53 protein-coding genes and 1 tRNA gene (2 of these 54 running past the window's edge) are annotated in these 57,409 nt (G+C 65.6%); 32 read left to right on the plus strand and 22 right to left on the minus strand.

The window, feature by feature from the left end:
• From ACLIMP_RS15650 to ACLIMP_RS15665, 4 genes are all read left to right on the plus strand, one after another.
• Window positions 1-470 carry the end of an oligosaccharide flippase family protein gene (locus ACLIMP_RS15650; protein ID WP_443477946.1) on the plus strand. 1,045 nt of this gene lie to the left of the window's left edge, so 470 of the gene's 1,515 nt are visible here — the last part of the coding sequence; its start codon lies off the left edge, out of view; its stop codon occupies window positions 468-470.
• 26 nt (window positions 471-496) lie between these two features.
• Window positions 497-1,663: a hypothetical protein gene (locus tag ACLIMP_RS15655; RefSeq protein WP_324696658.1), complete on the plus strand. Its 1,167-nt coding sequence runs from the start codon at window positions 497-499 to the stop codon at window positions 1,661-1,663.
• A 191-nt stretch (window positions 1,664-1,854) separates the two neighbouring features.
• Window positions 1,855-2,814 carry an aspartyl protease family protein gene (locus ACLIMP_RS15660; RefSeq protein WP_324696660.1) on the plus strand — a complete coding sequence of 320 codons (960 nt, stop codon included), beginning with the start codon at window positions 1,855-1,857 and terminating at the stop codon, window positions 2,812-2,814.
• A 110-nt stretch (window positions 2,815-2,924) separates the two neighbouring features.
• Entirely contained in the window at window positions 2,925-4,745 is a 1,821-nt protein-coding gene (locus ACLIMP_RS15665; protein ID WP_132469742.1) for an ABCB family ABC transporter ATP-binding protein/permease, read from the plus strand.
• Window positions 4,746-4,963: 218 nt separating this feature from the next.
• On the opposite strand, the gene ACLIMP_RS15670 is transcribed toward ACLIMP_RS15665, so the two are convergent.
• The 6 genes from ACLIMP_RS15670 to ACLIMP_RS15695 form a co-directional block, all read right to left on the minus strand.
• Window positions 4,964-5,164, minus strand: a complete 201-nt coding sequence (locus tag ACLIMP_RS15670) for a DUF1737 domain-containing protein (protein WP_021235064.1) — start codon at window positions 5,162-5,164, stop codon at window positions 4,964-4,966.
• Window positions 5,165-5,188: 24 nt separating this feature from the next.
• Window positions 5,189-5,896 carry a phytanoyl-CoA dioxygenase family protein gene (locus ACLIMP_RS15675; RefSeq protein ID WP_443477947.1) on the minus strand — a complete coding sequence of 236 codons (708 nt, stop codon included), beginning with the start codon at window positions 5,894-5,896 and terminating at the stop codon, window positions 5,189-5,191.
• The gene (locus ACLIMP_RS15680; protein WP_054438523.1) at window positions 5,893-6,291 is read right to left on the minus strand and encodes a GFA family protein; all 399 of its coding nucleotides are present in this window, start codon (window positions 6,289-6,291) and stop codon (window positions 5,893-5,895) included. Before ACLIMP_RS15680 ends, ACLIMP_RS15675 begins: the two co-directional genes overlap by 4 nt.
• A gap of 130 nt (window positions 6,292-6,421) precedes the next feature.
• Window positions 6,422-7,720, minus strand: coding sequence for an ATP-dependent protease ATPase subunit HslU (hslU, locus tag ACLIMP_RS15685; RefSeq protein WP_054438521.1), 1,299 nt, complete (start codon window positions 7,718-7,720; stop codon window positions 6,422-6,424).
• A gap of 13 nt (window positions 7,721-7,733) precedes the next feature.
• Complete coding sequence (gene hslV / locus ACLIMP_RS15690; RefSeq protein ID WP_054438519.1) at window positions 7,734-8,291, minus strand: ATP-dependent protease subunit HslV; 558 nt, start codon at window positions 8,289-8,291, stop codon at window positions 7,734-7,736.
• 169 nt (window positions 8,292-8,460) lie between these two features.
• Complete coding sequence (locus ACLIMP_RS15695; protein ID WP_207906139.1) at window positions 8,461-8,955, minus strand: outer membrane protein assembly factor BamE; 495 nt, start codon at window positions 8,953-8,955, stop codon at window positions 8,461-8,463.
• Window positions 8,956-9,124: 169 nt separating this feature from the next.
• Here ACLIMP_RS15695 and ACLIMP_RS15700 point away from each other — a divergent pair, with 169 nt between their 5' ends.
• Both ACLIMP_RS15700 and ACLIMP_RS15705 read left to right on the plus strand, forming a co-directional pair.
• Complete coding sequence (locus ACLIMP_RS15700) at window positions 9,125-9,640, plus strand: ubiquinol-cytochrome C chaperone family protein (protein WP_185996758.1); 516 nt, start codon at window positions 9,125-9,127, stop codon at window positions 9,638-9,640.
• Window positions 9,637-10,167 (plus strand): YceD family protein, encoded by a 531-nt coding sequence (locus ACLIMP_RS15705; RefSeq protein ID WP_082370393.1) that lies wholly within the window; start codon window positions 9,637-9,639, stop codon window positions 10,165-10,167. Before ACLIMP_RS15700 ends, ACLIMP_RS15705 begins: the two co-directional genes overlap by 4 nt.
• A gap of 88 nt (window positions 10,168-10,255) precedes the next feature.
• On the opposite strand, the gene ssb is transcribed toward ACLIMP_RS15705, so the two are convergent.
• From ssb to ACLIMP_RS15730, 5 genes are all read right to left on the minus strand, one after another.
• Window positions 10,256-10,867 carry a single-stranded DNA-binding protein gene (gene ssb / locus ACLIMP_RS15710; protein ID WP_054438515.1) on the minus strand — a complete coding sequence of 204 codons (612 nt, stop codon included), beginning with the start codon at window positions 10,865-10,867 and terminating at the stop codon, window positions 10,256-10,258.
• An 82-nt stretch (window positions 10,868-10,949) separates the two neighbouring features.
• Window positions 10,950-12,794, minus strand: a complete 1,845-nt coding sequence (gene feoB / locus ACLIMP_RS15715; protein ID WP_054438513.1) for a ferrous iron transporter B — start codon at window positions 12,792-12,794, stop codon at window positions 10,950-10,952.
• Window positions 12,791-13,030: a FeoA family protein gene (locus ACLIMP_RS15720; protein WP_185996756.1), complete on the minus strand. Its 240-nt coding sequence runs from the start codon at window positions 13,028-13,030 to the stop codon at window positions 12,791-12,793. The genes feoB and ACLIMP_RS15720 overlap by 4 nt, the downstream gene beginning before the upstream one ends.
• A gap of 209 nt (window positions 13,031-13,239) precedes the next feature.
• A complete protein-coding gene (locus ACLIMP_RS15725; protein WP_054438541.1) occupies window positions 13,240-13,893 on the minus strand; it encodes a COQ9 family protein in 654 nt (217 codons plus the stop codon).
• A gap of 8 nt (window positions 13,894-13,901) precedes the next feature.
• Window positions 13,902-14,558: an ankyrin repeat domain-containing protein gene (locus ACLIMP_RS15730; RefSeq protein WP_243692741.1), complete on the minus strand. Its 657-nt coding sequence runs from the start codon at window positions 14,556-14,558 to the stop codon at window positions 13,902-13,904.
• Window positions 14,559-14,661: 103 nt separating this feature from the next.
• Here ACLIMP_RS15730 and ACLIMP_RS15735 point away from each other — a divergent pair, with 103 nt between their 5' ends.
• From ACLIMP_RS15735 to ACLIMP_RS15760, 6 genes are read left to right on the plus strand one after another with little or no spacing between them, the layout of a single operon-like run.
• Window positions 14,662-15,261 (plus strand): SCO family protein, encoded by a 600-nt coding sequence (locus ACLIMP_RS15735; protein WP_324696675.1) that lies wholly within the window; start codon window positions 14,662-14,664, stop codon window positions 15,259-15,261.
• Window positions 15,249-15,755: a YcgN family cysteine cluster protein gene (locus ACLIMP_RS15740; protein ID WP_324696677.1), complete on the plus strand. Its 507-nt coding sequence runs from the start codon at window positions 15,249-15,251 to the stop codon at window positions 15,753-15,755. Before ACLIMP_RS15735 ends, ACLIMP_RS15740 begins: the two co-directional genes overlap by 13 nt.
• A gap of 4 nt (window positions 15,756-15,759) precedes the next feature.
• The gene (locus ACLIMP_RS15745; RefSeq protein WP_324696679.1) at window positions 15,760-16,485 is read left to right on the plus strand and encodes a M48 family metallopeptidase; all 726 of its coding nucleotides are present in this window, start codon (window positions 15,760-15,762) and stop codon (window positions 16,483-16,485) included.
• A gap of 33 nt (window positions 16,486-16,518) precedes the next feature.
• A complete protein-coding gene (locus ACLIMP_RS15750; RefSeq protein ID WP_054438506.1) occupies window positions 16,519-17,022 on the plus strand; it encodes a hypothetical protein in 504 nt (167 codons plus the stop codon).
• The gene (ribD, locus tag ACLIMP_RS15755) at window positions 17,019-18,005 is read left to right on the plus strand and encodes a bifunctional diaminohydroxyphosphoribosylaminopyrimidine deaminase/5-amino-6-(5-phosphoribosylamino)uracil reductase RibD (RefSeq protein WP_324696682.1); all 987 of its coding nucleotides are present in this window, start codon (window positions 17,019-17,021) and stop codon (window positions 18,003-18,005) included. Before ACLIMP_RS15750 ends, ribD begins: the two co-directional genes overlap by 4 nt.
• 2 nt (window positions 18,006-18,007) lie before the next feature.
• Window positions 18,008-18,625, plus strand: a complete 618-nt coding sequence (locus ACLIMP_RS15760) for a riboflavin synthase (RefSeq protein ID WP_054438501.1) — start codon at window positions 18,008-18,010, stop codon at window positions 18,623-18,625.
• A 193-nt stretch (window positions 18,626-18,818) separates the two neighbouring features.
• On the opposite strand, the gene ACLIMP_RS15765 is transcribed toward ACLIMP_RS15760, so the two are convergent.
• The 3 genes from ACLIMP_RS15765 to ACLIMP_RS15775 form a co-directional block, all read right to left on the minus strand.
• Window positions 18,819-19,358 carry a GNAT family N-acetyltransferase gene (locus ACLIMP_RS15765; protein ID WP_324696685.1) on the minus strand — a complete coding sequence of 180 codons (540 nt, stop codon included), beginning with the start codon at window positions 19,356-19,358 and terminating at the stop codon, window positions 18,819-18,821.
• A 2-nt stretch (window positions 19,359-19,360) separates the two neighbouring features.
• Complete coding sequence (locus ACLIMP_RS15770) at window positions 19,361-20,539, minus strand: amino acid aminotransferase (RefSeq protein ID WP_132469738.1); 1,179 nt, start codon at window positions 20,537-20,539, stop codon at window positions 19,361-19,363.
• Window positions 20,540-20,778: 239 nt separating this feature from the next.
• A complete protein-coding gene (locus ACLIMP_RS15775) occupies window positions 20,779-21,606 on the minus strand; it encodes a DUF1134 domain-containing protein (protein WP_324696688.1) in 828 nt (275 codons plus the stop codon).
• 257 nt (window positions 21,607-21,863) lie between these two features.
• Here ACLIMP_RS15775 and ACLIMP_RS15780 point away from each other — a divergent pair.
• From ACLIMP_RS15780 to ACLIMP_RS15835, 12 genes are all read left to right on the plus strand, one after another.
• Window positions 21,864-21,955 (plus strand) — tRNA-Ser (locus tag ACLIMP_RS15780).
• A 211-nt stretch (window positions 21,956-22,166) separates the two neighbouring features.
• A complete protein-coding gene (locus ACLIMP_RS15785; RefSeq protein ID WP_443477948.1) occupies window positions 22,167-22,430 on the plus strand; it encodes a hypothetical protein in 264 nt (87 codons plus the stop codon).
• A 240-nt stretch (window positions 22,431-22,670) separates the two neighbouring features.
• Window positions 22,671-23,411: a response regulator transcription factor gene (locus ACLIMP_RS15790; RefSeq protein WP_054438532.1), complete on the plus strand. Its 741-nt coding sequence runs from the start codon at window positions 22,671-22,673 to the stop codon at window positions 23,409-23,411.
• Entirely contained in the window at window positions 23,411-24,733 is a 1,323-nt protein-coding gene (locus ACLIMP_RS15795; RefSeq protein WP_054438408.1) for an ATP-binding protein, read from the plus strand. Before ACLIMP_RS15790 ends, ACLIMP_RS15795 begins: the two co-directional genes overlap by 1 nt.
• A gap of 278 nt (window positions 24,734-25,011) precedes the next feature.
• Window positions 25,012-25,701, plus strand: coding sequence for a carbonic anhydrase (locus ACLIMP_RS15800; RefSeq protein ID WP_054438406.1), 690 nt, complete (start codon window positions 25,012-25,014; stop codon window positions 25,699-25,701).
• Complete coding sequence (locus ACLIMP_RS15805; RefSeq protein WP_443477949.1) at window positions 25,698-27,254, plus strand: SulP family inorganic anion transporter; 1,557 nt, start codon at window positions 25,698-25,700, stop codon at window positions 27,252-27,254. The genes ACLIMP_RS15800 and ACLIMP_RS15805 overlap by 4 nt, the downstream gene beginning before the upstream one ends.
• A 314-nt stretch (window positions 27,255-27,568) precedes the next feature.
• The gene (locus ACLIMP_RS15810; RefSeq protein WP_324696694.1) at window positions 27,569-28,417 is read left to right on the plus strand and encodes a TorF family putative porin; all 849 of its coding nucleotides are present in this window, start codon (window positions 27,569-27,571) and stop codon (window positions 28,415-28,417) included.
• Between the two features lie 360 nt (window positions 28,418-28,777).
• The gene (locus tag ACLIMP_RS15815; RefSeq protein WP_324696696.1) at window positions 28,778-30,190 is read left to right on the plus strand and encodes an FAD-dependent oxidoreductase; all 1,413 of its coding nucleotides are present in this window, start codon (window positions 28,778-28,780) and stop codon (window positions 30,188-30,190) included.
• A gap of 95 nt (window positions 30,191-30,285) precedes the next feature.
• The gene (locus ACLIMP_RS15820) at window positions 30,286-31,461 is read left to right on the plus strand and encodes a polysaccharide pyruvyl transferase family protein (protein WP_443477950.1); all 1,176 of its coding nucleotides are present in this window, start codon (window positions 30,286-30,288) and stop codon (window positions 31,459-31,461) included.
• 19 nt (window positions 31,462-31,480) lie between these two features.
• The gene (locus ACLIMP_RS15825) at window positions 31,481-33,256 is read left to right on the plus strand and encodes a glycoside hydrolase 5 family protein (RefSeq protein ID WP_324696698.1); all 1,776 of its coding nucleotides are present in this window, start codon (window positions 31,481-31,483) and stop codon (window positions 33,254-33,256) included.
• Between the two features lie 502 nt (window positions 33,257-33,758).
• Complete coding sequence (locus ACLIMP_RS15830; protein ID WP_054438399.1) at window positions 33,759-36,464, plus strand: S8 family serine peptidase; 2,706 nt, start codon at window positions 33,759-33,761, stop codon at window positions 36,462-36,464.
• Between the two features lie 550 nt (window positions 36,465-37,014).
• A complete protein-coding gene (locus tag ACLIMP_RS15835; RefSeq protein WP_132469728.1) occupies window positions 37,015-37,560 on the plus strand; it encodes a calcium-binding protein in 546 nt (181 codons plus the stop codon).
• 408 nt (window positions 37,561-37,968) lie between these two features.
• On the opposite strand, the gene ACLIMP_RS15840 is transcribed toward ACLIMP_RS15835, so the two are convergent.
• Window positions 37,969-40,482: a calcium-binding protein gene (locus ACLIMP_RS15840; RefSeq protein ID WP_324696700.1), complete on the minus strand. Its 2,514-nt coding sequence runs from the start codon at window positions 40,480-40,482 to the stop codon at window positions 37,969-37,971.
• 506 nt (window positions 40,483-40,988) lie between these two features.
• On the opposite strand from ACLIMP_RS15840, the gene ACLIMP_RS15845 reads away from it, so the two are divergent.
• Together ACLIMP_RS15845 and ACLIMP_RS15850 are read left to right on the plus strand one after the other, a co-directional pair.
• Complete coding sequence (locus ACLIMP_RS15845) at window positions 40,989-42,506, plus strand: hypothetical protein (protein ID WP_185996744.1); 1,518 nt, start codon at window positions 40,989-40,991, stop codon at window positions 42,504-42,506.
• Window positions 42,481-43,566, plus strand: coding sequence for an acyltransferase family protein (locus ACLIMP_RS15850; protein WP_324696703.1), 1,086 nt, complete (start codon window positions 42,481-42,483; stop codon window positions 43,564-43,566). Before ACLIMP_RS15845 ends, ACLIMP_RS15850 begins: the two co-directional genes overlap by 26 nt.
• Window positions 43,567-43,607: 41 nt before the next feature.
• On the opposite strand, the gene ACLIMP_RS15855 is transcribed toward ACLIMP_RS15850, so the two are convergent.
• The 6 genes from ACLIMP_RS15855 to ptsP form a co-directional block, all read right to left on the minus strand.
• Entirely contained in the window at window positions 43,608-43,949 is a 342-nt protein-coding gene (locus tag ACLIMP_RS15855) for a hypothetical protein (protein ID WP_324696704.1), read from the minus strand.
• Between the two features lie 366 nt (window positions 43,950-44,315).
• Window positions 44,316-44,990, minus strand: coding sequence for a hypothetical protein (locus tag ACLIMP_RS15860; RefSeq protein ID WP_324696706.1), 675 nt, complete (start codon window positions 44,988-44,990; stop codon window positions 44,316-44,318).
• Window positions 44,991-45,037: 47 nt separating this feature from the next.
• A complete protein-coding gene (locus ACLIMP_RS15865) occupies window positions 45,038-46,408 on the minus strand; it encodes a carbohydrate porin (RefSeq protein WP_324696708.1) in 1,371 nt (456 codons plus the stop codon).
• Between the two features lie 53 nt (window positions 46,409-46,461).
• Window positions 46,462-48,156, minus strand: coding sequence for a fructose-specific PTS transporter subunit EIIC (locus ACLIMP_RS15870; protein WP_324699074.1), 1,695 nt, complete (start codon window positions 48,154-48,156; stop codon window positions 46,462-46,464).
• On the minus strand, window positions 48,156-49,136 hold the full coding sequence (gene pfkB / locus ACLIMP_RS15875; RefSeq protein ID WP_054438381.1) for a 1-phosphofructokinase: 981 nt from the start codon (window positions 49,134-49,136) through the stop codon (window positions 48,156-48,158). The genes ACLIMP_RS15870 and pfkB overlap by 1 nt, the downstream gene beginning before the upstream one ends.
• Window positions 49,136-51,658 carry a phosphoenolpyruvate--protein phosphotransferase gene (gene ptsP, locus ACLIMP_RS15880; protein WP_324696712.1) on the minus strand — a complete coding sequence of 841 codons (2,523 nt, stop codon included), beginning with the start codon at window positions 51,656-51,658 and terminating at the stop codon, window positions 49,136-49,138. The genes pfkB and ptsP overlap by 1 nt, the downstream gene beginning before the upstream one ends.
• A gap of 178 nt (window positions 51,659-51,836) precedes the next feature.
• Here ptsP and ACLIMP_RS15885 point away from each other — a divergent pair, with 178 nt between their 5' ends.
• The 3 genes from ACLIMP_RS15885 (at window position 51,837) to ACLIMP_RS15895 (ending at window position 54,793) form a co-directional block, all read left to right on the plus strand.
• Window positions 51,837-52,847, plus strand: coding sequence for a LacI family DNA-binding transcriptional regulator (locus tag ACLIMP_RS15885; RefSeq protein WP_324696714.1), 1,011 nt, complete (start codon window positions 51,837-51,839; stop codon window positions 52,845-52,847).
• A 2-nt stretch (window positions 52,848-52,849) separates the two neighbouring features.
• A complete protein-coding gene (locus tag ACLIMP_RS15890; RefSeq protein WP_324696716.1) occupies window positions 52,850-53,716 on the plus strand; it encodes a shikimate 5-dehydrogenase in 867 nt (288 codons plus the stop codon).
• A 72-nt stretch (window positions 53,717-53,788) separates the two neighbouring features.
• Window positions 53,789-54,793: a class 1 fructose-bisphosphatase gene (locus ACLIMP_RS15895; RefSeq protein WP_132469723.1), complete on the plus strand. Its 1,005-nt coding sequence runs from the start codon at window positions 53,789-53,791 to the stop codon at window positions 54,791-54,793.
• Between the two features lie 49 nt (window positions 54,794-54,842).
• On the opposite strand, the gene ACLIMP_RS15900 is transcribed toward ACLIMP_RS15895, so the two are convergent.
• Window positions 54,843-56,237, minus strand: coding sequence for an aminotransferase-like domain-containing protein (locus ACLIMP_RS15900; RefSeq protein WP_324696718.1), 1,395 nt, complete (start codon window positions 56,235-56,237; stop codon window positions 54,843-54,845).
• 83 nt (window positions 56,238-56,320) lie between these two features.
• On the opposite strand from ACLIMP_RS15900, the gene ACLIMP_RS15905 reads away from it, so the two are divergent.
• The 3 genes in view from ACLIMP_RS15905 to ACLIMP_RS15915 are tightly spaced (at most 19 nt apart) and all read left to right on the plus strand, a layout consistent with a single transcriptional unit that may run on beyond the window.
• Window positions 56,321-56,749 carry a DUF983 domain-containing protein gene (locus ACLIMP_RS15905; protein WP_054438379.1) on the plus strand — a complete coding sequence of 143 codons (429 nt, stop codon included), beginning with the start codon at window positions 56,321-56,323 and terminating at the stop codon, window positions 56,747-56,749.
• A 7-nt stretch (window positions 56,750-56,756) separates the two neighbouring features.
• Window positions 56,757-57,083: a hypothetical protein gene (locus ACLIMP_RS15910; protein ID WP_324696721.1), complete on the plus strand. Its 327-nt coding sequence runs from the start codon at window positions 56,757-56,759 to the stop codon at window positions 57,081-57,083.
• A 19-nt stretch (window positions 57,084-57,102) separates the two neighbouring features.
• Window positions 57,103-57,409: the 5' portion of a c-type cytochrome gene (locus tag ACLIMP_RS15915; RefSeq protein ID WP_324696723.1), read on the plus strand. 155 nt of this gene lie beyond the right edge of the window; only the first 307 of its 462 coding nucleotides appear in the window; it begins with the start codon at window positions 57,103-57,105; its stop codon lies off the right edge, out of view.

Here is a 57,409-nt window from a genome sequence, read left to right on the forward strand (position 1 = left end):
TGCCGCTGGTGAGCGACCTGCCGATCCTGCTGGGACGGCTCAACCGCCTGCTCGCCTTCAACATCGCCGATACCGTGCTTTCCATCGCGCTTCTGGCGTTCGGCTGCCTCTGGGGGCTGGAGGGCGCCGCGGCCTCGCGCCTTGTCTACGGTGCGCTCTGGCTCGGCCTCTATGCGCGCTTCATTCACGGACTGGTTCGCTTCGACGTGCGCGCCCTGCTGCACATCTATGCCCGCAGCGCCGCCGCGACGCTGGCCGCAATCGCCCCGCTGACGCTGTGCTACCTGTTCTGGACGCCGCCCGCGCAGCTCGGCTTCGCCATGCTGCTCGCCACCACGATCGCCGGCGTGGCGGCTTGGCTGGCGACGCTGTTCCTGCTGCGCCACCCCGCGCTCGACGACCTCCTCGGCCTCGCCTCATCGCTGCCTTTCGCGCGGACCGTCGCCAACCGCCTCCAGGCCGCTCGTTGAGCGCAGCCGCACAGAGACCTGCACCGATGGACGAAACGATCTCCCTTTCCGCCTGCCACGTCGCCGAGGACCGGGGGATCGTGCGCCAGTCTCCCCGGCCGGAGAACCTGCGCAACGCCGCCTATGCCGCGCAGTTCGACTGGCGCACGATCTTTTACGACGTCTATCGCTCCGGGCCGGAGGTGGTGCTTCAGGGGCCGCCATTCCTGAACTTCCTGCCGATGCTGAAGGCGGCCGAGGGCCTGCGCAGCAAGTTCCGGCCGCTCTGGCCCAAGGCCCGCCTCGTGGATCGCAGCAAGGGCTGCGAAATCCGCCTGCGCCATGATGGCGATACCCTGTTGCTGGACGGAGCTCTCGGCCGGTTCGACATCACCGTCCAGCCCGACCTCTCGCACCTTTTCGCCGGACGGCGGGTGATCCACACATTGTCCCGCAACAACGACATCCGCTGGATCAAGGACTGGATCGCCTTCTATGTCGCGATCCACGGCGCCGACGGCGTGCTGCTCTACGACAACGGCTCGACCGCCTATACCCTTGGCGAACTGCGCGCCGCGCTGGAGCAGGCCTTCCCGGACATGGCTGTCGCGGTGGTCGACTGGCCCTTCATCTACGGGCCGCAGGGCGGTCTTGCCGGGGCGGTGGACGGCCGGGAGACGCCCTGGGATTCGGACTATTGCCAGACCGGATCGCTCCAGCACGCGCGCTTCCGCTTCCTGCGCCGCGCACGCAGCGTGCTCAACGTCGATATAGACGAACTCGTCCTTTCCAGCCGGGAACGATCGATCTTCGCCGAAACCGAAGCCTCGAAGGCGGGCTTCATCAAGTTCGGCGGTGCATGGATCAGCAGCGCCAACCACCGCGCCGCCACGCCCGAGGATTGCCGCCACGGCGACTTTCTCCTGCGCGACCGGGAAGAGCAGGAGATCTGCCCCCCGAAGTGGTGCATCGTTCCCGATGCGCGCCACGATGCAAAGTACACATGGTCGGTCCACAACGTCTTCGGATCGCCCCACAACCGCACCCTCTCCCCGGAATTCGGCTATCGCCACATGAAGGGCATATCCAACAGCTGGAAGTACGACCGTTGGGAACGCGCCTCTCCAGACCCGGCGCGCTTCGTCGAGGACCCGGACTTGCGCGCGGCCTTCGAACGCAGCGGCCTGATCGTGGCAGAAGCCGCCGCGCGCTGACTGGCGCGTGGCTCATGCCGCCGCGCGGATCGCCGGCGATATTGCTGCGGAAAATGCTGCGCGAAGGCACCTCCCGATTCGGGACGCAGCCACCCCCGAACCCGCGAGTTTCCTTTGTTCCACTCGCGTTTCATGGTAGTGTCCATGCCTGACAACAATCCGACGGGGATCAACCCCGCGGGGAGGATGACATGGCCGCAAGCATGCTTGCGAAGGCACTTCTTATCGCGGAATCGGTGATTCTGGGCGTGAGCCCTCCTGCCGTATCCGGGACGCCGGCACCCACCGGCGCCGACCCTCCGGCCCTGGCCCTGAGAGGCTCCATCAAGGATGCCTTGCAGGATACCGAAACCGTGCAGGGCCAGGCCGACATCGACGACCGGATGACCGTGGACGTCGGGCTGGAAGGCAAGGGCCCCTACCGCTTCCTGATCGACACGGGATCGCAGAACACGGTGGTCTCCAGCACGCTGGCGGGCAGGCTCGGGCTCGTGCAGGGGCCGGAAGTGCGCGTCATCAGCATGGGCGGCACCAGCAGCGTGGCCACCGCACAGCTCCAGTCGCTCGATATCGGGCAGAAGAACTACACGGACCTTACCGTGCCCCTGCTGGAACGACAGCACATCGGGGCGGACGGGATCGTCGGCACGGACAGCCTGCAGGGGCAGCGGGTCGTGCTGGACTTCGTGCACAATACCATCGCCATCGGCGACGCCCAGAGCCTGGGCGGCAGCAGCGGTTACGAGATCGTGGTGCGCGCCCGCAAGCGCGAGGGGCGCCTCATCCTCACCGATGCGCTGATCGACGGTATCCGCGCCGACGTCGTCATCGACACCGGCGCCAGTTCGACCATCGGCAACCTCGCCCTGCAACGCGCGATCCGCGAAAGGTCCGCCGGCCAGACCACCCTGCTCAGCGTCACCGGCCACGAACTGCCCGCCGGTCTCGGCGTGGCGAAAGTGCTAAGGATCAGCGACGTCAACATTTCCAACGTGGTGATCGCCTTCGCCGATGCCCCCGCCTTCAAGGAACTGAGCCTGCGCAAACGCCCCGCGATCTTCCTCGGCATGCGCGAACTCAGGGTGTTCAAGCGGATCGCGATAGACTTCTCGACGCGCCGCATCCTGTTCGACATGCCGAAGGGATCGTGAAGAGGCCCCGCCGCGCACCGTCCACCGCGCGGGCGATAGCGGGAACCGCCCTCTTTCCGCGAATTCCCGGACGCGATTGTCTATCGACGCGAACACCCTAAATAGCAGCGATGCCGCCAGACACCGCCGTAACCGATTCCCGCGCCCGCCACGATGGCTGGCGCACCCTGCTGCGCTTCATGCCGTATCTCTGGCCTGCCGGGAATCCGGCGCTGCGCTGGCGGATCGTCTGGGCCTGCGTGTTCATCCTGCTTTCCACCGCAACCCAGCTTGCCCTGCCTTACCTGATGAAGTGGGCGGTCGACCTGATGGGCGCCACCGGCCCGAAGCTGGTGCAGCTCGCGATGCTGATGGTGCTGGGTTACGCAGCGGGCCGCCTGATCCAGACCGCGTTCGACAACTTCCGCAACATCGTGTTCGAGCGCGTGGGACAGGATGCGACCCGCGAACTGGCGGAAAACGTGTTCGGCCAGCTCCACCGGCTCTCGCTGCGGTTCCACCTTGCCCGCCGCACCGGGGAAGTGACCAAGACGATCGAGCGCGGGACCAAGAGCATCGACACGATGCTCTATTTCATGCTCTTCAACATCGCGCCCACCATCCTGCAACTGCTGGTGGTGGCGGTGATCTTCTACATCAATTTCGGCCCCGGCCTCGTCATCGCCACTGCCGTGGCGATCGCCGCCTATATCTGGGTGACCCGCACGATCACCGAGTGGCGCACCAAGCTGCGCGAACAGATGAACCGGCTGGACGGGCAAGCGCTGGCCCGCGCGGTGGACTCGCTGCTCAACTATGAAACGGTGAAGTACTTCTCCGCCGAGGACCGCGAACGGGAGCGTTACGCCCAGGCTACGCGGGCCTATGCGGTCGCGGCGGTCAAGAGCGAGAACTCGCTCGGGCTGCTCAACATCGCGCAGGGCGTGGTGGTCAACCTGCTGATGGCGGGCGCGCTGGGCTATACCGTCTGGGGCTGGTACAAGGGCCAGTACACGGCCGGTCAGCTCGTTTTCGTGCAGACCTACCTCACGCAGCTTTTCCGCCCGCTCGACATGCTCGGCATGGTCTATCGCACGATCCGGCAGGGCCTGATCGACATGGCGGAAATGTTCCGGCTGCTCGACGAACCGCAGGAAGTCTCTGACAAGCCCGGCGCCCCGGCGCTGGTGATCCGCCGGCCCTCGGTGGTGTTCGACAATGTGGAGTTCGGCTACGAGCCAGACCGCCGCATCCTCAAGGGCCTCTCGTTCGAGGTTCCGGCCGGACAGAACTTCGCCGTCGTCGGCCCTTCGGGCGCGGGCAAGTCCACGCTCGCGCGGCTGCTGTTCCGCTTCTACGATCCCCAGCAGGGCCGCATCCTGATCGACGGGCAGGACATCGCCGGGATCACCCAGGCCAGCCTGCGCGCCGCCATCGGCATCGTTCCGCAGGACTCGGTGCTGTTCAACGACACCATCGGCTACAACATCGCCTATGGCCGCGACGGCGCCGGGCAGGACGAGGTGGAAAACGCCGCGCGGGGCGCCGCGCTGATGGGCCTGATCGACCGCCTGCCGCAGGGTTTCGCCACCGAAGTGGGCGAACGCGGCCTCAAGCTTTCCGGCGGCGAGAAACAGCGCGTGGCGATCGCCCGCACGCTGGTCAAGAACCCGCCGATCCTGCTGCTCGACGAAGCCACGTCCGCGCTGGACACCCGCACGGAGCAGGACATCCTCGCCACGCTGCACCGCGTATCCGAGAACCGCACCAGCCTGTCGATCGCGCACCGGCTTTCGACCATCGCCGATGCGGACCGGATTCTCGTGCTCAATGACGGGCGCCTGGCCGAGAGCGGCACCCATTCCCAGCTCCTGCGGCAGGACGGGCTCTATGCGGAAATGTGGGCGCGCCAGGCCGCCGAAGCCGAAGCGATGATCGAAGCGGCAGAATAAGGCGGGACCGCCTGCTTGCGGGAACCATCGGAAGGGGTCGGGGGTTTCTCCGCCATGCCCCTTCCGACCCGGAGCCTCCCGCACGTGAAATGCCCCCCGTTGTCCGCAATCCTGCTGCACATGGCAGCGCTGGCTCCCCTGGTCGCGGCGGCGCTTATCCCCGGTGTCGTCTTCGCCTGACGCGCGGCTGCGCTTTCAGGATGCGGCGCGCCGGCACTTTATTTGACAACGTCGGCCTCGTGCCACACCACCGCCTGAGCCGCCTTCATGCAATTCTCGGCCGTATCCCACGATAGCGAGGGCGAGCCGTAGAGCCGCCAGCCCTGCGCCAGTGCTTCCGACACACGCTCGCAAAAGGCGCGGTCGTCCGCTCCGGTGAGCAGGCGGTAGATCGGGCGGTCTTCGGGCGTCTGGTACATCGGCATCTCTCTCAATTTCGAATGTCAGATGCCTAGCCACTCCAGCGGGGCTGGCAAGTCCCCGGCAGCGTAATCGACCTGGAGCACCCGGCGGCGACGGCCGGGCCGGGCCGCGTGGGAGGCATGGAGGATCGGGGTTCGATAGATCCAGACATCCCCGGTGTCCGCCAGACACGAGAACACCGGCGCCCGCGCCACGATCGCGTCCACATCGGCCACCGCGATGCGTCCCAGCCGGTGCGAGCCCGGAACGATCAGCAGCGGGGCGTTTCCGGCATCGACCGGATCGAGATGAATGCGCACCGTCAGCATCCCTTCGCTCAACGCGAAGGGCGGTTCCACATGGCAAATGCCCTGCTTGACGGTCCAAGGCCCGAAGCCCGGCAAATCCGCTTCGGCGCGGACCGCGATCGTCCGGTCCTGATGCCAGCCCAGCGACCAGTCGGCCCGGTCGTTCTTGTCGAACAGCACCGCCCTGACCGGGCGCACCGGCAGACCGGCCAGTTCCGCCAGTCGCGCACCGACCGGCGCTTCCGGCCCGAGCAGCCGCGCCAGTCCGGCACCTCCCGCGATCCGGGTTCCGGCCCGGCCGTCCGGCCATTTCGCCAGAACCCCGGCAAGCGCATCGAGAATCGGCAAAGCCAGCCCGCCATGAAAACAGGCGCCATCACGGTCCAGACGGAGTTGCAGCCGCTCGTCTCCGGCTTCCGCAGGAGGCGCGGAGCCGTTCACCCCGGATAGCGTTCGAATTCGGGAAGATCGCCGATCTGCTTCATCCAGCCGATCCGCTCGGCAACCTGGATATGGGCTCCGGGCGGGAGGGCATCGGGATCGTCGAGCGTGGCGACCTGGATATCCACGAGGCCGGGCAGGTATTCCTCGTTCGTGTACCACAGCCCGGTGCCGCAGCGCGGGCAGAAGTGGCGCATGGCGCTGCCGCTGGAGTTGTAGACGCTGGCCTGGCCAGCGGTCACCGTGAATTCCGGCGATTTGAAAGCGGCCCAGGCCACCGTCGGCGCGCCGGACGACTTGCGGCAATCGGCGCAGTGGCAAAGCGCGACGTGTTCCGGCTCACCCTCTACAGTGTAGCGAACGTCGCTGCACTGGCATCCACCTTCGAGCGTCATTGCGAATCTCCTTCTGATGCGAGGGAGACTAGCCGGCCAGCAAGAACATTCAAGGAACAAATGAACACCGCCCCGGACCGCGCCGCTTGCGCGGCAGCGATCCGGGGCGGCAGTCCGGGGCTATCGGGATTTACAGGATGTACTTCGACAGGTCGGCGTTGCCGGCGAGGCCTTCCAGCCTGTCGCGAACGTAAGTCTCGTCGATGGTCACGGTCTCGCCCTTGCGGTCCTCGGCCTCGAAGCTGAGTTCCTCGAGCAGCTTTTCCATCACCGTCTGCAGGCGCCGGGCGCCGATATTCTCGACGCTCTCGTTCACCAGCGCGGCGATGCGGGCGATTTCGCTGACCGCGTCGCTCGTGACTTCCACCGAAACCTCCTCGGTAGCGAGCAGCGCCCGGTACTGGGCCACCAGGTTCGCGCGGGTTTCCGAGAGGATGCGCACGAAATCGGCCTCGGTCAGCGCCTTCAGCTCTACCCGGATCGGCAGGCGGCCCTGAAGCTCGGGCAGCATGTCGGAAGGCTTGGCGAGGTGGAACGCGCCCGAGGCGATGAAGAGGACATGGTCGGTCTTCATCGGCCCGTACTTGGTGGCAACGGTGGTGCCCTCGATCAGCGGCAGCAGATCGCGCTGCACGCCTTCGCGGCTGACCGAGCCGCCGCGCACGTCGGACACGGCGATCTTGTCGATCTCGTCGAGGAAGACGATGCCGTTGGTCTCGGCATTGGCCAGCGCGGTGCGGGCCACATCGTCCTGGTCCATCCGCTTTTCCGACTCCTCGTCGACCAGCTTGTCCCAGGCGTCAGGCACCTTCATCTTGCGGCGCGTCAGCTTCGGACCGCCGAACTTGCCCATGATGTCCGACAGGTTGATCATGCCGACCGAGCCGCCCATGCCCGGGATCTCCATCGGCGCCGAGGGTCCGTCCTCGACCTCGATCTCGACCTCGGTCTCGTTCATGGCGTTTTCGGTGATGCGCTGGTGGAAGGAGGCGCGGGTCGCCTCGGAGGCGCCTTCGCCGACAAGGGCATTGAGCAGGCGCTCCATCGCCGCCTTGGAAGCGGCTTCACGCACCGATTCGCGGCGGCGTTCCTTTTCGAGGCGGATCGCCTCTTCCACCAGATCGCGGGCGATCTGCTCGACATCGCGGCCGACATAGCCGACTTCGGTGAACTTGGTGGCTTCCACCTTCACGAAAGGCGCATCGGCCAGCTTGGCGAGGCGGCGGCTGATCTCGGTCTTGCCGCAGCCCGTGGGGCCGATCATCAGGATGTTCTTCGGCGTCACCTCGTCGCGCAGTTCGAGCGAGAGCTTCTGCCTTCTCCAGCGATTGCGCAGGGCCACCGCGACGGCCTTCTTGGCTTCGGTCTGGCCGACGATGTGCTCATCAAGGGCGCGGACGATCGCCTTCGGGGTCAGGTTGTCTTTCATGTTTTCGATGATCTCAGATGGTCTCGACCGTGACACGGTCGTTGGTGAAGACGCAGATGTCGGCGGCGACGGCCATGGCGCGCCGGGCGATGCGCTCGGCGTCCTCTTCATAGTCGTCGAGCGCGCGGGCGGCGGCGAGCGCATAGTTCCCGCCGGAACCGATCGCGGTGATGCCGCCTTCCGGCTCCAGCACGTCGCCGTTGCCGGTCAGCACCAGCAGGGTATCGGCGTCGGCCACGATCATCAGCGCTTCGAGGTTGCGCAGATACTTGTCGGTGCGCCAGTCCTTCGCCAGTTCCACCGCGGCCCGCATGAGCTGGCCGCGATATTGCTCCAGCTTGCGCTCCAGCCGTTCGAAAAGGGTGAAGGCATCGGCAGTGGCGCCGGCGAAGCCCGCGATCACCTTCCCGTCGCCGATGCGGCGCACCTTGCGCGCATTGGGCTTCATGACGGTGTTGCCCATGGAAACCTGCCCGTCACCGGCAATGACGGTCTTGTCACCCTTCTTCACGCCGATGATGGTCGTTCCGTGCCACTGGATCAGGCCGTGGCTCGCCCCGCTATTGTCCATGCCGCGGGATATATGGCCGCGTTCGCACGGTTCAAGCCGTGAGCAGTCCGCCGGACCGGCAAAAGCACCCGAAGACCCGAGGAAAGCGGGCCGCGGCGGACACAAAAAAGCCGCGCGACATTCAGGCATGTCGCGCGGCTTTTTGCAGCGGCAACTTTCGCTGCCGGGATCAGCTGCCGTTCGGGCCGGGGCCGGTCGGTCCGGTGCTGCCGCCCATGCCGGCTGCGCCGACGGCGCCGATATTGCCGAACAGGTCTTCGAGCAGGCCGCGATGACGGCCCAGCGTCGGCGTCTTGTCGCCATCGGGGTTGATCCGGGCGACTTCCTCGATGCCGCGCTTGTCCACGCCCACCACGTTGCCGGCCGGGTCGAATCGCACGCGCAGCACCGTCTGTTCAGAGGTTTGCGGGCGGCGGAACGGCGGGGTCTTCACCGTCTGCGAGATGTAGTAGTAGTCCTTCTCGCCGAACTGACTGATGAAAGTCGGGCGGCCGAGGGTCTTCTCCACCGAGAGGCGATTGTCGATGCCGGGCTGAACCGAATCGAGAAGCGTCTGGTCGACGAGGTAGCCGCGGTGATCGCGGATGGAGGAACAACCTCCCGTCAGCGCAGCCAGCGCCAGCGCGATGCCTGCCGCTTTAGCCATGTGACCGTAACTGCGCATTTTCCCACTCCATTCGGGGCCTGGACCTGCGCCGGGCATTGCCAGCCGGCACAGGGCCCATATATCGGCCAGATAACGGCACCGAGCCTTAGAGCCCGCCAGCCCGTCACGCAATGGGCGTTGGGGCAGGTCGATTGAATTGCCGATGAACGAAAGGTCAGACTGTCCCGTGTCCATACTTTCCCGTCTCGTCGGCAAGCGATCCGATACCCGTGCCGAGGTCCGTCCGCTGTGGCACCGCGTGGTCGAGATCGCCCGCGAGAAGCCCTGGTATGCCGAATTCGGCGTGGCCGACAGCGTGCCGGGCCGTTTCGACGCGGTAACGCTGGTGCTGGCGCTCGTGATGCTGCGGATGGAGCGTGACGGGACGCTGATCGAACCTTCCGTGCGCCTGACCGAGCTGTTCGTCGAGGACATGGACGGGCAGCTTCGCCAGTCGGGCGTGGGCGACCTCGTGGTGGGCAAGCGCATGGGCAAGCTCATGAGCGTGCTGGGCGGCCGCATCGGCGCGCTGCGCGAGGCGCTGCCGCTGGGCGCGGAAGAACTGGCGGGCGTACTGGAACGCAACGTGACGCTGAACGGCGCCGCAGACACCCTCAAGCTGGCCGGGCACGTCCAGGCACTGGCCGCCCGGCTCGATACCCTTTCCGATCAAGAGATCCTGAACGCGAGCATTGCGCGATGACCGATACCCCCAACATCAAGCCCGAATTTTCCCGCAGCCTCGACATCCGGCAGGTCGAAGGCAAGGCCGCGCATCTCGCCGCCGATGAGGCCGAGCGCGCCGCCCTGGCCAAACGCTTCATGCTCGTGCGGATCGATTCGCTGTCGGCCGACCTCGAACTCTCGCGCAGGGACCGCAAGGTCGATGTCCGCGGCAGGATCAAGGCGGAATTCGTCCAGGCCTGCGCTGTCTCGGCAGAGGATATCGCCGTCTCGGTGGACGAGCCGGTGTTCTTCCGCTTCGTCCCCGAAGCGACGGACCATGCGCCTGACGAGGAACTGGAACTGGCCGCCGAGGATTGCGACGAGATCGAGTATTCCGGCACGCACTTCGACCTTGGCGAAGCCGTGGCGCAGAGCCTTGCGCTTGCGATCGACCCGTTCCTGACCGGGCCGGACGCCGATGCCGCCCGCAAGGCCGCCGGGATCGGCACGCCCGAGGACAGCGGCCCCTTCGCCGCGCTCAAGGGACTTGGCCTCAAGGAATGAGCGACTTCGGGGGATAGCCCTGACGGACCTGACGGATACGAAAAAGGGGGCCGAAAGCCCCCTTTTCCATGATGTGGTTCGCGAACGATCAGAACGGGATATCGTCGTCGAGATCGTCGCCGAAGCCGCCGCCGGTGCTGCCCGTGCGGCCCCAGTCGTCACCGCCCGAAGACGCGCCGCCCGCGGCGCCGCCGCTGCGGCCCCAGTCTCCGCCCGAACCGCTGCCCGAACCGCCGCCCGAACGGCTGCCGCCGCCGAAGCCGCCCGACGAACCGCCGCTGCTGCCGCCTTCGCCCCAGCCGCCGCCGGAACCGCCGCGCGCGCCGCCGCCGCCAGCGCCGCCACCCTGGGCGCCGTCAAGCATGGTGAGCACGCCGCCGATGCCGCCGACCGAGACTTCGGTGGTGTAGCGATCGTTGCCGTTCTGGTCCTGCCACTTGCGGGTGCGCAGCTGGCCTTCGATGTAGATCTTCGAGCCCTTACGCAGGAACCGTTCGACCACGCCGACCAGGCCTTCGCTCTGGATCACCACGGAGTGCCACTCGGTACGCTCCTTGCGTTCTCCGGTGGCGCGATCCTTCCAGTTTTCCGAGGTCGCGATGCGCAGATTGGCAATGCGCCCGCCGTTCTGGAACGACTTCACTTCGGGATCGGCTCCGAGGTTGCCGATCAGAATGACCTTGTTGACGCTGCCTGCCATGAGGGAATCGCTTTCCTGTATAAATTCGGCGAACGGGGTAGCGAATGGCGAGCCCGGGCGCGAGTCTGCCGAGGCGGGTTTTCTACAACCCAGCCCCCACCGCGACCCAGTAGGTCACGCCCGCCGCCACGTAGGCAAGGCCGAACAGGTAGGCGAGCATGAAGATCGGCCACCTCCAGCCGTTGGTCTCGCGGCGGGTGACGGCGATGGTCGACATGCACTGCGGCGCGAAGACGAACCAGGCCAGGAACGCCAGCGCCATCGGCAGGGTCCAGCGGCCCTTGAGCCGGTCGCCCAGTTCAACCGCCTGCGCATCCTCGTCGTCCCCGGCATCGACGGCATAAGTCGTCGCCAGCGAGGAGACCGCCACTTCGCGCGCGGCCATGGCCGGGATCAGTGCCAGTGCCATGTCGCGGTTGAAGCCGATCGGTTCCACCACCACGGCAAGGCCATTGGCGATCTTGCCCGCGATCGAGGCGTCGACCTGGCTCTCGCCGGGCTTGGCCTGCGGGAAGTTGAGCAGCACCCAGAGCACCACGGTGACAGTGAAGATGATCGTGCCGGCGCGGCGCAGGAAGATCCACGCACGTTGCCACAGGCCAATCGCCATGTCCTTGAGACGGGGCAACTGATACTTCGGCATCTCCATGATGAAGCCCGAAGCGGCACCCTTGGTAACCGTGCTGCGAAGGATCAGCGCCACCACCATGGCCCCGACGATGCCCGCGACATAAAGCGCGAAAAGCACGAGGCCTTGCAGGTGTACGCCTCCACCGATGTCATTGTTGGGAATGAAGGCGCTGATGATAACCGCATAGACCGGCAGGCGCGCCGAACAGGTCATCAGCGGAGCGATCAGGATCGTGGTCAGCCGGTCCTTGGGATCGGTGATCGAACGGGTGGCCATGATGCCGGGAATGGCGCAGGCGAAGCTGGAGAGCAGCGGAATGAAGCTGCGGCCAGAAAGCCCCACGAACGCCATCAGCCGGTCCATCAGGAAGGCCGCGCGGGCCATGTAGCCCGAGGCTTCCAGCGCCAGAATGAAGGCGAAGAGGATGACGATCTGCGGCAGGAACACGATCACCGCACCGACGCCGGCGATCACACCGTCGGTCAGGAGGTCGCGCAGCAAGCCGGGGGGCATCGCGCCCTTCACGGTATCGTGCAGCCAGCCCGCGCCGGCATCCAGCGCATCAGCGAACGGCGTCGCCCAGGCAAACACCGCCTGGAACATCACGAAGAACACCGCCATCATGATGAGGAAGCCGAACCAGGGGTGCAGCAGCACCTTGTCGAGCTTCGCGTGGAGGCGGTGGCGCTTCGATTCGGACAGGATCGCGGCGTCGGCCATGGCATGGGCGGCAACGCGGCGCTCGGTGGCGCCAAGCGCGGTCAGGCCCGGCCCCGGATGGCGGGTTTCCGCCGAGGCGATCGCTTCGGCAAGTTCGACGAGGCCGCGGCGGCGCACGGCGACGGTGGAGATCACCCGCACGCCCAGTTCTTCCTGAAGCACCGCGGGATCGATCACCAGACCGTCACGCTCGGCAAGGTCCACCATGTTGAGCGCGACCACGGTCGGCTTGCCCAGCGCAAGAATTTCCTGCGCAAAAACAAGGTGCTGCTCAAGGTTCGAGGCGTCGAGAACGACCACCAGAACATCGGGCGCGGCTTCCCCGGTGAAGTGACCGGCAATGACCTTGGAGGTCACTTCCTCGTCGGGGCTGGTCGCATCCAAGCTGTAGGCACCCGGAAGGTCGGTCATTTCCACCGGCTCGCCGGTCGGCAGCACGAGGCGGCCCGACTTGCGCTCCACGGTAACCCCCGGATAGTTCGCGATCTTCTGGCGCGCGCCGGTCAGCGCGTTGAACAGCGCGCTCTTGCCCGCATTGGGGTTGCCGACGAGGGCGATCTTGCGCTGGCCGCTCATACCGGCGCGACCTCCATGGCATGGGCGTGAGCCCGGCGCACGGCGATGGTCATGCGGCCGATGGCGATGGCGATCGGGTCGCGCCCTCCGGCGACGCCGCGGTGCGATACCGAGACGGTCGCCCCCTCCTCCAGTCCCAGCGCGCGAAGGCGGCGGGCTTCTTCGGGAACGAGGGCATTCCAGTCCACCGCGACGATTCGAGCGCGCTGGTCGATGGGGAGCAGATCGAGAGTCATGCGGCTCCGCTGCCAGATCGGCAGAGCGATTGCAACTTGTTCGCAATAACTAACAATGCAGGCAGGCCCGGAAGACCGGCCGAGGCCGCGCGGCCGCGCCGGCGGGTATCGGGCAAGGCGCGCAAGGCCCCCTGGAAAGTCCGGTATTTCCTCGAAAAAGGAGCCGGGGATCGCCTTCGCGCAGTTCCCCGGCGCTTTTTCGTGAAAGATCAGCGCGCCGGGTAACGCAGCCGGCCCAGCAGCCGCACCAGGCTGATCCGTTCTTCCGGCGCCCGCAGGAACTGGGCCTTGGTCTTCTCGAAGCGGATGATTCCTTCGATCCGGCGGTCGAGGAAGGCGCGGGTCTCGGCCTTGTTCTCGCTCTTGTCGGTGGCGAAGACGCGCAGCGTGGCGGCGTAGATGCCGCCAAGGATCGTGCGCTTGGTATAGTGGTTGTAGTCCGTCGCCGTGTCTCCGGCGAGCCGCCACATGGCATCGGCGCTGTGCCAGCCGAGGCGCAGCGTGGCCTTGAGGTTCTGCGGCATGGACATGATGGTGAGCGCCCGGTTGAGCGCCTCCTCGCGCCCGGCCACGGCATCGAGACGCGCCATGACGAGGCGGCGGATGCGTTCGCGGATGGATACGCCGGCCAGCGAGGCGGCGGGCACGCTGCGCGCCATCTGCTCGTCGACATGGCCGATCCACGCGGAGATCATCGCCATCTGCCCGTCGCGGAAGGCGAATTCGGCCAGGGCCGGATCGACATCCGCGACATGGGCGGCCTGCCGCACCGCATCCATCGTCCAGCCGTCGAACGCGGCGGCATCGGCGATGGCGGGGGCAAGCTGGCGGCGCAGCGCTTCGAGGGTATCAGCCTGTTCCATCATGGTGCTCAGAAGCTCGGACCGTAGACCGCCTTGGCCTTTCCGGTGTTCTTCTTGGCATATTCCTCGAGCAGCGAGACCAGCGAGCTGCCGCGGGCCTCCTGCCCGGCATAGTCGCGCGCGCTGCGGCCCGAATTGTCCGCACGGCTGGGATCGGCGCCCGCTTCGAGCAGCGACTTGACCATGTCGGTGTCCTTGCGGTGAACCGCGAAGATCAGCGGGGTTTCGCCGGCATCGTTCGACGTGTCGGCCACGGCCTTCTTGTCGAGCAGGAGCGCCACGCCCTCACGCCAGCCGAGGCTGACCGCAACGGCCAGCGGCGTGCGGCCGCGATCGTCCGAGGCGTTGACGTTGGCGCCCTTGTCGATGAGATAGCTGAGCCAGGTGATGTCGCGGCGGCCCGTCACGATCAGCAGCGCGGTTTCGCCGGTGGTCACGTCCTTGGCGTTGACGATCTGGCCGTTCGCCATGAGCGCCTGCTCCACCTTTTCGCCCTCTTTCTTCTTTACCGATTCGAGGAACTTGTACCCGTCGGAAAAGTCGGCATGGGCGGGGGAAGCGAACATCAGGCCTGCCGCCATCGCCGCGACGACGATCCTGACCGGCCCCGTCTTCAGGATCCTGCGCGAAAGCTGCGACACGTTCCCGGACATGGTCTTAGGCACCTTCATTACCTCCAGATAAACAGGGCGACCGTGAAAACCGGCCTTCCCTTCCGGCATCGCACCCTTGCATGGCGGGCTCTAGCAGAGCATGAAGCGGCGCGCCATGACATACCTGTTCCGCCGGATTGCACCGATCGCACTTGCCCTTTCCATGGGCATGTCCCTTGCCGCGTGCCAGCAGGCCGCAACCGAGGCGCCGCCGCTCGAAGGCGCGCAGATCGGCGGCCCCTTCACGCTGAGCGACAAGGACGGCAAGGCCGTGACCTGGGATACCTTCAAGGGCAAGTGGCGCATCGTCTACTTCGGCTACACGTTCTGCCCGGATGCCTGCCCGATGGACGTGCAGGCGATGATGCGCGGCTTCACCCTCTTCGAAAAGGCCCATGCCGCGCAGGCCGCCGGGGTGCAGCCGATCTTCATCACCATCGACCCCGAACGCGACACCCGCGAGATCGTCGGCCAGTGGACCGCCGCCTTCGGCCCGCGCCTCTACGGCCTCACCGGCACGCCCGCGCAAGTCAAGCAGGCGGCCGATGCCTTCGCGGTCTACTACAAGAAGGGCGAAGCCACGCCCGGCGGCTACCTGATGGACCACAGCCGCATCGCCTATCTCATGGACCCGGACGGCAAGCCGATCGCCATGCTGCCGGTGGACAAGGGGCCGGAAGCCGTGTCCGCCGAACTGGCCAAGTGGGTGAAGTGAGCGTCACCCGGCCCTTCTGGGAACGTCCGATCGAGACGCTCAACCGAGAGGAGTGGGAAGCGCTCTGCGACGGTTGCGGCCAGTGCTGCCTGCACAAGGTGGAGGACGCCGATACCGGCGAAATCTACCACACCAACGTCGCCTGCAAGCTGCTGAACCTCAAGACGGCGCAGTGCAGCGACTATTCCCGGCGCCACAAGTTCGTGCCGGACTGCATGAAGCTGACCCCGCAGACGGCGGGCAACCTTTCATGGCTGCCGCCAAGCTGCGCCTACCGCCTGCGCGCCGACGGGGAACCGCTGCCCGAATGGCACTACCTCGTCTGCGGCGATCGCGACGCGGTTCACGCAGCCGGCATCTCGGTGGCGGGCAAGGTCATCAGCGAAACCGTGGCCGGGCCGCTCGAAAACCACATCGTCTGGCCCTATGGCGACGAGGAGGACGGGGACGAGTATCTCGAACCCGAAGGCCCCGCGCCCTGGGAAACCGACTGAACCCGTGCTGGACTGGCTGCGCCGAGACCCTCGCGAGGAACCGGTGATCGAGATCGCCGGGCGGCAGGTTCCGGTGGTGATCCGCAGGCTCGCCCAGGCGAGGCGGATGACCATGCGCCTGGCGCCTGACGGCAGCGAGATCCGCATCTCGATCCCCCGCTGGACCCGCTCGGAAGATGCGCTGGAATTCGCGCGCTCCAAGCAGTCCTGGCTGGCGATCCAGATCGAGGCGCTGCCTCAGGCCAGCCCCCTCGGCAACGGCGCCGCGCTCGATTTCCGGGGGCACCGCTTCACGATCCGCCATGACCCCGCCCTGCCCCGCCGCCCGGTGCCCGACGATGGCGAACTGCTCGTCGGCGGCCCGGACACTTCGCTGGCCGCGCGCCTGAAGCGCTGGCTGGAAAGCGAGGCGCGGGACGTGCTCTCGGTCGATCTTGCCGAATATTGCCACCGCGCCGACCAGCCGACCCCGCCGCTCTCGCTGTCGAGCGCGCGGCGGCGCTGGGGAAGCTGCGCGACGGACGGGTCGATTCGCATCAACTGGCGGCTCATCATGGCACCCGATGCCGTCCGCCGCTCCGTGGTCGCGCACGAGGTCGCGCACCTCGTCCACTTCGATCACTCGCCCGCATTTCATGATTTTCTGGGACGAATCTTCGAGGGCAGCGTGCCTTCGGCCAATCGCTGGCTCCGGGAAAACGGCAGGTCGCTCTATGTGCCGTTCGGGTAGCGTTCCGCCCCGTTAGGCACTACATAGCCGGGCATGGCTCTGTTCAATCGTTCCGGATACTGGAAGCACGTCAGCCCTACCGGCATGGTCGCGGATTTCCGCGCCGTGTGGAAGGAAGCAGGACAAAACCGCTGGCGCATCGCCGCGGTTTCCGCCGCTTGCACGTTCTCGGTCTTCTATCTCATGTCCACGCAGGAAGCACGCGGGCCGCATCCGCCGCCGAAAGTGACCTATATCTCGGTCCTGCCGGCGCATCGCACCGATGCCCAGATCATGGCCTCCAACGTCGAGAACCAGAAGCGCAAGGAAGCCTGGGCCGCCGAGCTTGCCCGGCGCGACAAGGACGTGCGCGAGATGTACAAGACCATCGGCCGCATGTCCGGGATGGACGTGGACAAGATCGCGCACGACGCCGAGGTCGAGGAAGCCGCGCGCAAGAAGGCCGAGCTTGAAGAGATCGGCGCGCCGCGCCTGCCCGAAGGGCGCTCGCTTCCGCAGATCGACCAGCAGCCCGCGCGGGAGCCCGCCGAACAGTGATCCAGGACGCGCGCTGGCTCGCCGCCGCCGCCTCTCTCTCCGCGCGTGCACGGCCCGCGAGCCGCCCCAATCCGGGCGTCGGCGCGATCCTCGTCAAGGAGGGCAAGGTCATCGCGCGGGGCTGGACCCAGCCCGGCGGCCGCCCCCATGCCGAGGCGGTGGCGCTCGCCGCCGCAGGCCACGCCGCCCGCGGGGCGACGCTCTACGTCACGCTGGAACCTTGCGCGCACGAATCCGCGCGCGGCCCCGCCTGCGCCGATCTCGTCAGCGCCTCCGGCGTCGCGCGGGTGGTGATCGGGTGCATGGACCCCGATCCGCGCACCTCCGGCTCCGGCCTTGCGCGCATCCTGCGCGCCGGGATCGCGGCACGCCACCTGCCCTCGCCCGCCTGCGAACGGAGCCTTTCGGGCTATCTGCTCTCGAAGCGGCTCGGCCGCCCGGAAGTCACACTCAAACTGGCGCTGTCGCTGGACGGGTGCATCGCCCTTGCCGGCGGCGAAAGCCAGTGGATCACCGGCCCCCAGGCCCGCGCCCACACCCACGCCATGCGCGCCAGGGCCGATGCCATCCTCGTGGGCGGAGCGACCTTGCGGGTAGATCGCCCCCGGCTCGACGTGCGCCTCCCCGGCCTCGAGACACGCAGTCCCCGGCGCTGGGTTCTCACCCGCGGCGCGGTGCCGGAAGGCTGGAACGCACTGCCCTCGCCCGAGGCGATCTTCGCCATGGAAGGCACCCAGCACCTCTTCGTCGAAGGCGGCGCGGGCGCGGCCTCCTCGTTCCTGCGCGCCGGGCTGGTCGACCGCCTGCTGATCTACCGCGCGCCGATCCTCGTCGGCGGCCGCCCCGCGCTTGCAGACTTCGGCCTGCTGCGCCTTGCCGATGCGCATGGCCAATGGCGGCTCGCCGAGCGGCGACAGCTTGGCAGCGACACGCTCGAAGTCTACGAGACCGCAAAATCATCTGAGCAGCCGCTCGAAAGGTAGCCATGTTCACCGGAATCGTCACCGCCGTCGGCCAGATCCGCGAAGCCCGCCAGACCGGCGACCTGCGCGCGGTCATCACCTGCCCCTTCGACCCCGCCGGCATCGCCATGGGCGCGTCGATCGCCTGTTCGGGCGTGTGCCTGACAGTGGTGGACAAGGGCGGCGTGGCGGGAGACGCCTGGTTCGCGGTAGACATCTCGGCCGAATCGGTATCGCGCACGGTGGACGGCCGCTGGGCGCAAGGCACGCAGCTCAATCTCGAACCGGCGCTCAAGCTGGGCGACGAACTGGGCGGCCACATCGTCACCGGCCATGTCGACGGCGTTGGCACCGTGGTCAGCGTAACCCCCGAAGGCGATTCCAAGCGCTTCGTGATCGCGGCCCCCGCCGAACTGGCGCCCTATCTCGCCCCCAAGGGCTCGATCACGGTGGACGGCGTCTCGCTGACCGTGAACGACGTGGCCGACCAGAGCGACGGCAGCTGCCACTTCATGCTGAACATCATCCCGCACACCTCGGAAGTCACCACCATCGGCGCGCTCAAGGCCGGTAACGGGGTGAACCTCGAAATCGACGTGCTGGCGCGGTATCTGCAGCGGATGCAGTCGCTTCGCGGGTAAGGGATTGAAGAGTAAAGGCAGGGGAGCATAGCCCCCCCTGCACCCCCGGTACCGTCCAGGTCACGCGGACCAACCGCGAAGCGCGCCCATGGCTGCGTCGGGAGACTTGTTGACTGCGCCGCAAGGCGCGCGGGACATATAGGCTGGGTACAACGAAGACGTTTCGAGGGTCTGGGGGATCATCCCCCAGAACTTATCCCTTGTTCTTCAAAGGCCCCGCCGCGAAACTCTCGCGCGTGATCTCGTAGATCACATGGACACCCACCACACCGCAGGTCTCGCGCTCGAATGAGCGGTCGGTCAGCCGCCCGCCGATATGCTCCATGGCCTTGCGTGAGATCAGATTTTCCGCGCCGACCTTGAAGATCACCCGCTCGAAATGCGCCAGCGCGTGCTCCAGCATCAGGCGCTTCATTTCGGCGTTGAGGCCGCTGCCCCAGTGGGCGCGGGCAAGGAAGGACCAGCCGATCTCGATTTCGCCCGCTTCGGGCACGCCATAGCGGCTGGAGCCGATCACGGCGCCGCTCTCTTTGTCAATGATGGCGAAAGCGCCGCCGCCATCCAGTGCGTCGGCGAAGAACTGGCGGAACACCGGTTCCTGCCAGCGATCGTGGGCGGGGTGAACCGCCCAGATCTCGCGGTCCGATCCGGCCGCGTAGAGCGCGTCCCAGTCGTCCGCGCGAAGGGGACGCAGGACCAGCCGGTCCCCTTCGAGGACCGGCTGTCTGTTCATGATCAGGCGGTCACGTCCGCAACGGCGGCGATGAACTTGTCGATGTTGCCCATCGTCAGGCCCGCCACGTTGATGCGGCCGGAACCGGCCATGTAGACGCCGTGCTTGGTGCGCATGGCAAGGACCTGGTCCTTGTTCAGCGGCACGATCGAGAACAGGCCGTTCTGGCCGCCCATCGGCGTCAGGTCGGCCGAACCGGCGGTGCCGGCCTCGGCCAGCTTGGCGCGGACTTCGCGCATGCGGTCGCGCATCTCGTCCAGCTCGGCGAGCCAGTCTGCGGTCAGCGTCTCGTCTTCGAGGACGAGGCGGACAGCGGCGCCGCCGTGGTCTGGCGGCTGCGACCAGTTGGCGCGGGCAAGGTTGTGGCCGTTCGACATGACCTTGGTAAGGTCGGCCGGATCGCCCACCATCGCGTAGAGCGCGCCCACGCGGTCACGGTAGAGGCCGAAGTTCTTGTCGCACGAATAGCAGATCAGCGCTTCCGGCACGGCAGCGAGCACGCGGCGCAGGCCGTAGGCGTCTTCTTCCATGCCCTTGCCCAGGCCCTGATAGGCGAGGTCGAGGATGGGGAGGATCTTCGAAGCGGCGATCAGGCCGGCAATCTCGTCCCACTGCTCGTTGCTGTAGTCGATGCCGGTGGGGTTGTGGCAGCAGCCGTGAAGCAGGATGGCGTCGCCCGCCTGGGCATTGGCGATGGCGCCGCGCAGCGCGTCCATGTCGGTGGTGCCCGAAGCGAGCGCGTGGTTGAATTCAACGACTTCAAGGCCGAGGTCGGCGCAGATCTGGGCGTGGTTGGGCCAGCTGGGAACGCCGACGATGATGCGGTTGTAGCCGGCGCGCTTCACCATGGCGAGCGCGAGGCGCAGCGAGCCGGTGCCGCCGGGGGTCTGCATGCCTTCGATGCGGCCGCCCATCGAAGGGTCGGCCTTGCCGAAGACGTAGGGCATCAGCGCTTCGACGAAGCCCATGTCGCCCTCGGGGCCGAGGTAGGCTTTCGAATCCTGCTCCGCGACGAGTTTGGCCTCCGCGGCCTTGATCGAGCGGAACACAGGCGTGTCGCCCTCACCGGTGCGGTAGACGCCGACACCAAGGTCGATCTTGTCCGCGCGCGGATCGTCGTTGTGGAGCTTGATCAGCGCAAGAAGCGCGTCGGCGGGCTGTTGCTGAAGGTTCGTAAGCATGGCGCGCGGGGCCTTAGACCGGGCAGGGAAAGCGCGCAATGGCAGATCGACAGGGAATTGCCGGGATGCCGGAATTTATCGCGCCGCACAGTCCCGGAAAGCCTGTACCGCGAAATTTTGTGCAACTTCCCGGAAAGGCGCGCAGCAGGGAAAATCGCATTCCCGACAGGCTCTTGAAACGGGTTCGCGTGCTCGTCCGGCCCCGGTGGATCGGGGGACCGGACGAGCAACGACGCAGGCTAGAACGGCATCCAGCTCTGCTTGTGCGTGAACTTCATGTAGCCGATGTTCGCGCCCAGACGCAGGCCCGCACCGGCCCGCACCGGGATCAGCACCACGTCGCCGCGACGCAGGTAGCTGACGGTGAAGCCGCCCACGAGATAGGCCTGCCCCTCGCCCGCGCCGAACCGGTGATAGAGGTCTTCGGTGTCGTTGAGGTTGTAGACCAGCACGAAGGCGTTGCCCGCATTTGCCCCGGCATCGAAGCCGATCGAAGGCCCGGTCCAGTAGACCGGCTGTTCGCCCTCGATCTTGTGGTAGAGCGTACCGGAGCCGTAGCGCAGGCCCACGGCGATGGCGCCGCCGCCTTCACGGCCGACGATATAGCCATTGGGCTCGCCCTGCTTCTTGAGCAGGTCCTCGATCACGCCGGCCAGGCCCTTGGCGCCCTTGCCGAACACGCCCTCGGCCGCGCCGATCAGATCGTCCTCGTGATAGGTGGTGCTCTGGGCCGGCGGCGCCTGCATGGGCGCGGGGCTGCCGTTCCAGGTCGAACCGTTGCTGGACGAATCGACCGGCGTGCCGTTGCCGGGATAGGCCGGCTGGGCCTGCGCGGTCTGGGCAGGGCTGGATACCGGCGGCTGATAGCTGGTTCCGGCATTGTTGCCGCTGCTGATGTCCGCGTCGATCGCCGCATCCGGATCGACGGTGGTCACTTGTGCCACGGCCGAGGTCATCGGCGCGACGAGCACGAGCAGGGGCACGAGCAGGGCCGCGGCCGCTCCGCCCAGCTTGCTCGACAAGCGAACCGGCGCCCCCCTGGCGGCGATTTGCATGGTGACTGGCATTTTCTGGCCCTCCAATGGCGATCCCGAAATCAAAAAGGCAGGCGCCCCCGCTGGGCGCACTACGGCATGTCACTAGAGAATCCAGTGCGCCTGACCCCGCAATGAACGGTCGACAGGGCGACTCCGTTTTGCGGCGGGCCGAACCCGCAGGAAACCTCGCATCTGCCCACAAGCGTTTCGAAAAAGCGAAAAACCTGCATTAGCCCCCCTTGCCGCCCCCGATACCCCTCGCTATAGGGCCCGCCTAGGCCGCATCCGGAGACGTGGGTGAGTGGCTGAAACCAGCGGTTTGCTAAACCGTCGTACCCTTAAGGGGGTACCGAGGGTTCGAATCCCTCCGTCTCCGCCATGCGGCAACGGTTTCAGCTTTTCCCATCAAGACAACGAACGACGAAAACACCCCCCACCGGGGTCCACCGTGCTGCGTCCGCATGGTTTCCGATGTTTTTCCCGTTCGTTTCCAAGACTCTCCACCGAGCAACACTTCGTTACATTCTTGCACGAGGCAAGACACGAAGCATGCCCAGATTCGGCTCCACGCAAAGTCTGGAGCTGAAATAATGAAGTCTACCCTGATTGCCGCCGCTGCCTTCGTCGTCGTCGCCATCCCCGGCGCCGCGATCGCCAACACCACGTCCGCCCACCTCAAGGGCCATACCGCGGTTGCCGCCCCCAAGGCCAAGACGCAGGCCCAGTCGCGCGGCGTCTGCCATCCCGAACCCTCGAAGGGCCGCGATTGCCGCCACCGCAACGTCCATGCCCAGGCCGCAACCGCGGCACCGGCCCTCGCCAGCGCCGAAGTCTCCGCACCGAAGGCTCAGTGATCGTCCCCGCCGGCCCGGTGCAACCCGGCACCGGGCCGGCGCATCGACGGACGAGAGACTGGCGGACGAGAAACTGGCGGGCGCCATCCGCTAACGGCCCGATCGGGATTGCCTGAAGGTTTTGCCCCAGGGTTTTATCCAAAGATTTTGCCAAGCCGCGCCCGAAATCATACATCTGTGCATGAAGAGACGATGAGCAACACCACAGCCCCCATCTATCGCCACCTCGACGACGGCCCCATGCCCACCCCGACGATCCTGTTGGTGGAGGACGACGGCCCCCTGCGCACCCTCACCGCGCGCGCCCTCAGGCAGAGCGGTTTCAACGTGCTCACCGCCGCGACCGGCGCCGAAATGTGGGTGACCCTGCGCGAAGGCCCCGTGAGCCTCGTCGTGCTCGACATCATGCTTCCCGGCACCAGCGGCTTCGACCTGTTCCGCCGCCTGCGCCGCGAATGCGACATCCCGGTGATCTTCATCAGCGCGCGCGGCAGCGAGGAAGACCGTGTGCTCGGCCTCGAACTGGGCGCGGACGACTATCTGGCCAAGCCCTTCAGCACCCGTGAACTGGCGGCCCGCGTCAGCGCCGTGCTGCGCCGGGGCGGCAATGGCGCGGCCACTGCCGAATTCACGGGGAACGATGCCGTCGCCGATGGCCGCACGCCCGAATCGATTCACTTCGAAGGCTGGAACCTGTCGATGGCGCGCCGCGAACTGCGCTCGCCGACCGGGGCCATGGTGGACCTCACCGGCGCCGAGTTCGACCTGCTCGCCACGTTCCTCGCCTATCCGCAGCGCGTGCTCGGCCGCGAGCGGCTGATCGAGCTTTCGCGCTCGCGCCTGGGCGACAGTTCGGACCGCAGCGTGGACGTGCTCGTCAGCCGCCTGCGCCGCAAGCTGCAGGCGGAAGGCGGCGAATCGCCGATCGTGACGGTTCGCGGCGTCGGCTACATGTTCAAGGCCGAGGTAACGCGCGCCTGATGACCTTGCGCCGGTTCCGTCTGTTCCGGCGCTTCGGCCTGCCTGAGCGGCTGATCGCAGTACTGCTGCTGGTCTTCGTCATCGATGTCGTCTGCAACACGGTGCTGTTCGAGCGTGCCAACACGTTCGAACTGCGCCGCGACGACGCCCAGCGCATCGCCGAGAATCTCGTGCTGGCGAGCCGCGCGATCGACCACAGCCTCCCTGGCGACCGCCAGAAGGTCACCGCCGCGCTGAGCTCGCCGCAGTTCTCGCTGCGCCTGACGGAAGGCAAGCGCTATCGCGGGTCGCTGGGCCTTGCCAACTTGCGCGCCCAGATCATCGAGATCGCCCCGGAACTCGCGCATAGCGACCTTGAACTGCACCTCGAATCGATCCCGCGGGACGGCAATATCGGCGGCTCGCTGCGCCTGCCGGACCACAGCGTCCTCGATTTCCGGACCCATGCCCGCTCCGCCTGGAAGCTGAGCGCCGGGCGGCTCGCCAGCCTGGTCCTGCCGACCCTGCTGCTCATCACCTTCGCCTGGATCCTGCTGCGCGCCGCGCTCAATCCGCTGCGTTCGCTGATCCGCGCCACCCGCCATCTCGGCGCCGGTCCGCCCCGGCCCGTCCCCGAACGCGGCCCCGATGAAATGCGCCAGCTCATCCGGGCGATGAACGAGATGCAGGAACGCATTCACCAGTCCCTGCTCGATCGCACGCATACCATGCTCGCCATCGGCCACGACCTGAAGACGCCGCTCGCCCGCATGAGGCTGCGGCTGGACGATGGCGAGGTAGATGCGGTGGTGCGCGACGGCATCAATCACGACATCGACGAGATGCGGATGCTGCTCGATTCGATCCAGGCCTATGTGGAAACGGGCGGCACCCAGATCCCGGCGGAGCGCATCGACCTGGCCATCATGGCCGAGACGCTGGTGGATACCGCCGCCGATCGCGGGGCCAATGCCTCCTACAGCGGCCCGACCAGCCTCGAGATCATGGCCCGCCCGGTCTCGATCCGCCGCGCCTTGTCCAACCTGATCGAGAACGCGCTGCACTACGGCGGCAATGTCCGCGTCAGCCTGCGGCGCGACGGCGACGGCGCCGAGATAACCGTCGACGACGACGGCCCCGGCATTCCCGAGGAGCGCATTCCCGACGCGCTCCAGCCCTTCGTCCGCCTCGACACCGCCCGCGCCCGCGACACGGCCGGCATGGGCCTGGGCCTGCCGATCGTGCGCAAGGCGGTGCGGCTGGAAGGCGGCACGCTGGACCTGCGCAACCGGCCCGAAGGCGGCCTGCGGGCAACGATCAGGCTGCCGCTCGGAACGCGCTGATCGCGATTGCCGCCGGTCCTGCTGTCCAGCCGGGCGGACAACACGCTGTTAATATTCGGCAATTCCCTGAAACACGACTGCCATCCCCGGAAACTCCCGCTTTACCGGGGGCTTTCCTGAATTGCCGTTCATCCACGCTGCGCTGCAGCAACATTTCCTGACAAACGCGCACGACCTGCGAAAACAGCGACACGTACCTTTCCCATCAAGCTCCGCGCCCGCGTCCCCCAAACCCCTCCGTGCGCGCGGGGCAACCGAATCAAGGAAAGGTTACGAGAGTGAATGAACTGATCGGACGCGTCTTCCACTTCGAGAAGACCATCTTCCCCGCCAGCAGCGAACTGTTCGGCAAGCTCACCCGCGAAGGTCAGGAGCCCAAGGCCCTGATGATCTCCTGCGCCGATTCGCGTATCGTGCCGGAGCAGATCATGCAGGCCCAGCCGGGCGACCTGTTCGTCTGCCGCAACGCCGGCAACATGGTGCCGCCTTACGCAACCCAGAACGGCGGCGTGACCTCGACCGTGGAATATGCCGTGGCCGCCCTCGGCGTGCGCGACATCATCGTCAGCGGCCACTCGGGCTGCGGCGCCATGAAGGCGCTTGCCGACCCGACCGGTCTGGAAACGATGCCGAACGTCGCCGCCTGGCTCAAGCACGGCGCCGCCGCCGAGCATATCGTCAGCACCTGCCATGGCGACCTCTCGGGCGAGGACCGCGTCCGCGCCATCACGCTCGAAAACATCATCGCCCAGATCAGCCACCTGCGCACCCACCCCGCGGTTGCCGCCGCCATCGCCCGCGGCGAAATGACGCTGCACGGCTGGTTCGTCGACATTCACGCCGGCCAGGTCCTCGGCCTCGACGGCGAAACCGGCCAGTTCGTGCCGCTGCGTGAGGAAGCGCCGCTTCCGGTCGCGCTTTCCGCCCGCGCCCGCATCGCCTCCGAATTCGCCGAGGCAGCGGAATGACGACCGCCGCCCCCACCTCTCCGGAGACAACCCGGAGTGGGCCTTTCGCCCACTTCGGCAGGGACTTCACGGCCTCGATCGTGGTGTTCCTCGTGGCAATGCCGCTCTGCATGGGCATTGCCATCGCGTCGGGCGTGCCCCCTGAAAAGGGGCTCGTCACCGGCATCATCGGCGGCCTCGTGGTCGGCCTGCTGGCAGGCTCGCCTCTCCAGGTGAGCGGCCCGGCGGCCGGCCTTGCCGTCATCGTCTTCGAATTCGTGCGCGAGCACGGCCTCGAAGCGCTCGGCCCCGTCCTCCTGCTGGCCGGCCTGATCCAGGTTCTCGCCGGTACGCTCCGCCTCGGCGGCCTGTTCCGCGCGATCAGCCCCGCCGTCGTCCACGGCATGCTTGCCGGCATCGGCGCGCTCATCGTGATCGGCCAGTTCCACATCCTCTTCGACGAGAAGCCGATGTCGAGCGGTCTCCAGAACATGGCGATGATGCCCGCGCGCATTCTCGGCCTCGATCCGGGCAACATGGCCTCCACCGAAATGGCCGTCATGCTCGGCGTCCTGACGATGGCGATCATGCTCGGCTGGGAAAAGGTCCGTCCGAAGTCCATGGGCCTCGTCCCCGGCGCCCTGCTCGGCGTGGTCGCGGCTACCGCCGTGGCCTGGACCATGGGCCTCGACGTTGCCCGCATCGCCGTTCCGGAATCGATCGGCGCCGCCTTCGCACTGCCCACCAGCACCGGCTGGTTCGCCCCGCTCGCCAACCCGGCGCTGATCGTGGCCGCACTCGCCATCGCCTTCATCGCCAGCGCCGAGACGCTGCTTTCGGCCGCCGCGGTCGATCGCATGCATGACGGCGTGCGCACCAAGTACGACAAGGAACTGCGTGCGCAGGGCATCGGCAACCTGCTTTGCGGCGTGTTCGGCGCCCTGCCGATGACCGGCGTGATCGTGCGCAGCTCGGCCAACGTGCAGGCCGGCGCCAAGACCCGCCTGTCGGCGATCCTGCACGGCGCATGGATTCTCGCCTTCATCGCCCTGCTGCCCTGGCTGCTGCGCGAAGTGCCGATGGCGGCACTGGGCGGCGTCCTCGTCGTCACCGGCTTCAGGCTGGTCAGCCTCAGCCACGTGCGCCACCTGTTCCACAACTACGGGGCCTTCCCGGCGCTGATCTGGGCAGTGACCTTCGCGCTCGTGGTCACCACCGACCTGCTGACCGGCGTGCTCGTCGGCCTGGCGCTGACAGTGGTGGAACTGGCCCCGCACTTCAGGAACCTGAAGCTCAAGGTGGAGGAGCATGTCGAGGAACACGAAGCGGGCGAATCGACCCGCCTCGCCCTTGGCGGCGGCGCCACCTTCCTCGGCCTCACCCGCCTCAACAACGTGCTGGAAAAGCTGCCGCACGGCCGCCCGGTCCACCTGGACCTCGGCCAGCTCAAGGTCATGGATCACACCACGTCCGAGACGATCAGCGAATGGCTTAACCGGCGCCGCCAGAGCGGCCATGCGGACCGCGTGACCGGCCCCGAGCCGATCCTGCGCCCGCTTCCGATCGCGGCCTGACGATCACTTCGATCTCGTAAGGCGCGGGCACCTTCTCGTCCGCGCCCCTTTCCTCTGCCGGGCGATCTCCATGCGGGATCGCCCGGTTTCTTTTTGCCCGCATGCCTTTCGCCGGCCGCCTCCGGCCGGGGGCGCCCCATCGCCCCGGCGCCGCGTGGCGATCAGACACACTTTGTCACGGATGGGAAAACCAAAGGACAATTACGGCCCGTAACACCGTGCAAGTCTGCACGAAACGGGTTCGCCACGCATGTAGGGCCCGGCTGCAGGCCGCAGGATGGAACGCGACAACAGTCATCATGAGGGCGTTCCATATGAAAATCCGTCTTGCCGCAGGCCTGCTTGGCCTCGCCGCGTCCGGTATTGCTTTCTCCGCTCCTGCCATGGCCCAGGAAGAGGTCCCGAGCGAGATCACCGTATCCGGCACCGTCGGCCTCGTTTCCGACTATCGCTTCCGCGGGGTCTCGCAGACCGACAAGGAAATGGCCGTTCAGGGCGGCATCACCGTGTCCCACGCCAGCGGCGCCTACGTCGGCACCTGGGCCTCGAACCTCTCCGGCTGGGGCACCTTCGGCGGATCGAACATGGAACTCGACCTCGTGGCCGGCTACGCCACCGAGATCACCAGCGGCGTGAAGCTGGACGTCGGCCTCACCTGGTACATGTATCCGGGCGGCGCTTCGGACACCGACTTCGCCGAACCCTACGTGAAGCTCTCGGGCGCGATCGGCCCTGCCAACATGCTGGTCGGCGTCGCCTACGCGCCCAAGCAGCAGGCGCTTGGCAAGGTCTATGCCAGCGGTGACGACTATGCCGACGGCATCGGCCGCCCCGGCGCCAAGTCGGACAACTTCTACATGTGGGCCGACGGCAACACCGCCATCCCCAGCACCCCGCTGACGCTCAAGGCGCACCTCGGCTACTCGAAGGGCAACTCCGGCCTCGGCCCGAACGGCACCAGCGTCGCGCCGACCGGCGAATACCTCGACTGGATGCTCGGCGCCGACCTCGCGCTCGGCCCGGTCACGCTTGGCGTCGCCTATGTGGACACCGATATTTCCAAGTCGGAAAGCGCCTACCTCCAGCCGAACTTCTCTTCCACGAAGAACGGCTCGCAGATCGCCGGATCGACCGTCCTGTTCTCGGTCGGCGCCAGCTTCTGATCTGACCGGATGAAAGGCCCGGAAGGCCCACCAGCCTTCCGGGACCGGATTTCGCCTATCCAGAACGCCGCGGCTTCGCCTCCACCGCTCACGCGGGAGGCGCGGCCGCGGCGCTTTTGCGTTCGGGCGCTGGCGCGCTGAACGGTGGATGCCGGGCCATCCGAAATGGATGGAAACGCCCGCCGTAATGGACCCTGATCGCGTTGCCGAGGCCATGCCGGAACCATAAAACGAACGCCGGAAACGGGAGGCTCCCTCTCCTCGGTCTTGCTTGGAGCATCGCTTGCAACATCTCCCCGAATTCTCCAGGCCCCAAAAGACGTTTCTCGCCGGATGCCACGCGGCCGGCCCGCCCCCGGCGTGAGCGAACTTCCCCTGCACCTTACCGGCGGGCCGACGATCGTCCTCGGCGCCGGGATCGCCGGCCTTGCAGCGGCGGACAGCCTCGTGAGATCGGGTCACAAAGTCATCGTCATAGAACGCGGCAACGCCGCCGGGGGCACGCACCGCAGCCGCCAGATCGGCCCCTATACTTTCGATGTCGGCAGCATCTTCTACGAAGAAAACGCCAGGGTCTTCGATCTGGCGCCGGGAATCCGCGATCTCTGCCCCCAGGTCCTGAGCCTGCAACGGCGCGTCGCGCCTGACGGTTCGATCCTGCTCTACCCCATCGAACCGCGCGATCTGCTCAAGCAATCCCCCTTGCGGCTCGCCCGGTCGGTGCTGGATCTCCTCGGCTCGCGCATCGCCGTCAGCCGCGATGGAACCCTTGAAGCGATCTGCCGCAAGCGGCTGGGCGGCACATTCTTCGAAGATACCGGCCTGCGCTCCTACATCGGCCGCTTCCATCACGTCCCGCCCGAACAGATCGACGAGGAATTCTTTTTCCGGCGAATGGCCATCATCGAGCGTTTCACCCGCATGAACGCGCTGGCACGCAGCGCCGCCCGCGCAATCATGATCCGGCAGGGCAGCCAGCACCGCAAACGCTGGCCGATGCGCGTGCGCCCGCGCGAAGGATATCAGGCGATGTTCCGCCCGATCGTGGAACGCCTGACGGCGGCGGGGGTCGAATTCGCATTTGGCGAACAGCTTTCCGCCGTGGAGCGGGAAGGCAGCTTCTTCCGCGTCGGCACGCAGGGCTCGGGCCAGAGCGGCCATCACGGCCCGAACCATGGTGCTGGCCGGGATGGAGCCCCCCGCACCACCCGGCTCGCTTCGGCGGTGGTCAGCACGATCCCGGTGGATGCGCTCCACCAGGTACTGTTCTCGGCGCCTTCCGGCACCGTCTCGCTCGACATGACCACGCTTTACGTTTCCGCAGCGCACCTCCATCCGGATGCGGGGAATGTGCTGTTCAACTTCCATGCCGAAGGCGAATGGAAACGCGCCACGATCTATTCGCGCATCTATCCGGACCCCGCGTGCGGCCGGGAATTCTTCTCGGTGGAAACCACCCTGCCCCCCGGCGCCCGCCACAGCCCCGGCGCCGCCTTCGAAGATTTCCGCGATCATGCAACAAGGCTCGGCCTCGCCAGCGACCTTCGGCTGGAAGGCCATGAACTCGTGGAGGACAGCTATCCGCTCTACACGGTGGGCGCGCGCGCACGCCTTGATGCCGCGCTGGATCGCATCGCCGGGGTCGGGATCATCTCCGCCGGCCGGCAAGGACGCTTCGAATATCTGCCGACATCGTCCGGCGTGATCGCGCAAGTCATCCGCAATCTCGATTGCGGGGCCGCTCCGGCAGCCTCGCCCGAAATGGCCGCATGACCGGAATAACCGCACCGATGCCATCGACCAGCGCCCTGAACCACACCGCCGCACGCCCTTCCCCGCGGCCTCGCCCCCGCGTGCGGATCTTCAACGTGAAATACAGCCCAAACCTCGGGGACGGCCTGCTTTCGGAGTGCCTCGAACAGGCGCTGGTGGAATGCGGGGCCGATGAAAGCACATGCTCGATCGATCTCGCAGCGCGTTCGGCATACGGTCGCGGCACGGCGGGCCGGTCGGCGCTGATGCGGATGCTCCAGTCGTTGCCGCCCGCGCTCCGCCGGCTCGCGGTCCGCCTGCCGCTCGCTGTCCAGAGCCGCCGCCGCTGGCTGCCCCATTACCGCGCCGCATTGCGGGATGCCGATTGCGTGGTGATCGGAGGCGGAAACCTCATCGCCGATCTCGATCTCAATTTCCCGACCAAACTGGCCCTGGCAATCCATGAAGCGGCGGATCGCGGACTGCCGGTTTTCATCTATGGCTGTGGGGTCTCCTCAGGCTGGAGCAGGCAAGGGGCGGCGCTGCTGCAACAGGCGCTTGCCAGAGGCGCGGTCCGGCAGGTGTTCCTGCGCGACGAAAGATCGATATCGCTGTGGCACGACCTTTTCGGCGAACATGCAGGCCTCCCTGCCAGACTGGTGCGCGACCCTGGCCTCCTCGCCGGCGAACGCTACGGCCTCGGTGCTTCTCAACCCCGTCCAGGTGCCGTTCTGGTCGGGTTGAATGTGACTGCCCCCGTCGCCGTGCAATACCATGCGGAACATGCCCCGCAGGCCCGACAGCTCGAGGATTGGTACCTGAATCTCGCAGAAACCCTGGTTGCACGCGGGTTTCGGGTCGCCGTATTCACGAATGGCAGCCCGGAAGACCGCGCCTGCGCCGCCAGGCTTCGCAGCGCCTTCGAAACCATCGCCCTGCCAGGCCAGATCTCGTTTCCCGAAGCCGATACGCCGGGCGAACTGGCGCGGCTCATTTCCGGTCTCGGCGGACTTATCGCCTTCAGAATGCACGCAATTATCGCATCCTACGCGTGCAGGATTCCCTTCGTCGCGCTGGACTGGGACCCCAAGCTCGCCTCCTTTGTACATTCCATCGATCACGGCGAATGGCTTGTCGATCCAGCCTCCACCCCGGCCGAAACAGCCGCCTTCCTGCTGGCTCAAGCCATGGCGAACGGAATAGCCCCCAACACCCACGCCCGCGTAATCGCGCAGGCGCGTTATGGGGTAGAAAGCCTGCACACCGAAATCGCACGAGCCATTACGCCTTGAAATTTCAGAATAATCTTCAGTGAAACGGATACTCGCACTGATCGCCGCGCTTGCTGCCGCTCAGGCGCCCGCCGGAAACCCGCAGCGCCCCAGCCGCCTCGAAGCAGGACCAGAAGCGCAACCCGGCGCGCGGCTTGCTTCTGAAATCCGCGCCCCGCTCCCACCGATGCGGCTGGGCGCCGCCTCCAATTTCTCGCAGGGCAACCTCCCTCGCCTGTTCAATGCCGCCCTGGCTCTGCCGCTTGCGAACTGGCGCGACAGCATCCGCTGGGCAGACGTCGAGAAAACCAGAGGCCGCTACACCTTCGACCAGCCGATGTCCCTGTATCCGGCCAGCCTGGAGCAGCACCATGCCCGGATGACCCTGACGCTCAACTGGGGAAATCCGCTCTACGATGCCGGACAGACACCGCATTCGCCCGAAGCGCTCGCGGCATTCGGGAAGTTCGTTGCCGAAGTGGTGCGCCGGTATCCTGCGATCGACACGCTGGAAATCGGCAATGAGATCAACGGCAACAATTTCGTTTCCGGCCCGATGAAGGACGCGCCGCCCGCGCAGCGCCTCGCCTACCACCTGGCCATGGTACGAAGCGCAGCCAAGGCCGCGAGAGCGGTACGGCCGGATATCAAGGTCATTGGCGGCTCCACCCATTCGCTGCCCGGCGGCTTTCTCTGGCCCCTTCTCGATCAGGGCGGCGCCGGCCTGCTCGACGGTCTCGCGCTCCATCCTTACACCACGCCGATCGATCAACTTCCCGCTCAAGTCGCAGTCCTCCGCCGCCATCCTTCTCTGGCGCCAATACCGCTCTACATGACCGAATATGGCAGCCTGGACCCAGAGCATGCCGGTGACGATCTGGTCCGCGCTTACGCGACCCTTTCGTCTCTGGGCATCGCGGAGTTCGATTGGTACCCGCTCAACGATCGGGGCGACGGGTTCGTCCCCTTGCTGCGACGCGACGCAAGACTGACGGAGGCAGGCCGCGCCTTCCGTTTCGTGACGAAGCAACTCGGCGATCATCGGGGGGAGGATCGAAGCCCCGATCGCTTCACCTTCATTCACGCGTTCGGCGCCAGAACCTGGGTCCTCTGGGGCGCGGCAAGGCCGATCTCGATCGATTCCGCCTCCGTTTCCGCGTTCGACGCCGCGGGAACCCGGCTTAGTGGCGCCTCTCTGATGCTGGCCGAAGACCGGGTGCTCATCCTCACGGGCAAGGTTCCACTGAAGATCGACGAACACGTGAAACTCGGCTGCACGCCATTGATCGCGGACAGTTTCCTCGGCTTTACTTTCCCGGCACCCGATGGTGCCATCCCCAGCCAGACGGTCGGGCTTGTCCCGTTCTGGAAGACGGGCTCTCGCGAAGCGCCTTTCATGACGTTTCCCGGTCAACAGACGGCCGGCGTACCATGGACCCCCTATCTCGCGCCGCGCGGCGCGGCCGTACCTCGAGTGGCGGCTGACACGATTGTCCCGGCCACAGGAGCAAACGGAGATGCCGTTCTTCTCCGCTACACCGCGCGGTCTCGGATGGTGCTCAGGATAGAGGCCGAATTCGCGCTGACAGGCCGCAGTGAAAGCGGCCTGGCCGTATCCATGCGATCGGGCGGACAGTCCGTGTTTGCAACCCGGGGGGCGGCCCCGATCCGGATAGAGCGGACGATACCGCTTGCCCCCGGGCAGACGCTGGACTTTGTCGTCGCACCGGAGGGCGCTGGCCACACGGGTCCGGTCCGGTATCGCATACGCCTGTACGACACGGGGGCCTGCGCTCCTGTCGGCGCTATCAAATAATAGCGGAGCCAAGCTGCGTCCCTCACCCCGCCCATGGCAAGTCCACCCGGCAACCGAATCGACATTTCCGCTCCCTTGGGAAGGGAAAAAGCGTCGATCCCGGAAAAAACGATCACGCTTAGGGCGAAACCCCTATCGGCCATGGCATCCGGGCAACCACCTGGTTTTTGCCTGCGAAACCGGAACCACAACGGGCCTGCAAAGCCGGCCATTTCGGCGCATGGTTAACGCCACCTCTACAAGGGCACGCACAAACGTTTGTGACTGCAAGGCAAAAGCGGCTGCAACTGCCAAACGATTGTGAATTGTACGCAATCACCCTTACCAACCAAGTATTACTTGAATCACAATCGAAACATCCAGCCGTGAATTTGCGTTTACCGTGCACAGAAGGCCCCGATTAGCCACTACAGCCATATTGAATATCTCGCAGAAACGAAACCAACAGCTCTACCGAAACAACAATCGACCCGGATAGAGCCAAAAATGCGAGTATTATCACATGGCAAAGAAGAATATCATCGCATCGACTGCGGCAACAACCACTTATTACGGCGACGCTCTTGAAAAGCAGCAGTGGTATCTGGACGGATCGACCCGCTCAAAGCTGAGCATCGACGCTTATTCCGTATGGCAGGACTACACCGGCAAAGGCGTGCGCATCGGCGTTATCGACTCCCAGATCGACTTTCGTCATGCCGATCTCAAGAAGGCCTATGACACCACGCTCGACTACAACTTCGCAACGGCGACTGACGCCGTAACGATCAGCGCCACCGCCCTGCCCCAATCCCACGGCACTTCCGTTGCCGGGGTGATCGCCGCCGAAGCCGGCAATGCCATCGGAACCGTAGGCATCGCCTCCGGCGCCACGCTCGTCGGCCTCGGCGTCGACTATTCCTCCAGCAATGCCGCAGGGCAGATCGTGTCTGCCCTGCAGAAGTCGGCCAGCCTGGACGTTGCCAACAACAGCTGGAGCTTCGTCGAAAACTTCGCCGACAATTTCAATGCCAACCCGGAATACAAGGCAGCGCTCGTTTCCGCCGTTTCAACCGGACGCGGCGGACTGGGCACTTCGCTGGTGTTCGCGGCCGGTAACGCTGGAACCTCCGGCACCTCGAACTACCATAACTTCCAGAACTCGCCCTACACGATCGCGGTCGGCTCGGTCGACGCCGACGGCAATCCTTCCGCCTTCACCAGCATCGGCGCGAACGTGCTGATCTCGGCCGCCGGCCGCGACGTGCTCACCACCACGCTGAGCGACCGTTATGAAAGCGTTTCGGGAACATCATTCGCCGCTCCGGCCGTGTCGGCAACGATCGGCCTGATGCTCCAGGCCAACCCCGACCTCGGCTACCGCGACGTTCAGGAAATCCTCGCCTATTCCGCCCACCGCACGGGCCTGACCGACGGCGCAAGCTTCGGCGACGGCTGGCGGACGAATGGCGCCGATAACGCCAATGGCGGCGGGCTCCATTACAGCGACGCATTCGGCTACGGCTTCCTCAACGTCCACGATGCCGTGCGACTGGCCGAAACCTGGGACGAACAGCAGACTTTCGCGAACATGGCCACAGCCACCAAGACCGTCACGACAGCGCAGACCCTGGTTGCCGGATCGAACGATCACCTTTCGCTCGACATCCCCGTGACCGATGCGATCGATCTCGAACATGTCCAGATTTCCATCGACCTCAACTGGCTCAACACAGGCGATCTCGACGTCTACCTGACATCGCCGGAAGGTACCCGGGTCCGCCTGGTCTACGACCTTCCAACCGAGAGCCGCGTCGGCAGCATCCGCAACTTCACTTTCAGTTCGGTCGCCTCGATGGGCGAACAATCCGCCGGTACCTGGAAGCTCGACATCTACAACCGCGATCCCGCCGCTGCCGACAAGGCCGGTGTGCCGATGACGGGCAAGTTCAAGGGCGCTACGCTGACCCTGCTTGGCGAAGCGGACACCTCGAAGAACGACACGTACATCTACACCGACGAATTCGGCACGCTCTACGCCGGCGCCGATCTCGCCAAGCGCAGCGTGCTCAAGGATGCGAACGGCGGAACCGACACGATCAACACGGCGGCCGTCACCAGCAACACCACGATCGATCTTACCGCCACAAAGGTAAGCACGATCGCCGGCGTCACCCTGAACCTGGCGGCCAATACCATCGAAAACGTCTACTCGGGTGATGGCAACGACACGCTGATCGGCAGCAACGTCGCCAACATGCTGAGCGCCGGGCGCGGAAACGACACGATCTACTTCAGCTTCGGCAATGACAGGATCGACGGCGGGCAAGGCCAGGACGCGCTGGTCATGAACTGCGCCTTCTCGAAGATTTCCGGCTCGGTCTCGGCCACCGGCGACGTGCTCATCTCCGCGAAGTATGGCGAGGTCTCGACCATCAGCAACGTCGAAACCTTCACCTTCTCGGACGGCACCTATAGCTACGCCCAGCTGGTGAAGCTGCTCGCCGCAGGCACTTCGGCAGTGGTCGACCAGCCGGTCACGCAGGCCCCGGTGGAAACGCCGACAGTCCCCGGCAACACCTCGGGCGAGGCCGGCACCGGCGACGGAACCGTGCATGCTCCGGTCACCGAGACGCCCGGTTCGGGCTCCACGGATCATGCGGCCACCAGCCCTTATGGCGATGAAGGCCGCACTTATGCAGCCACCCTGACCGGCACCGGCGCGGATGACCGCATCGTGGGAACCACGGCAGGCGAGCGGATCGACGGCCTCGACGGGATCGACAAGCTGCGCGGCATGGCCGGCGACGACGGCATCCACGGCGGCAACGGCGACGACACGCTCTATGGCGATGACGGGAACGATCATCTTTATGGCGATGCCGGCATCGACACGATCATGGGCGGCACCGGCAATGACTGGATCTTCGGCGGAACCGGCGCGGACCGGCTCTATGGCGAGGCCGGCGCCGATACCTTCGTGTTCGACGCTTCCGACGTGGCAGGCATGGACACCATCTACGATTTCAGCGCGGCCGATGGTGACAAGATCCTGATCACCGGCATCGCGAACGGCAGCACTGCCACGTTCGACATCGTCACCAGCGGTTCGGGCACCTATCTCCAGATGCATGACGAAAGTGGCGACCACCTGCTCGCCCGAATCAAGGGCGTCGGAATGGAAGGCCTCCATGTGGCCGACACCGATGCCGGACTGCTCTGGGCGTGAGGCCGCCCGTTCATTGACAGGGCCGCTGACGCCCGCACATCGCCCCAAGCGACTGTATCAAAAGGGCTCCGAGGAATCGGGGCCCTTTCCTTGTGCGCCCTCGCGACGCCCGCCATCGTTAATCCGCCAGAAGTGCAAGCCCCCCTCCCCGCCATCGAATTCTGCGTCCATAATGGACATTCCGGAAGCGGAGACTTCACATGCGGGCGCTGAACAACAAAGAAATTCCGCGCAATATCGCCATAGACTCTAGTAATAACACGTAAAACACCATCCATAATGGCGTATATTAAAATGAATGAATGGAAGATCCACATCAAAACGGTTGCACGACATTAACCCTAAGCCTTATGAACAAGCCACGATTGAGAGGGCACTGAAGCGCACTGCGCCGAACCTGCAAATCGAAAGGGGGAGGGGGCAACCGGTACACTTCACCAAACTCTCTTGAGTGGACGTGATTTGCTGCACAAATAATCGGGAAGCCGGCACAATCGTCGTCGAATGATTTCGAGTTCAAATCGCAACGATTATTGCAAGGAGCATTCCCGTGGCAGATATCAACGGATCATCCATTGGTGACAATATTTCCGGCAGTGCGCTGGGAGACCGTATTCTTTCCGGCCAAGGCAACGACACCGTGCATGGTGCCGGCGGTGATGACTACATCATCGGCGGAGCCAACAGCGACAACCTCTACGGAGACGAAGGGAACGACACCATTTACGGTGGCGGTTCTGCAGACAAGCTCCGCGGCGGCGAAGGCAATGACTATCTGAACGGAGGCGGCGGGGCCGACCGCATCTACGGCGGCTCGGGTGACGACATCATCTTCGGCGGCGCCGGCGACGATGTCCTCTATGGCGACAACCCCAACGACCCGACGGAAACCGGTGCCGACATCTTCGAGTTCGACAAGGATGACGGCTCGGACAAGGTGTTCGACTTCGAACTGGGGCTGGACAAGGTTCGTCTGCTCGAAGGCAACACCTATTCGCTCAGCTATCTCGGCGACAACACCATTCTGACTTACGGCACCACCACCGTTCGTTTCTACGACGCCCACCTGACCAGCGCCGACATTATCTTCGCCTGAGCCCTGAACGCACAAAAAGCGGACCGGAATGCCTTCGCATCCCGGTCCGCTTTTTTACGGGCCTCACGCAATTCCGGTTGCGGCGTTTGACTTTCCGGGAGAGCGCCCCCGCCTGGCAGAGGCATTCGGCCGCCTCAGAAAATCGCACCCAGAAGAAGTGCCCAACCCATGACGGAGACCGCCATGGCCACCGCAATCCCCATCATCGGATTCCTGTCGTCGGACTCGGCTGCAAACACGCGGCCAAGCAGAAGCGAGGGGCGATGAGGATGCGCGATCTCCGGCAGCGGTTCTCTCCGGGATGCCCCCCAGGGCTTTCGCCTGCTCGGCCCCGGCATGAATTCACCGGAGCAAGGGCCAAAGCCCTCCCTATGGCCAACCAGCGGCTCACCGCCAGTTTCCTGCATGTCAGGCAAGGATGATATCGGTCGCATCGATCATCGGCTTTCCACGGAGGGTGACAAGGGCAACGGCCGCGGCAGACCCGCTACCATCGGCATCATAGTAGAGCGTCCCGGCAGAGGCATCGTAGAACAGATGCGTATCGGCCGAAGCAGCCTTGCGGCCATAGTCGAGGGTCGCGGGCGAACCCGGGCGAAGCGGGGCCAGCGCAGCGAAGATGTCCTTGTCGATCTCGATGTGATCGACACCGCTCTGGAAATCGAGGATGGTATCGGCATTCGCACCTGTTTCGAGATAATCGAATACGAAGGTGTCCGCGCCGGCCCCACCTGTCAGCTTGTCCGCGCCTTTGCCGCCATTCAGGACGTTGTTCCCGTCGTTGCCGTAGAGAATGTTCGCCAGAGCATTGCCCATACCATGGAGGTTGGCCGTGCCGGTCAGGTAGAGCCGCTCGATACTGTCGCCAAGCGTGAAATCGACCTGCGACCTGACGGTATCGACGCCGCCCTGCGCACCGCTTTCGATCACCCTGTCTCCACGGTCGTCGACGAAATAGGTATCGTCGCCGTCGCCACCTTCCATGCGGTCGGCCCCGATCCCGCCGTCGATCCTGTCATTGCCCTTTCCGCCGATCAGGACGTCATCTCCGGCAAGTCCGTCCAGACGATCGTCACCCGCGCCGCCGTCGATACGATTGCCCTTCCCGTCCCCGACAAGGATATCGGCATGGGCCGATCCCTTCACGTCCGACCCGCTGATGGCTGCGCGCTTGCCATCCACGATCGCCGCCCCCTTCGTCAGGTTGACCTGCAATCCGGCCCCCGCGCCCGAGTAATCCAGGGTTGCAGCCTGGACCGTGGCAGCAACAGCCTTCTCGGAGTAGATCTGGATATGGCGCGTGGTAACATCGCCGCTTGAGCTGGCGCCCGATTGCACGATGAAATCGACCTGATCCCCTGCCGCGAGCGATACGTGAGCCAGGCTGAAATCGTATGCATTGCCCTTCGCGGGGTCATAGATCTCCTTTTGGAGAATCTCCTTCCCGTTCACGGTGACCTTCAGCAAAATCCCGTCGAGGCTCTGATCGGCAACATCATATGTGCCCTTGATCGTGAACAGACCGCCAGTTTGGGCGGTGTACCGCTCGATAATGCCGTAACGGGCCGCCGCGCTCTTGCCTCCGCCGAAATCAACGGGTGTCAGCGTTGTCGCATTGATCTCCAGCGGGCGGAGCCATTGCGAACCCAGATACGGAGTCCACAGTTCCCCCCCTTTCAATCCGCCCCCCATCGTTTGCAACGCGGCGACCTGGCCGGTGCCGGACAGGGAAAAGTACGACCATGGCCCCTCGAACCCGGCACCTGCCGCATCCTGATTGGTCACGTCAAACTGGTCATAGCTGTCCGCAACGAGATTTCCCGCGTGGAACTGGACCGACGCTCCCGTCATCACCCCCTCGGACTTCAGGATGATCGGAGTATCCGCAGAAATCCTGCCGTCGAAGTTCGCGATCCGATTGCCGTCGAGATCATAGGCGGACACGCCCTTCGCCAGGCTGACGGAACCCGTCTGCCCCCAAAGCACCGCCGCATGATCGCCGAAAGTGTACAGGTAAGTGAAATCATCGGTCGCGACCCGTCGGATCACGTCGGCATCAGCCAGCAGGCTGTCGAATACCCGAAAAGCCTCTCCCGCCGGCGTCGCGCTGGCGCCCTGGGTATTCCAGAGCTCCATGTTCGGGAAGTAGGACTGGCGCGCCAGTGCATACCAACTCGCGCTCTCGATACCGGCATCCCCCATGACGCTGAGCATTTTCGCAAGATAGGCCGGCGCATCGTCGAGCGAGGCGAAATTCGCACCGAACTCGGTAACCTTGATCGCCATGTCCTTGCCGATCACGCCGCGCAGCACCTCGATCTGGTCGGCAAACTGCTCGGGCGGCGTGGTATAGGGATGGATGGAAACCGCATCGAGGAGGCCCAGTGTTCCGAGTGCCTTGAGGTCCGCGAAGTAGTCCACCGGGATGGAGTGCGTGGCGCCTCCTACAAGTTCCACGTCCAGTCCCGCCCTGTTCAGCGCACTGTCCACCGCGGCAACCAGCTTGGCATAATAATCATCGCGGTTGGCCGCCGACGATGTCGCCACAGGGCCGGTCACGAAAGAATTGGAGTTGTATTCGTTGCCGATCTCGACGGCGCTCACATTGGGATAGCGCTGCAATGTCGCCACGACGAAATTGGCGAAAGCCTCGCGCCCCGCATCGCTGTAAACCGTGTATCCGCGGTCGTAGAGCGCATTGGCATTCGCAAACGTCAGCGTAACTGCAAGGCCCTTCTGCAGCGCCTGATCGAGCCAGGCAGCCTGCGGAACCGAAAAGTCATACTTGCCCGCAGCTTTCTCGATCGCCCCCCATGGCACGCTGTCGCGGATGCCATCCACGCCAAGGTTTGCAGCGGCATCAAGAAGCGATGTGTTCCACCCCTGGCTGAAGTGGGTCTGGGCATCTAACCGGATAGTCATAACGTTCCCCGAAGAAGAATTTCCCCGGAAGTAACGGATCATATCACTACGACAGACTTACAGCGATGGTTACCATCACAGACACAACCAATAATGCAATTGCACAGATAGATTATGTGTAAACACCTATCCATCACCATGCAAAACCCGCCTCAATCAAACGGTGCGCCAGTATTTTCTCTCCTTCAAGTCGAACTCATCCGTATCCGATACAACTCCCCAGGCATTCGCGATGCAACCGGTATGCCGTCGAAATTCACGCGGCCCCTCCATAACCCCCGTCCCAGCCATCAGCCGCGACTACAGCAAATGCCAGGTATGGAAGAGATGAGCCGCGCCCACACTGGTCAGCGATCAAAACTGACACCGGAACGGAGATGACCCGACTGCGCCTGCAGACCACTCCGGGCTAGTCTCCAGCCACGTCCAGATCGCCAACCCACGGAGGTCAGCCTGATACCCTCTAACCTCCGCACCGCATCCCGGCAGCACGGGAAGAACCGGCAATGAATGCGATTCCCATCGCCTTGTTCTGGCTGCTCGTCATCTGGGCAGCCGCAAGCCGGCGGCCGGTTGCGCTCTATCTTTTCTTCGCAACCATGCCGTTCGGCGCTTTCGCGGTGATCCCCACCCAACTCACCGGAGGGCTGACGTTCATCGCCACGCCCATCGCTGCGATAGTGGTCATCGCAAAAGCCTTCCTCAACAGGCAAGGCCCATCGGCCCTGCTGTCGATGGCGATCATGCCGAACCGGCTTCTGTTCCTGTTCGCCTTCTGGACGATCGCCACGGTCACGACCTTTTTCATGCCCCGCCTGCTTGCCGGCGACCTGCTCGTCGTTCCTGTACGCGGCGTACTCCGCACCACGGCACCCTTGGCCCCATCGACGCAGAATCTCTCCCAATGGGTCTACATGACGATATCGGTGTTCACGGTCTTCGCGCTTGCCAGGCACCTGCGATCGCCGGACATGCGGCAGCATGCCCTTCAGGCGCTCTGCCTCGGCGCAGCCATGCTGATCGTCACCGGCCTGCTTGACTATGCGAGCCAGTTCCTGCCGCTGGCTCCCTTGCTGCAGCCGTTCAGGACTGCATCCTATGCACTGGCCACGGAAGTGGAGGTCATGGGCTCCAAACGCGTCGTCGGCCTGATGCCGGAAGCTTCCGCGTTCGGCACTTATTGCCTCGGCTTCCTGTGCAGCCTTTACTTCTACAGGCGCGCAATCACCAACATTGCGCTGCGAACCAGGGTTTGTCCGCCCATTCTGATCGCGTTGCTCCTGCTCTGCTGGCAGTCGAAATCCTCTGCTGCTTACGTGGGCATGGGCCTCTTCGTGGCGATGGCATGTGCCGAATGGCTGCTCAGGGCGAACAAGCCGCAGCACACGGGGCTGATCTACCGGCAAGGCCTTCTCGGCGAACTATCCGTGCCGATCGCCATCCTGACCGGCGTGACCATGACCCTGCTTCTCAAGCCGGACCTGCTTGATCCGATCTATGCCATGATCGACCGTATGGTCCTGCAGAAAGGCTCATCGCACTCCTACGAGGAACGCGGAATGTGGCGTTCGATTGCGCTCGCCAGCGTTTTCGAAAGCCATGGCTTCGGCATTGGTCTGGGAAGCACACGGGCGTCGAGCAGCATCGTCGCCATATTCAGCGCCACGGGTATCCTCGGAGGCGTCTTTTTCTGCGCATTCATCGCTCAAAGCTGCCTTCGCTCGGCGAGCAGCCCGGAACTGCGGATTCTCGCTTCGGGTTTCCGCTTTGCCTACATACCGATGTTCACCGTGTCGCTGATGATCGCGGATGCCAATTTCGACTTTGTCGCGGCTTTCGGCTTCGGCCTTGCGACAGCGCTTTCCTTCCAGCCGGACCGCCCGGTGAGAGCCGCATCTTCCCCCTATTTCATCCGCGAGCCCATGACGGCAGCCAACGATGTCGTCCGAACTTCGGCGCAAGCCGGTTCCCGAAATGCACGCCCAGGGATTACTGCCGATGCAGTCCGCGAATTCCACACATGATCGCTACGGGTTTCTGGATGAAATGCGCGGCATCGCCGCGATGGCGGTCCTGATCTTTCACATCGGAACCCGAACGGGCGCCCCGCCGCTGGCCGCGAACGGGTATCTCGCTGTCGATTTCTTCTTCATGCTGAGTGGCTTTGTCATCGCGGAAGCCTACCGCGCGCGACTTCTGAACGGCATGACATTCGGGGATTTTGCGACGAAACGCATCATCAGAGTGGCGCCAATCATCGTGTTGGGCGTCTTGATGGGTGCAGCCTACCTCCTTGCTCGCTGGATCGCCGTACCCGCGAGGTCTGACAGCCTGCAAGATATCCTCGCCAGCGCTGCGCTCAACCTCCTGCTGCTGCCCAAATGGTGGCAAGCATCGGCAACCGGTTGGGAACTCTTCCCGGCGGACGGCCCCCTCTGGTCACTGTTCTTCGAAATCCTTGTGAACTTCGCATGGGCCGGGTTTCTGGTCGCCAGGAGACGCGGGACGCTCCTGGTTCTCGCCGCGATCAGCCTGATCGCTCTGACCCGTCTTGCCGGAATTCACGGAACAATGGACATGGGCTGGAACCTGCCGACATTTACCGGCGGCCTCGCACGCGTATCCTTCGGTTTCCTGATCGGCCTGCTGATACACGCATTCCGCCAAGCCCTGCCGAAAGCCGGAGCCTGGGCTTCGTACGTCGCAGCCCTGCTTCTGATCCTGTCGCTTTGCCTACCGATAAATGACGTCAGATGGACGCTATTCGTCACCGCTGTCATCCTGCCATGCACGCTCGTTCTTGCGGTTATCGCAGGCCATCGCACAGTGATCCCCGGCGGCCGCTTTCTGGGGGTCGTTTCCTATCCGGTCTACGGCCTTCATGTGCCGATCCTCGCGCTCTATTCCGGCGCTTTCGAGAGGTTCACAGGCCTGGAGCGTACCGGATGGGAAGCCTATCTTCTGATCCCCGTCATCGTCGGCTTCGCCTGGCTGATCACGACCAGATATGAAGGGGCCGCAAGGAATATTCTTCAGGAACACATTGCCCGCAGGACGCGCGCCCAACCCGTGACCGGAGCATAATCACATGCCGGCGAAAATATTCATAGCCACAAGAACAGTATTCAAGCTTGGATTCTCGTCGCCGCGTGAGTTCCCAGGGAGTTCTCGCGCAGCCAGGTCATGACCGCAAACAGGCCGTATCCGAGAGGTAGAATGGGCAGGAAGTACAGGAACTCCATCATTTTCCCATCTACATCATTGACAAGTGAAGGCGCCGACCCGCTTGCACTGGCAATATCGATGAGGGCGGCGTTGATGCTCGGCATATCCCATGCCACGACGACCGCAAAGGCGATGGCCGCAGGGCCACGGAATCCCGGATGCCGGATCAGGAGTTGAATGGCTGCGGATGCCAGGAAAACGCTGCCTGCAAACCAGAAACCGGAAACGAAGAAACCAAACAAGACCCAACTCCTGCGACCGCTGCTACAAACCTTTGCCGATCCCGGCTCAGCGTGAACTTCTTATAGGATCGCAGTCTCGGTTTTCGGTCTCGCCGGACACAGAATTAAGATCGGACACACGCATTGAAGAGCACCTAACGGCCACTGAGACCGACAGAGCGTGACAGAAGCAGCGGCCAGACCCACGCAGGAATGCCCCCTCGCCATCGAGATGTTCACGCCGAAAAGACGGCGTAAAACTCACTCTGCAACAAGCTGGGAATCGCCTCGCCGCCCCTTGCCAGCGAGCAGCGGTTCCGCGTGACCGGAAGGGCCGGATTGCCCGTGCACCTTCCGGGCATTTGCCACCCGTTCAGATGACGACCTTCAGGGGCGAGCGCGCAGACGTTCCCAACGGGCGTCGAGTTTCGATTGAGCGGCGCCGCTCCTTACATGGGAAATCAGCGATACGCCGCGAAGGGCAACGCTGTGGCCGGACAGGAAGCGACCGGAAACGCTGTAACCGATATCGTATAGCGCGACATCTTCGTACGGTTCGCCATCGACCAGGAACCGTGTCCTGATCGCAACCGGCAGCCGCTCGTCGCCGCGGCTGTTATCGGGGAGCTTGGCCTCGTTCCGTGCCTTTTCCAGTTCCCGCTCGAACCACCTGGCCTCGATCCGCGGTTCTCCGGTGGTTTCGGCAGGCGCCACACCCAAGGCTGTCGGGAACAGGATGGTCTGGCTCTGTACGGACTGTTCGGGCGAAGCAGGTTTCAGGGTGAGCACCTGTTCGCCGGAACTTGTCGCCACCAGCACCAGTGTTGCGGCGCGGGTGGAAGCGCGCTGCGCATCGGCCTGCTTCACGGCCTCGCCGTCGCTGCGCGCGGTCCAGTTATTCCAGAGTGTCAGCCCGGAAATGACGACTGCGACCACGGCCAGCACTTCGCCCAGCGTGATCCATCGCCGGCGGATGGCGGCGGCCTCGGCCGCGCGCACTTCGGCTTTTGCCTCTGCCCTGGATGGAGATGGAGTTTCGGGGCGGGGAAGATCGTCGCTCACGCGTCCGTTCCATCATCTTCGGCGGCGGCGGTCAAGCGCTCCCGCCTTTATCGACCTCCGGACAGCAGCGTTGGCGCGTCTATCGTGAACTTGAAGCCGAAGATCAGCGCATCCTTGATGTCGCGCGTGCGGAACGGGGCGCCGGTCTGGTCGGGGTGGAGAATGTACTGCACATTGGGCGAGATGCGGATCGCCGGGCCGAGCTGCGCGCCGTAGGCCAGTTCCATCATGTACTGGTGGCGGCTGACGGCGGCATCCCCGCCCGCCGAAACCCGCGCCGCGCGCATGCGCTCCATCGCGAGGTTACTGAAGCGCTGGTCGCTGATCATGAAGCCGATCGTATCGGCATCGCGTCCGGCAAGAGTGCCGGTCTGCACCACGCCGAAGTCGAGGAAGCGGCTTTCCTCCACCCGGCCGGACAAGTTGGTCATCGCCACGCCGAACACGCTGAGGCCGCGCTCCGAACGGGGATCGGGCCGGGTCAGGCGCTGGTCGAAGCGGAAATAGAGGCCCGAGCGGCCCTTGCGGGTCTGCGGATCACGCCCGGTGAGGATGGCGATGCCGCCCTGATCGTCGCGCAGCGGATCGGCATAGTCGCCCCGGTCGAACCAGCCGCCGACGATATAGTGGCCGGGCAGGCGCACGCCCTTGCCTTCGTTCGAATAGCCCAGTTCCCACGGCACGATCACGCCGGTTGCATTCTTCGTGCTGAAGTTGAAGCCGTGGTCGCTGGCGCGCTTGCGGTCCGGGTTGACCTCGTAAGCGCCGACGTGGACGGTCACATGCGGCAGCACTTCGGCCTTGGCGCGGATCATCCAGCTGGATGCCGGGAAGTAGGTGAAGTTGCTGTTCTTGAAGACGAACGTCGGGTTGCCGCAGCCCGAATTGCCCTGAAAATTGCAGTAGATCGGCGAATTCAGGAAATGGATGTTGGCCTGGCTGCGCCCCGCCTCGATCATCAGGCGATCGTTGAATAGCTTCTGCTCCCAGGTCAGGATCGCGAGGTGGGTGTTCTGGGTGCCCCAGATTTCCTGAACCGAGGTGTTGTTGCCCAGCGCCAGCGCCGAGAGGCTTTCCCCGTGGCGATTGGTGATCGCGGCATGGATCGTGCCGCCGCCGATGCCGGCGATGCGGTCCATGTCGAGGTCCGCGCCGACATAGATCTGCCCGGCATAAGCGGCATCGCGGCGCAGGCCGCCGGTGACGTTCGTTGCCGCCTCGCCCGTGTAGCTGAGCGCGAGGGTAATGCCGTCGTCGGCCAGCGGCTGCCAGGGCTTCGGGACATCGGCCTGCCTGTCGGCGACCGGGGCCTCGTCGGAAGCGACCTCCTGCGCCATGGCGGCGGATGCCGTCAAACAGGGCAAGGAAAGGGCGGCGGCACCTGCACAGCAGGCGCCCTTGAGCAGTGCGAACCGCATCGAAACATATCCTCTCTAGGATCGGCCCGGTCTTCCGCCGGCCCGGAATCAATTCAGGCGGCGGCGATTTCCGCCGGGGCCATGCGCGGCTTGAGCAGGCCAACGAGGACCCCGCTCACCAGCACGCCCGCCAGAATGGCCAGCCCGTAGACCGCCAGATGCGTGACCGCGCCGGGGATCGGCAGGACGAACACGCCGCCATGCGGCACCTTGAGCTCGGCGCCCGCCGCCATCGAAATGGCCCCGGCAATCGCCGATCCCGCCATCAGCGCCGGGATCACCCGGAACGGATCGCGCGCGGCAAAGGGGATCGCGCCCTCGGTGATGAAGGCAAGGCCCAGCACGGCGGCGGCGCCTCCTGCCTCGCGCTCTTCCACCGAGAACCGGTCGCGGAACAGGCGGGTGGCAAGGCCCACGGCAAGCGGCGGCACCATGCCCGCCGCCATCGTCGCGGCCATCGGCGTATAGACCTGGCTGGAAATCAGCCCGACCGAGAAGGCATAGCCCGCCTTGTTGACCGGCCCGCCCATGTCGAAGGCCGACATCGCGCCCAGGATCACGCCCAGCAGGATCGCGCTCGATCCCTGCATCGAGCGCAGCCACTCAGTCAGGAACGCCAGCGCGGCGGCGACCGGGGTGCCGACCGCATAGATCATCAGCAGCCCGGTCAGCAGCGTGCCCAGCAGCGGCAGGATCAGCACCGGCTTCAGGCCCGCAAGGTTCTTGGGCAGCTTGATAAGCCGGTTGAGCCATTCGACGCCGTAACCGGCGATGAAGCCCGCCACGATGCCGCCCAGGAAACCCGCGCCCAGATTGGCGGCCAGCATCCCGCCGATCATCCCCGGCGCGATGCCGGGCCGATCCGCCACCGAATAGGCGATATAGCCCGCCAGCGCCGGCACGATCAGCGCGAAACCGCCCTGCGCGCCGATGCGGAACAGGGCACCCGCAAGTGTTCCCTCGGCGCCTGCGCTGTTGGCATCGATACCGCCCAGCGCAAAAGCCATGGCGATCAGCAGGCCGCCCGCGACCACGAAGGGCAGCATGAAGGAAACGCCGGTCATCAGGTGCTTGTAGGGACCGGCACGTTCGGCAGCGCCGCCGGAAGTCTCGGCAGAGGCCGCGCCGCCCTGCACTTTCGCCTCGGTGAGAGCACGCTCGATCAGGGCCTTGCCGCCGGAGATGGCGGGCTTGGTACTCGATGCGAAGACCCGCTTTCCGCCGAAGCGCGCACGGTCGACCTCGCGGTCGGCGGCGATGATGACCACGTCGGCCGCCGCGATCTCTTCCGCCGTCAGCGGCGAACCGGCGCCGACCGAGCCCTGCGTTTCCACGCGGATCGGATAGCCCAGCTGCTTGGCGCCTTCCTCAAGGCCTTCGGCGGCCATGAAGGTATGGGCGATGCCGGTGGGGCATGAGGTGATCGCCACTACGCGCGGCAAATCGGCGGAAACCTGCGGCTCCTGCGCCAGGGCAGCTTCGGGATCGGCCAGCACCGCCTCCAGCGTGACACGGCGAAGCGGCGTGAGCGGGAGTGCGGCTGCGGCCTCGTCATGGGCGGCGACCAGCAGCAGGGTATCGCCCGCCTGCAATTCCGGCGGAAGCGGATTGAGCACGCCTTGCCCGGTGCGCACCTCGATCTCGATATCGCGGCCCTTGGCCCGCGCCGCCTTGCGCAGCGCTTCCCCTGCGAGCACGCCCTGTACGGCGGAATCGGCCGCATCGATAACTGCGTAGAGCTTGCCCATCATTCCTCTCCGGCCTTGATCGTTTGCGGGCGGGTACAGCCCGGCAGCATCGACGGCGTGACGGCCACTTCATCGGCCAGTGCATGCACCGTGGGCAGGGCGGGCAGGTTCGGCCCCGCCATGCCGAGCTTGGCGACCGCGAACGCGGTGGCGAGGCGGGCGGTGCGTTCAAGATCCGCGCCTTCGCCCAGAGCCGCCACGATACCCGCGACCATCGCATCACCCGCGCCCACCGTGCTGGCGACCTGTCCGATGGCGAGACGCGCGGTAACGGCGCCTTCCGAGGACAGGAACAGCGCCCCTTCCTCGCCCATCGACACGACGACCAACGAAACGCCGCGCCCGTGCAGCTGCGCCGCCGCTTCGGAAAGCGCGGCCAGATCGGACAGGGGACGGCCGAGCCATTGCGCCAGTTCGTCGCGGTTGGGCTTCACCACATCGGGCAGAACATCGGCGGTAAGCGCGCACTTGAGCGGCAGGCCGCTGGTGTCGAGCACCACCCGGCACCCGGCCGCGCGCAGGCGTGCGGTGAGCGTGACGTAGCTGTCGGGCGGGCAGCCCGGCGGCAGGCTTCCGGCCAGGACCACCAGATCGCCCTCACGCGCGGCTTCGCAGATGGTTGCCGCCACCATTTCGGCGCGCCCCGCATCCACGGCGATCCCGTCGAGATTGATATCGGTCGTGCCCGTCGCGTCCACCAGCTTGAGGTTGACCCGCGTGGCCCCGGCGATGCGGATGAAGCGGTCCTCGATGGCCTTGGCGGCGAACAGCGCATCGAACGCGGCGGCATTGTCGCTGCCGAGCAGGCCGTAGGCGGACACCGGCATGCCCCAGTCGGCCAGGCAACTGGCGACGTTCACGCCCTTGCCGCCCGCGTTCTGACGCACCGAACGGGCGCGGTGGACTTCGCCCACGACCAGCCGGTCAAGCATGACGGTCTGGTCGATGGCCGGGTTGAAGGTGACCGTAAGAGTGCGCATCAGCCTTCCCCCTCTTCGATTTTCGGCCCGTCCAGCGCGCGGATTTCGCCGGCGCTTTCCATGTCGAGCGCCCTGGCGGCAAGCGTGCGCAGGCTTTCGAGGCTGGCGCCGCGAATGCGGGCCTTCACCGCCGGAATGTCGCGCGGGGTCATCGACAGTTCGCTGACGCCCAGCCCCACCAGCAGCGCCGCGCCGAAGGGATCGCCGGCAATGCCGCCGCAGACGCCGACCCAGCGGCCATGCGCCTTCGCGCCCTCCACCGTCGCCGCGATCATGCGCAGCACGGCGGGGTGCAGGCTTTCGGCATCGCCCGCCAGTTCCGGGTTCTGCCGGTCGATGGCGAGGACATATTGGGTAAGGTCGTTCGTGCCGATCGAGAAGAAATCGGCATGGGCCGCCAGCGAGCGCGCCTGGATGGCGGCGGCGGGAACCTCGATCATGATGCCCACGGGAATCGTCGGCGCGTCCAGCTCGACGCGGATCTCCTCGCAGCGGGCACGCAGCGCGATCAGTTCGTGGACGGAGGTAATCATCGGGAACATGATCGAAAGATCGCCGCCGGACTTGGCGGCGCGGTACAGCGCGCGAAGCTGCGGCTCCAGCAGGTCCGGGCGGCGCAGCAAGAGTCGCGCGCCGCGTACGCCAAGGAAAGGGTTCTCCTCGCGCGGGAGGTCAAGATGCGGCACCTGCTTGTCGCCGCCGATATCGAGCGCACGCACCACCAGCGGGCGCCCTTCCAGCGCCTCGGTCATGGCGCGGTAGATTTCGGCCTGCTCGTCCTCGCCCGGACTGTCGCCGCGTTCGAGAAACAGGAATTCGGTGCGCATCAGGCCGACGCCCTCGCCGCCCTGCGCCAGCGCGAAAGCGACCTGATCGGGGCGATTGACGTTGGCGGCGATCTCCACGCGGTGGCCGTCGCGGGTTTCGGCAGGCTTGCCGCGCTCGGCTTCTTCGGCGGCGCGCTTTTCGGCGAGCGCCGCGATCCACGCGCGGGCAGAGGCGAGATCGGCCTCCGACGGGTTCAGCCAGACGCGGCCGCTGTCGCCATCGACGATCGCGGTGGCCCCGGCGGCAAGCCCCATCAGGTCCGCGCCGCCCGCCACGACCGAAGGCAAGCCGAGCGTGCGGGCCAGGATCGCGCTGTGCGAAGTCGGCCCGCCCAGCGCCGTGGCAATGCCCGCAACCCGCGCGGTATCGAGCGTGGCGGTATCCGAAGGTGACAAGTCCGCCGCGACCAGCACGCAGGGCTCCTCGGGCAGATCGGTCAGTGATCCGGCCGCAAGCGCAGGATCGATCTCGGCCAGAACGCGGCGGCCGATATCGTGCAGATCCGCCGCGCGCGCGGCGAGCACCGGATTGCCCAGCGCCGAAAGCTGCCCGGCGATACGGTCCACCGCCTGATGCCACGACCATGCCACCCCGTGCCCCTCGACCATGAGCTGGCAGGTGAGCGTGATGAGATCGGTATCGTCGAGCAGTTCGGCCTGCGCCTTGAAGATCGCGGCATCGCCCGCACCCAGACGCCGGGTGGTATCGTCGATCAGCGCCTTCATCTGCGCGCGGGTGCGGGTGAGCGCATCGTTCAGCTGGGTGCCACCGCTGGCCAGATCGGTCGGCCGGTCGGGCACGTCGAGTTCCTGCGCAGAAAGCACATGGACCTTGCCGATGGCGAGGCCCGGACTGGCGGCGACGCCCGCGATCATCCGCGCCTCGCCCACGGGCTTCCAGCCGCGGATCGGCGCGGCGGCCTTTTCGGCGGCACGCGCGGCGTCTTCCTTCTCGCGCACGGTCAGGCGGCGGACCACGGCGGCAAAGCTGTCCAGCGCCGCCCGCGCGCCTGCCCCTTCGGCGGAGAGAGTCACCCGATCACCAGCACGCAGCCCCAGTTGGAGGAGGGAAACGAGGCTGCGGGGATCGGCGCTCTCTCCGCCGTGGCGCACGCGCAGGCGCACGCCAGAGGCACGCGCCGCTTCGACCCAGGCCGAGGCGGGGCGGGCATGGAGGCCGGTTGGGTAGTCGACCGTCCATTCTGTGGTTTCAGCATAGTCTGCCGCCGGTTCGGACGGGGCGGCAGCCGCGCCGTCTTCCCACAGCGCGCGGGAAAAGGCGGCCGGATCGTCGGTGGCGACCAGCGCGGCAAGGCGCGGCTCGTCCTGGATGAGGCGGGTCAGGCGGCGCAGGATGGCGATGTGGCTGTCCGAATTGGCGGCGATGCCCACCACCAGATGGGCGCGCTGGCCGGGGTTCCATTCGACCCCTTCGCGCAACTGGAGGATCGCCACGCCGTCGCGGCGGACCAGGCCCTTGTCCTCGCCCAGGCCATGCGGGATCGCCACGCCCGCGCCCAGGAACGTGTTCGCCACGCCCTCCCGGCGGACCATGCTTTCCTCGTATCCGGGCGCAACGCAGCCGGCGGCGACCAGAAGCTGGCCGACCTGGCGAATCGCATCGACCTTGTCTGCCGCGCTGGCATCGATTCGAACGAGATCCTCTACCCCCGAGGCGGGCGCATCTGCGAGCATTTCAGGCCTCTCCTGACCGTTTTGACGACGGGTCTGTGATGTACTTAGAAAACGTTTTCTCAAAGCGCTTGTCAAGAGAATGCTTGCGATCTTGAGAGAACGTGATGCATAGTCTCCCGCAGGAGAGGGGCAAAACGCCCTAACAAGTGAGAACGATTTCTCGAATGGCGCATTGCGGATGACAGTTGGAATCAAGGACGTAGCCCGGGTTGCCGAAGTGTCCCCCGCCACCGTTTCGCGGGTGCTGTCAGGCCGCAGCGTCGATCCCGCGATGCACGAGCGGGTGCTGGCGGCCGTGAAGTCCACCGGCTACCGCCCCAACCTTGCGGCGCGGCGCCTGCGCTCCCAGCACACCAACACCATCGGCCTGATCGTCGCCGATATCCGCAACCCCTTCTTCACCGCGGTCTCGCGCGCCATCGAAAGCCTCGCCACCGCACGCGGGATGCGGGTGATCCTGTGCAACACCGACGAAGACCCGGCCAAGGAGGCCGGCTATCTCGAACTGATGCACGAGGAACGCGTAACCGGGGTGATCTTCGCGCCCTGCCGCCAATGGGTCGAAAAGGCCGAGCGGCTGGAACCGGGCTTCCCCGTCGTCCTGATCGACCGCAGCCTGCCCAGCGCCGGTCTCGACACGGTATTGCTAGACAACGAAACCATGGCCGCCGAATTGGTGGCGCACCTCCACGCCCAGGGCCACCGCCGCGTGGCCGGGCTGTTCGGCGCCGCCAGCAGCACCGGGATCGAGCGCCGCGCCGGGTTCGAGCAAGCGGCCCGCAAGTTCGGCATGGAGGCCGTCACGGTCGAGATGCCGCACGCCGCCGAGGCCGCGGCACGCACGGTCAGGGAACTGCTCTGCGGCCCGGTTCGCCCGGACGCGCTCGTCGCCAGCAACGGCGTCATGCTGCTCACCGTGCTGCGTGCGCTGCGCGACCTCGATCTCGCTGTGCCCGGCGACATTGCCCTTGCCGGGTTCGACAACAACGACTGGATGGAATTCGTCGGCGACGGGCTCTCGGTGATCGAACAGCCGGTCGAGGAGATCGGCCGCACCGCGATGACCATGCTGCTGGACCGGCTGGACCATCCCGAAGCGCCTGCCCGCAAGGTCGTGCTGGCGGGACGCCTCATCACGCGCGGATCGAGCGGCCCTCACGCCCGCGCCAACCAGCCCATCGGAGCCTGACCATGATGACCGACTTCAGCGCAAAACAATCGATCGGCCGGGACACGCGCCTGTGCATGTCGCTTTCCGCCCGCCCCGGCAACGCCGGGTCGCGTCTGCACAACACGCTCTACGGGCTGCTGGGGCTGGACTATGTCTACAAGTCCTTCTCCACCACGGACCTGCCAGCGGCCATCGGCGGCCTGCGGGCGCTGGGCATTCGTGGCTGCGCGATCTCGATGCCGTTCAAGGAAGCGGTGATCCCCCTGCTCGACGGGCTTGAGGATTCGGCCCGCGCCATCGACAGCGTGAACACCATCGTCAACGACGAAGGCGTGCTGACCGGCTACAATACCGACTATACCGCCGTGCGCGATCTCGTTGCCCGGCGCGGCATCGATCCGGCCACGCCGTTCCTGCTGCGCGGCAGCGGCGGCATGGCCAAGGCGGTCATGGCCGCGCTTCGCGATCTCGGCTTCCGCCAGGGCACGATTATCGCCCGCAATGCCGAAGCCGGCCCCGCCCTTGCCGAACAGTACGGTTTCCGCTGGCTCCCCGAGCTTCCCGAACAGGGGGCGGCGATGCTTGTCAACGTCACGCCGCTCGGCATGGAAGGCGCGCAGGCCGGCGAACTCGCCTTCACGCCCGCGCAGATCGCCGCCTGCGACGTCGCCTTCGACGTGGTGGCGCAGCCCGCCGAAACGCCCTTTATCAAGGCCGCCCTCGCCGCAGGAAAGACGGCGATCTCCGGCGCGGAAGTGATCGTGCTCCAGGCCATCGAGCAATTCGTGCTCTATACCGGCATCCGCCCCGACGATGAGGCCATTGCCAAGGCCACCGCCTTCGCGCATGGCCCGCAAGTAGCCCGGCGGCTGCAAGACGCGGCGTAATGCCGGCCCGAAGGGGCAGGATGTGCTCGCAGTGCCATGGATTTGTCCGGAACATGGGGTAAGGAAGCTGATATGAAACCGACACTCACCCGCTTCCTGCTCGAAAAGCAGCGCGAGCCGAACTCGACCTGCCCGCCCGAACTGCGCCTGCTGATCGAAACCGTGGCGCGCGCCTGCAAGACGGTGAACCACGCCATCGCCAAGGGCGCGCTGGGCGACGTTCTGGGCAGCCTCGACAGCGAGAACGTGCAGGGCGAAGTTCAGAAAAAGCTCGACGTGCTCGCCAACGAACTGCTGCTGGATGCCAACGAGTGGGGCGGCCACCTCGCCGGAATGGCCTCGGAAGAGATGGAAACGATCCATCCCATCCCCAACCGCTATCCCAAGGGCGAATACCTGCTGGTCTACGATCCGATCGACGGTTCCAGCAATGTCGACGTAAACCTCTCGGTCGGCACGATCTTCTCCGTGCTGCGCGCGCCTGACGAATGCGCGGGCCGCGAAGTACGAGAGGAAGATTTCCTCCAGCCCGGGACCGCGCAGGTCGCTGCCGGCTATGCGATCTACGGCCCGCAGACGCTGCTGGTGCTGACCCTGGGCTCCGGTGTCTACGAGTTTACGCTGGATCGCGAACTGGGCGCCTGGATCATGACCGACGGCCCCATGCAGATTCCTTCGGGCAATTGCGAAATCGCCATCAACATGGCGCGCCGCCCGCAGTGGTCGCCAACCGTGGTGCGCTACATCGACGAGCGCCTGACTGACGGCAAGGGCCCCTGCGGCCGGGACTACAACATGCGCTGGACGGCCTCGATGGTTGCCGACGTGCATCGCATCCTGAAGCGCGGCGGCGTGTTCCTCTATCCCGCCGATCACCGCACGCCGGGCAAGGCGCGCCTGCGCCTGCTTTACGAAGCCAATCCGATGAGCTTCCTGGTCGAACAGGCGGGCGGCGCCTCGACCGACGGCTGGAACCGCGTGCTCGACGTGACCCCGGTCGGACTTCACCAGCGCATCGGCCTGATCCTGGGCGATCCCGAACAGGTCGCCGCCCTCATGGAAACGGAAACGGCCTGACCGAGGCTCGACGACCCGGAGCTTCGGGTGAAGTTCCGGGCCGTTGAGGCTAGACCATCGGGCTGAAACGGCCATCCTGATGGTGGATCATCGCATCCACCATCTTCAGCGCCCGTTCGATGCATTGCCGATCGGCGCTGCCGCCGATCGAGATACGCACCGCATGACGGGCCTCGGGGTCGATGCGGAACTGCTCTCCCGACACGACCGAGATGCCGAGCGGCCGCAGCGCCCGCACGAGATCGGCGGACTGCCCTTCCCGCTCCAGCGCAATCCACAAGTGATAGCCCGCGCGGGCCGCCTCATAGCTCCCATGCGGCAGGATGCCTGCCGCGATAGCCTGCCGCGCAAGGCACTCGTCCCGCACCTCCGCCACCAGCGAGGCCCATTTCCCGGTGTTCAGCCACTGGGTACAGACGGCCAGGTTGAGCGGAGGCGCCATGATCGTGGTCTCATAGGTATCCGTCGCCAGCCGCAGCGCATCCCGAAGCTGCGGCGCGCGCAAGTACGCAACGCGCAGCGATGGCGAGACGAGCTTTGAAAGGCTTGCGACATGCCACGTCCGCTCCGGCGCGAGCGCTGCCAGCGACGGGATCTCGCCGCTGCCGAGACGGGAATAGGGATCGTCCTCGATGATGAGAACATCGTGCCGCCGCGCGATCTCGGCAATGCGGCGGCGCCGTTCCTCGCTGAGCGTCGCGGTCGTCGGATTGTCGTTGTCGGGCACGAGATAGATCGCCCTGACCGGGGTGGATTGAACCGCCCCGGTTTCGCAGGCCCGCGCGAAAGCATCGGGATCGATGCCGTGCCGATCCGCGCCGAGCGGCACGATCGCCACGCCGTGCCGGCGGCAAATCGCGCTCCAGCCCGGATAGACGAAAGGCCCCGTGCACACGACATCGCCGGGCGCCAGAACGGAACTGACAACCGCATGCAGCGCGGTTTGCGCACCGCTGGTGACGATGACGTTGTCCTCCGTCGCCTCCATTCCCGAAGCCGCCAGCCACTGCGCGCCGGCCGCGCGGTCTTCCGGAGCGCCGCCCGCAGGCTGATACTGCAACCGGTTCGCCGCGGCCGGGCCTTCGAGCACGGCTTGCAGGGCATTCGCGAAACTGGCGGCATAGGAACTGTTGGAGGGAATCGGCGGCAGGTTCATGCCGGTGTCGAACGGCGGCACCTGGCTGGACGCATCGAACGCCGCCTTCCCCCGGACGAAGCTGCCGCGCCGCCCTTCCGCGTCGATCAGCCCCTGCCTGCGCGCCTCGGCATAAGCGCGCGTGACCGTGCCGGTATCCACGCCCAGCGCTTCGGCCAGTTCGCGCTGGGGCGGAAGGCGATCCCCCGGATTGAGCCGACGCTCCTCCACATCCCGGCCGATCGCCGCGCAGATCGCCAGATAGAGCGGCCCTTGAGCATTGCGGATGTCCGGCAGCCAATTTTGCATCACTGTTTGCATTGACTTTGTATGCATACAATATCCATATTGAGCAACAGACGAATCCTCGCGATCAACGGCGGACCTGCATCATGTCAGACAACAATATGGAGCCCGGCGACAAGGCCCGCCGTATTTTCAGGTGCGGCCTGAAAGGACTTTGCCCCCGTTGCGAAAAAGGCGCCATGTTCCGCAAGTGGCTCAAGCTGAACGATACCTGCCCGGCCTGCGGGCTCGATTACGGCTTCGCCGCCCCTGACGACGGCCCCGCCTTCTTCTCGCTCTGCATCGTCGCCTTCCCGCTCACGTTCTTCGCCGTATGGCTGCAGGTGAAGTTCGACCCGCCGTTCTGGGTCCATCTGCTCACTTCGTTCCCGCTGGTCGGGCTGGGCTGCGTGTTGCCGCTGCAGTATATCAAGGGCTGGCTCGTGGCCTCGCAATACGTGAACAAGGCGCAGGAAGCGGGCACGGAGGCACTCTGGGCCGATCTCAATGCCCGCGCCCCGCGCAACGGCGATTGACCTGCCCATGACCATGCCGACTGCCGGTCACGCAACCCCGCTGCAATCCGCCCGGGACTTCGTTGCCGAATACTTCGAAGCACTGGAACGCCCCGATCTCGCCCGGATGGTGCGCGCGGGATCGGGCGACGACTTTGCCGAAATGCACAGCGCAACAAGGCTGCTCGCATCGCAGGCCGCCAAGATCGCCCGGTATGAAGAGGCGCTCGATCAATATGCCGACCACGGTTTCTGGGACGATGCCCTGCCCGGCGGCCCGCTCGCCCTTCACGATGGCGGCGACATGGCGCGCAACGTGCTCAAGGGCAGGCCCGCGTTCTTCCATCGCGATTGATGCATCGGACCCGCGAACCGTGAAAGCATGGATATCGGCCCGCGCGGCCTTTGCCGGAATGGCTCTCCTGATCGGACTCGCCGGATGCCGCGATGACCGTCATGACGAGCGCCTGCGGAAAGCGGGGCAAGACCCGACCCTGCAAGAGCTTATGAAAGTTGCCGACGTGGAAAGCGGCGCCCGGAAATTCCGGCAGTGCGCCGCCTGCCACAGCATCATCGAAGGCGCGAGCGATCGCGGCGGACCGAACCTGTTCGGCGTGTTCGGCCAGCCCCCCGGCACCAACAGGTCGCGCTACGGCTACACTGCGGCTCTGATCGGCATCG

The sequence above is a fragment of the Novosphingobium aeonii genome (assembly GCF_052279045.1).
GTDB lineage: Bacteria > Pseudomonadota > Alphaproteobacteria > Sphingomonadales > Sphingomonadaceae > Novosphingobium.

Coding starts and splice junctions, on each gene's coding strand:
- ACLIMP_RS15850 (WP_324696703.1), top strand. CDS start 42,481: ATGCAGTCCGCGAATTCCACACATGATCGCTACGGGTTTCTGGATGAA.
- ACLIMP_RS15770 (WP_132469738.1), bottom strand. CDS start 20,539: ATGCTTACGAACCTTCAGCAACAGCCCGCCGACGCGCTTCTTGCGCTG.
- ACLIMP_RS15705 (WP_082370393.1), top strand. CDS start 9,637: ATGACCGATACCCCCAACATCAAGCCCGAATTTTCCCGCAGCCTCGAC.
- ACLIMP_RS15870 (WP_324699074.1), bottom strand. CDS start 48,156: ATGGGCAAGCTCTACGCAGTTATCGATGCGGCCGATTCCGCCGTACAG.
- hslU (WP_054438521.1), bottom strand. CDS start 7,720: ATGAAAGACAACCTGACCCCGAAGGCGATCGTCCGCGCCCTTGATGAG.
- ACLIMP_RS15795 (WP_054438408.1), top strand. CDS start 23,411: ATGACCTTGCGCCGGTTCCGTCTGTTCCGGCGCTTCGGCCTGCCTGAG.
- ACLIMP_RS15890 (WP_324696716.1), top strand. CDS start 52,850: ATGATGACCGACTTCAGCGCAAAACAATCGATCGGCCGGGACACGCGC.
- ACLIMP_RS15655 (WP_324696658.1), top strand. CDS start 497: ATGGACGAAACGATCTCCCTTTCCGCCTGCCACGTCGCCGAGGACCGG.
- ACLIMP_RS15910 (WP_324696721.1), top strand. CDS start 56,757: ATGACCATGCCGACTGCCGGTCACGCAACCCCGCTGCAATCCGCCCGG.
- ACLIMP_RS15830 (WP_054438399.1), top strand. CDS start 33,759: ATGGCAAAGAAGAATATCATCGCATCGACTGCGGCAACAACCACTTAT.
- ACLIMP_RS15775 (WP_324696688.1), bottom strand. CDS start 21,606: ATGCCAGTCACCATGCAAATCGCCGCCAGGGGGGCGCCGGTTCGCTTG.
- ACLIMP_RS15785 (WP_443477948.1), top strand. CDS start 22,167: ATGAAGTCTACCCTGATTGCCGCCGCTGCCTTCGTCGTCGTCGCCATC.
- ACLIMP_RS15680 (WP_054438523.1), bottom strand. CDS start 6,291: ATGACGCTCGAAGGTGGATGCCAGTGCAGCGACGTTCGCTACACTGTA.
- ACLIMP_RS15865 (WP_324696708.1), bottom strand. CDS start 46,408: ATGCGGTTCGCACTGCTCAAGGGCGCCTGCTGTGCAGGTGCCGCCGCC.
- ptsP (WP_324696712.1), bottom strand. CDS start 51,658: ATGCTCGCAGATGCGCCCGCCTCGGGGGTAGAGGATCTCGTTCGAATC.
- ACLIMP_RS15760 (WP_054438501.1), top strand. CDS start 18,008: ATGTTCACCGGAATCGTCACCGCCGTCGGCCAGATCCGCGAAGCCCGC.
- ACLIMP_RS15905 (WP_054438379.1), top strand. CDS start 56,321: ATGTCAGACAACAATATGGAGCCCGGCGACAAGGCCCGCCGTATTTTC.
- ACLIMP_RS15845 (WP_185996744.1), top strand. CDS start 40,989: ATGAATGCGATTCCCATCGCCTTGTTCTGGCTGCTCGTCATCTGGGCA.
- ACLIMP_RS15840 (WP_324696700.1), bottom strand. CDS start 40,482: ATGACTATCCGGTTAGATGCCCAGACCCACTTCAGCCAGGGGTGGAAC.
- ACLIMP_RS15670 (WP_021235064.1), bottom strand. CDS start 5,164: ATGTACCAGACGCCCGAAGACCGCCCGATCTACCGCCTGCTCACCGGA.
- hslV (WP_054438519.1), bottom strand. CDS start 8,291: ATGGACAATAGCGGGGCGAGCCACGGCCTGATCCAGTGGCACGGAACG.
- feoB (WP_054438513.1), bottom strand. CDS start 12,794: ATGAGCGGCCAGCGCAAGATCGCCCTCGTCGGCAACCCCAATGCGGGC.
- ACLIMP_RS15665 (WP_132469742.1), top strand. CDS start 2,925: ATGCCGCCAGACACCGCCGTAACCGATTCCCGCGCCCGCCACGATGGC.
- ACLIMP_RS15885 (WP_324696714.1), top strand. CDS start 51,837: ATGACAGTTGGAATCAAGGACGTAGCCCGGGTTGCCGAAGTGTCCCCC.
- ACLIMP_RS15735 (WP_324696675.1), top strand. CDS start 14,662: ATGACATACCTGTTCCGCCGGATTGCACCGATCGCACTTGCCCTTTCC.
- pfkB (WP_054438381.1), bottom strand. CDS start 49,136: ATGCGCACTCTTACGGTCACCTTCAACCCGGCCATCGACCAGACCGTC.
- ACLIMP_RS15660 (WP_324696660.1), top strand. CDS start 1,855: ATGGCCGCAAGCATGCTTGCGAAGGCACTTCTTATCGCGGAATCGGTG.
- ACLIMP_RS15895 (WP_132469723.1), top strand. CDS start 53,789: ATGAAACCGACACTCACCCGCTTCCTGCTCGAAAAGCAGCGCGAGCCG.
- ACLIMP_RS15725 (WP_054438541.1), bottom strand. CDS start 13,893: ATGGAACAGGCTGATACCCTCGAAGCGCTGCGCCGCCAGCTTGCCCCC.
- ssb (WP_054438515.1), bottom strand. CDS start 10,867: ATGGCAGGCAGCGTCAACAAGGTCATTCTGATCGGCAACCTCGGAGCC.
- ACLIMP_RS15790 (WP_054438532.1), top strand. CDS start 22,671: ATGCCCACCCCGACGATCCTGTTGGTGGAGGACGACGGCCCCCTGCGC.
- ACLIMP_RS15805 (WP_443477949.1), top strand. CDS start 25,698: ATGACGACCGCCGCCCCCACCTCTCCGGAGACAACCCGGAGTGGGCCT.
- ACLIMP_RS15750 (WP_054438506.1), top strand. CDS start 16,519: ATGGCTCTGTTCAATCGTTCCGGATACTGGAAGCACGTCAGCCCTACC.
- ACLIMP_RS15765 (WP_324696685.1), bottom strand. CDS start 19,358: ATGAACAGACAGCCGGTCCTCGAAGGGGACCGGCTGGTCCTGCGTCCC.
- ACLIMP_RS15900 (WP_324696718.1), bottom strand. CDS start 56,237: ATGCAAAATTGGCTGCCGGACATCCGCAATGCTCAAGGGCCGCTCTAT.
- ACLIMP_RS15720 (WP_185996756.1), bottom strand. CDS start 13,030: ATGACTCTCGATCTGCTCCCCATCGACCAGCGCGCTCGAATCGTCGCG.
- ACLIMP_RS15695 (WP_207906139.1), bottom strand. CDS start 8,955: ATGCGCAGTTACGGTCACATGGCTAAAGCGGCAGGCATCGCGCTGGCG.
- ACLIMP_RS15810 (WP_324696694.1), top strand. CDS start 27,569: ATGAAAATCCGTCTTGCCGCAGGCCTGCTTGGCCTCGCCGCGTCCGGT.